The sequence below is a fragment of the Duncaniella muricolitica genome, assembly GCF_910574735.1.
GTDB classification, from domain to species: domain Bacteria; phylum Bacteroidota; class Bacteroidia; order Bacteroidales; family Muribaculaceae; genus Duncaniella; species Duncaniella muricolitica.
On record NZ_CAJTCF010000018.1, the window covers coordinates 1 to 56,807 of the forward strand.

42 protein-coding genes are annotated in these 56,807 nt (G+C 52.5%); 15 read left to right on the top strand and 27 right to left on the bottom strand.

Going from position 1 to position 56,807, the window contains the following annotated elements:
- Nucleotides 1-365: 365 nt before the first annotated feature.
- Together QGT73_RS05390 and QGT73_RS05395 are read right to left on the bottom strand one after the other, a co-directional pair.
- Nucleotides 366-1,781, bottom strand: coding sequence for a glycoside hydrolase family 28 protein (locus QGT73_RS05390; protein WP_280121767.1), 1,416 nt, complete (start codon nt 1,779-1,781; stop codon nt 366-368).
- Between the two features lie 136 nt (nt 1,782-1,917).
- Nucleotides 1,918-3,900 (bottom strand): TlpA family protein disulfide reductase, encoded by a 1,983-nt coding sequence (locus tag QGT73_RS05395; RefSeq protein ID WP_280121768.1) that lies wholly within the window; start codon nt 3,898-3,900, stop codon nt 1,918-1,920.
- 166 nt (nt 3,901-4,066) lie between these two features.
- Here QGT73_RS05395 and QGT73_RS05400 point away from each other — a divergent pair, with 166 nt between their 5' ends.
- The 3 genes from QGT73_RS05400 (at nt 4,067) to QGT73_RS05410 (ending at nt 8,437) form a co-directional block, all read left to right on the top strand.
- Nucleotides 4,067-4,627, top strand: coding sequence for a Crp/Fnr family transcriptional regulator (locus QGT73_RS05400; protein WP_280121769.1), 561 nt, complete (start codon nt 4,067-4,069; stop codon nt 4,625-4,627).
- Nucleotides 4,628-4,925: 298 nt separating this feature from the next.
- On the top strand, nt 4,926-7,442 hold the full coding sequence (locus tag QGT73_RS05405) for a glycoside hydrolase family 3 C-terminal domain-containing protein (protein WP_280121770.1): 2,517 nt from the start codon (nt 4,926-4,928) through the stop codon (nt 7,440-7,442).
- 407 nt (nt 7,443-7,849) lie between these two features.
- Nucleotides 7,850-8,437: a hypothetical protein gene (locus QGT73_RS05410; protein WP_280121771.1), complete on the top strand. Its 588-nt coding sequence runs from the start codon at nt 7,850-7,852 to the stop codon at nt 8,435-8,437.
- 128 nt (nt 8,438-8,565) lie between these two features.
- Here QGT73_RS05410 and mgtE read toward each other — a convergent pair whose 3' ends face one another.
- The 8 genes from mgtE to QGT73_RS05450 form a co-directional block, all read right to left on the bottom strand.
- Entirely contained in the window at nt 8,566-9,927 is a 1,362-nt protein-coding gene (gene mgtE, locus QGT73_RS05415; RefSeq protein WP_123616709.1) for a magnesium transporter, read from the bottom strand.
- A gap of 57 nt (nt 9,928-9,984) precedes the next feature.
- Entirely contained in the window at nt 9,985-10,806 is an 822-nt protein-coding gene (gene rsmA / locus QGT73_RS05420; protein WP_280121772.1) for a 16S rRNA (adenine(1518)-N(6)/adenine(1519)-N(6))-dimethyltransferase RsmA, read from the bottom strand.
- Nucleotides 10,807-11,355: 549 nt separating this feature from the next.
- Nucleotides 11,356-11,907 (bottom strand): DUF4294 domain-containing protein, encoded by a 552-nt coding sequence (locus tag QGT73_RS05425; RefSeq protein ID WP_425278387.1) that lies wholly within the window; start codon nt 11,905-11,907, stop codon nt 11,356-11,358.
- 120 nt (nt 11,908-12,027) lie between these two features.
- Nucleotides 12,028-13,611, bottom strand: a complete 1,584-nt coding sequence (nadB, locus tag QGT73_RS05430) for an L-aspartate oxidase (protein ID WP_280121774.1) — start codon at nt 13,609-13,611, stop codon at nt 12,028-12,030.
- A 256-nt stretch (nt 13,612-13,867) separates the two neighbouring features.
- On the bottom strand, nt 13,868-14,806 hold the full coding sequence (locus QGT73_RS05435; RefSeq protein ID WP_280121775.1) for a hypothetical protein: 939 nt from the start codon (nt 14,804-14,806) through the stop codon (nt 13,868-13,870).
- A 101-nt stretch (nt 14,807-14,907) separates the two neighbouring features.
- Entirely contained in the window at nt 14,908-17,250 is a 2,343-nt protein-coding gene (locus tag QGT73_RS05440) for a TonB-dependent receptor (RefSeq protein ID WP_280121776.1), read from the bottom strand.
- Nucleotides 17,251-17,363: 113 nt separating this feature from the next.
- A complete protein-coding gene (locus QGT73_RS05445) occupies nt 17,364-18,884 on the bottom strand; it encodes a peptide MFS transporter (RefSeq protein WP_280121777.1) in 1,521 nt (506 codons plus the stop codon).
- 96 nt (nt 18,885-18,980) lie between these two features.
- The gene (locus tag QGT73_RS05450) at nt 18,981-19,565 is read right to left on the bottom strand and encodes a hypothetical protein (RefSeq protein ID WP_280121778.1); all 585 of its coding nucleotides are present in this window, start codon (nt 19,563-19,565) and stop codon (nt 18,981-18,983) included.
- Between the two features lie 125 nt (nt 19,566-19,690).
- Between QGT73_RS05450 and QGT73_RS05455 the strand changes: the two genes are divergently transcribed.
- The 9 genes from QGT73_RS05455 to QGT73_RS05495 all read left to right on the top strand — a co-directional run bounded on the left by QGT73_RS05455 (nt 19,691) and on the right by QGT73_RS05495 (nt 32,532).
- On the top strand, nt 19,691-19,855 hold the full coding sequence (locus QGT73_RS05455) for a hypothetical protein (RefSeq protein WP_280121779.1): 165 nt from the start codon (nt 19,691-19,693) through the stop codon (nt 19,853-19,855).
- Between the two features lie 118 nt (nt 19,856-19,973).
- Nucleotides 19,974-20,675, top strand: coding sequence for a YiaD family glycine zipper/OmpA-like lipoprotein (locus QGT73_RS05460; protein ID WP_280121780.1), 702 nt, complete (start codon nt 19,974-19,976; stop codon nt 20,673-20,675).
- A 200-nt stretch (nt 20,676-20,875) separates the two neighbouring features.
- The gene (gene tsaD / locus QGT73_RS05465) at nt 20,876-21,892 is read left to right on the top strand and encodes a tRNA (adenosine(37)-N6)-threonylcarbamoyltransferase complex transferase subunit TsaD (RefSeq protein WP_280121781.1); all 1,017 of its coding nucleotides are present in this window, start codon (nt 20,876-20,878) and stop codon (nt 21,890-21,892) included.
- Between the two features lie 25 nt (nt 21,893-21,917).
- Nucleotides 21,918-23,162 carry a CinA family nicotinamide mononucleotide deamidase-related protein gene (locus QGT73_RS05470; RefSeq protein ID WP_280121782.1) on the top strand — a complete coding sequence of 415 codons (1,245 nt, stop codon included), beginning with the start codon at nt 21,918-21,920 and terminating at the stop codon, nt 23,160-23,162.
- Nucleotides 23,163-23,741: 579 nt separating this feature from the next.
- A complete protein-coding gene (locus QGT73_RS05475) occupies nt 23,742-26,990 on the top strand; it encodes a SusC/RagA family TonB-linked outer membrane protein (protein WP_280121805.1) in 3,249 nt (1,082 codons plus the stop codon).
- 42 nt (nt 26,991-27,032) lie between these two features.
- Complete coding sequence (locus QGT73_RS05480; protein WP_280121783.1) at nt 27,033-29,102, top strand: RagB/SusD family nutrient uptake outer membrane protein; 2,070 nt, start codon at nt 27,033-27,035, stop codon at nt 29,100-29,102.
- Between the two features lie 29 nt (nt 29,103-29,131).
- Nucleotides 29,132-31,498 (top strand): right-handed parallel beta-helix repeat-containing protein, encoded by a 2,367-nt coding sequence (locus QGT73_RS05485; RefSeq protein ID WP_280121784.1) that lies wholly within the window; start codon nt 29,132-29,134, stop codon nt 31,496-31,498.
- A gap of 196 nt (nt 31,499-31,694) precedes the next feature.
- Nucleotides 31,695-32,282, top strand: coding sequence for an ATPase (locus QGT73_RS05490; RefSeq protein ID WP_280121785.1), 588 nt, complete (start codon nt 31,695-31,697; stop codon nt 32,280-32,282).
- Nucleotides 32,283-32,334: 52 nt separating this feature from the next.
- Nucleotides 32,335-32,532 (top strand): hypothetical protein, encoded by a 198-nt coding sequence (locus QGT73_RS05495; RefSeq protein ID WP_123617718.1) that lies wholly within the window; start codon nt 32,335-32,337, stop codon nt 32,530-32,532.
- A 144-nt stretch (nt 32,533-32,676) separates the two neighbouring features.
- Here the strand turns inward: QGT73_RS05495 and QGT73_RS05500 are convergent, their stop codons facing one another.
- Entirely contained in the window at nt 32,677-34,128 is a 1,452-nt protein-coding gene (locus QGT73_RS05500) for a sensor histidine kinase (protein WP_280121786.1), read from the bottom strand.
- Nucleotides 34,129-34,348: 220 nt separating this feature from the next.
- Here QGT73_RS05500 and QGT73_RS05505 point away from each other — a divergent pair, with 220 nt between their 5' ends.
- The gene (locus tag QGT73_RS05505; RefSeq protein ID WP_280121787.1) at nt 34,349-35,206 is read left to right on the top strand and encodes a DUF3943 domain-containing protein; all 858 of its coding nucleotides are present in this window, start codon (nt 34,349-34,351) and stop codon (nt 35,204-35,206) included.
- A 31-nt stretch (nt 35,207-35,237) separates the two neighbouring features.
- Here QGT73_RS05505 and QGT73_RS05510 read toward each other — a convergent pair whose 3' ends face one another.
- The 3 genes from QGT73_RS05510 to QGT73_RS05520 form a co-directional block, all read right to left on the bottom strand.
- Complete coding sequence (locus QGT73_RS05510; protein WP_280121788.1) at nt 35,238-36,890, bottom strand: phosphoethanolamine transferase family protein; 1,653 nt, start codon at nt 36,888-36,890, stop codon at nt 35,238-35,240.
- A gap of 34 nt (nt 36,891-36,924) precedes the next feature.
- Nucleotides 36,925-38,082, bottom strand: a complete 1,158-nt coding sequence (locus QGT73_RS05515; RefSeq protein ID WP_280121789.1) for a BamA/TamA family outer membrane protein — start codon at nt 38,080-38,082, stop codon at nt 36,925-36,927.
- 119 nt (nt 38,083-38,201) lie between these two features.
- Complete coding sequence (locus QGT73_RS05520) at nt 38,202-39,176, bottom strand: PCMD domain-containing protein (RefSeq protein ID WP_280121790.1); 975 nt, start codon at nt 39,174-39,176, stop codon at nt 38,202-38,204.
- A 318-nt stretch (nt 39,177-39,494) separates the two neighbouring features.
- Here QGT73_RS05520 and QGT73_RS05525 point away from each other — a divergent pair, with 318 nt between their 5' ends.
- Nucleotides 39,495-40,889 (top strand): ATP-binding cassette domain-containing protein, encoded by a 1,395-nt coding sequence (locus QGT73_RS05525; protein WP_280121791.1) that lies wholly within the window; start codon nt 39,495-39,497, stop codon nt 40,887-40,889.
- Between the two features lie 106 nt (nt 40,890-40,995).
- The gene (gene gpmI, locus QGT73_RS05530) at nt 40,996-42,507 is read left to right on the top strand and encodes a 2,3-bisphosphoglycerate-independent phosphoglycerate mutase (RefSeq protein WP_280121792.1); all 1,512 of its coding nucleotides are present in this window, start codon (nt 40,996-40,998) and stop codon (nt 42,505-42,507) included.
- Nucleotides 42,508-42,990: 483 nt separating this feature from the next.
- Here the strand turns inward: gpmI and QGT73_RS05535 are convergent, their stop codons facing one another.
- The 13 genes from QGT73_RS05535 to QGT73_RS05595 all read right to left on the bottom strand — a co-directional run bounded on the left by QGT73_RS05535 (nt 42,991) and on the right by QGT73_RS05595 (nt 56,259).
- Nucleotides 42,991-43,887: a hypothetical protein gene (locus tag QGT73_RS05535; RefSeq protein ID WP_280121793.1), complete on the bottom strand. Its 897-nt coding sequence runs from the start codon at nt 43,885-43,887 to the stop codon at nt 42,991-42,993.
- A 184-nt stretch (nt 43,888-44,071) separates the two neighbouring features.
- The gene (gene tnpC, locus QGT73_RS05540; protein ID WP_082640712.1) at nt 44,072-45,709 is read right to left on the bottom strand and encodes an IS66 family transposase; all 1,638 of its coding nucleotides are present in this window, start codon (nt 45,707-45,709) and stop codon (nt 44,072-44,074) included.
- Between the two features lie 330 nt (nt 45,710-46,039).
- Entirely contained in the window at nt 46,040-46,726 is a 687-nt protein-coding gene (locus QGT73_RS05545) for a hypothetical protein (RefSeq protein ID WP_280121794.1), read from the bottom strand.
- Nucleotides 46,727-46,789: 63 nt separating this feature from the next.
- Nucleotides 46,790-48,079, bottom strand: a complete 1,290-nt coding sequence (nhaD, locus tag QGT73_RS05550) for a sodium:proton antiporter NhaD (RefSeq protein ID WP_280121795.1) — start codon at nt 48,077-48,079, stop codon at nt 46,790-46,792.
- A gap of 363 nt (nt 48,080-48,442) precedes the next feature.
- On the bottom strand, nt 48,443-49,780 hold the full coding sequence (gdhA, locus tag QGT73_RS05555) for an NADP-specific glutamate dehydrogenase (protein WP_280121796.1): 1,338 nt from the start codon (nt 49,778-49,780) through the stop codon (nt 48,443-48,445).
- Between the two features lie 327 nt (nt 49,781-50,107).
- The gene (locus tag QGT73_RS05560; RefSeq protein ID WP_280121797.1) at nt 50,108-50,656 is read right to left on the bottom strand and encodes a hypothetical protein; all 549 of its coding nucleotides are present in this window, start codon (nt 50,654-50,656) and stop codon (nt 50,108-50,110) included.
- Nucleotides 50,657-50,821: 165 nt separating this feature from the next.
- Nucleotides 50,822-51,670 (bottom strand): SEL1-like repeat protein, encoded by an 849-nt coding sequence (locus QGT73_RS05565; protein ID WP_280121798.1) that lies wholly within the window; start codon nt 51,668-51,670, stop codon nt 50,822-50,824.
- On the bottom strand, nt 51,658-52,386 hold the full coding sequence (locus tag QGT73_RS05570) for a hypothetical protein (protein WP_280121799.1): 729 nt from the start codon (nt 52,384-52,386) through the stop codon (nt 51,658-51,660). Before QGT73_RS05570 ends, QGT73_RS05565 begins: the two co-directional genes overlap by 13 nt.
- A gap of 8 nt (nt 52,387-52,394) precedes the next feature.
- A complete protein-coding gene (locus tag QGT73_RS05575; RefSeq protein ID WP_280121800.1) occupies nt 52,395-53,207 on the bottom strand; it encodes a hypothetical protein in 813 nt (270 codons plus the stop codon).
- A gap of 4 nt (nt 53,208-53,211) precedes the next feature.
- On the bottom strand, nt 53,212-53,796 hold the full coding sequence (locus QGT73_RS05580; protein WP_280121801.1) for a hypothetical protein: 585 nt from the start codon (nt 53,794-53,796) through the stop codon (nt 53,212-53,214).
- Between the two features lie 66 nt (nt 53,797-53,862).
- The gene (locus QGT73_RS05585; RefSeq protein WP_280121802.1) at nt 53,863-54,954 is read right to left on the bottom strand and encodes a caspase family protein; all 1,092 of its coding nucleotides are present in this window, start codon (nt 54,952-54,954) and stop codon (nt 53,863-53,865) included.
- Nucleotides 54,955-54,956: 2 nt separating this feature from the next.
- A complete protein-coding gene (locus tag QGT73_RS05590) occupies nt 54,957-55,532 on the bottom strand; it encodes a hypothetical protein (protein WP_280121803.1) in 576 nt (191 codons plus the stop codon).
- A gap of 10 nt (nt 55,533-55,542) precedes the next feature.
- Nucleotides 55,543-56,259: a hypothetical protein gene (locus tag QGT73_RS05595; RefSeq protein ID WP_280121804.1), complete on the bottom strand. Its 717-nt coding sequence runs from the start codon at nt 56,257-56,259 to the stop codon at nt 55,543-55,545.
- Between the last annotated feature and the right edge of the window lie 548 nt (nt 56,260-56,807).

A 56,807-nucleotide genomic window follows, 5' to 3' on the forward strand; every position in this document is an offset into this window, starting at 1 on the left:
TGACATTATAAACAGCTTCATATTTTGTAAAAAAACGATTTACTCTCGTTGGTTGCAACGAGGGAAGTTGTGCATGGGGGAGTACGACAAACCTACCTGAGTAGTTACGTTGTTTAAAAACAAATGTGAAAGCCGGAGTCCATCTCAAGAGAATGGATGCAAACAAGCATTTTTTATAACTTCAATAAAGCAATTTTAATGTATAATAATGTTAATATAAGTTACTATCGCCTGCATGGATGTCTTTTTGGCTCCCCTGTCCCTAATCTTCAGTCACCATGCTACAGCATGGCTCCTTCAGATTATGAACAGGTTAGCTCAAAAATACATCCACTCCGGCTTCACATTTGTTATTAAACAACCTCTTATTTTTTGTCGGGGATTAGGCGGACGTCGGTGAGGTTGATGCGGGCTGTGGCTGAGTCGATGGCGGTGGGGGCGTTGCGATAGACGATGGTGCTGTTGGAGATGTCGATGTCGTGCACGCAGTCCATGCCTTGTATGCCTGTGGCTTTGATGCCTGTCTTGCAGCCGCGGCAGATGATGTCGTAGATTTTTATGTCTTTGAATTCGGGGACGTTGACGAGCTCTTTGACGGCGGGTGTGTCGCTAGCCTTGGAGCCGGCGGGACGGTCGGCGTAGGAGCATTCAAAGATTATGGCTTCGCCACGTATGTCAGCCATCATGATGTTGTAGAGATATATGTCGGAAGTCTTGCCTCCGCGGCCTATCGCGCTCTTGAAACGCAGGCCGGTGTCGGTGCCCGAGAAGCGGCAGTCGGTGGCTACGACGCGGTCGATGCCGCAGATGTCTTCGCTGCCTATCACGAAGGCTCCGTGGGCGTGGTAGACGGTGTTGTAGCGCATGAGCACGTCGGCTACGCCGTTGATGTCGGTGCCGTCTTTGCGTGTGCCGCTCTTGAGGCAGAGGCCGTCGTCGCCGGCGTCGACCGTGGAGTTGACGATGAGTGCCTGGTGGCAGTCGGAGAGGTCGATGGCGTCACCGTTCTGGGCGTTCCAGGGACAACGTACGGTGATGCCGTCCATGATGATGTTGCGGCTGTTGAAGGGATGGACGTGAAATTTGGGGGCGTTCTGGAAGGTGACGCCTTCGAGGAGTATGTTTTCGCAGTAGAATACGCGGAAGAGGTCGTTGCGCTTCTTTTCCTGCTTTTCGGGGGTGGCGGCTACGTCCTCATAGCCTGAGCGGAGCTCCCACGGATACCAGAGCGAGCCGTTGTCGCGTTCTACGCCTCCCATGGCTTTGAAATCGTTCCATTCCACATTGCTGACTTTGCCTCGCTTGACGGGACGCCACTGCGAACCGTTGCCGTCGATCATGCCTGAGCCGGTGATGCCGATGTTGGTGCAGCGGGTGGCTGAGATGCAGGCCTTGACGCGTGTGGCTTTGGGGTTGGGGTCGATGTAGAGGGTTTTGTCGGGCGAGAAGTAGAGGATGGCGTTGCGGTCGAGCGAGAGGTTGATATTGTCGCGGAGCTCGATGGGGCCTGTGAGCCATACGCCCATGGGGATGGTGACGGTGCCGCCTCCGAGGGCTGCGAGTGAGTCGATGGTATGCTGTATGGCTGTGGTGCAGAGTGTCACGCCGTCGCCTACGGCTCCGTGGGCGGTGATGGAGGCTGTGCGGTCAGGAAAGGTGATGGGGGTGACCTGACGGATGTCGATGGGGAGGCCCTGATAATAGTGGCTGTAGTCGGCTGCCTGGGCGGGGAGAAGGGTGAGCAGCAGGAGGGCGAGAGACGTGAGAATTGTTCGTTTCATGGTATTGATTCGATGGAGTTTGGTGATTGTTACGGGTGCAAAGTTACGGCTTGTGTGTCGTTAATAATAAAAAGTCCCTGTTAAATTTTTATTAAAAAATCAACAGGGACCGGATAATGGATTGTCAGGCAGTCGGCTATAGCTCGATGCCGTATCTTTTGAGTATGGTGGGGATGGTGCTTTCGCTAAAGGAGATGTTGTTGATGACGGAGTGTCCTTCGGGGGAGATGAAGGTGTGGTAGGGGAAGGCTGAGAAATTGTAAAGCTCGCGCAGACGGTTGAAATCGTCCTGTGGAATGCGCAGAGTGATGTCATCGGTCATGTTGTCAGCTACAAATTTATTGTATGCGTTCTCGGGCGAGTCTTCGTCACCTGTGATGAAGAGAAATACATAGCCCTTGCCGTCGCGGTGAGTGTCGCGAAACTCTCGATTGCGCTTTATTTCAGCACGGCACGGACCGCAGCCTGTCGACCAGAAGTCGACGAAGATGGCTTTGCCGGCGTAGGGTGCTATGAGCTGTCGCATGATTTTACCGCCTTCGGTGTCGGGCAGAGGAGAGGGGCGTCCGGCGGTTTCATACTGTGAGGCGAAGTGATCGGCAAGGGCTTTGCGCAGGACCGGATGGCTGATACATTTCAGCGAGTCGAGCACCTGCATGGCGTCGTCAATGGTGCCTGTGAGGGGGCCGGAGTATTTATGATAGTTTGTCAGATAGGCGAGCGAGGCCATCTGCCATAGCAGCGGGGTGGTGGATGTGCCAAGAAATTCGTTGACATATCCGGCCTTCGAGTCAAGACGGACGCATGAAGACCAGAGCGCGACAATCGAACCGACTCTCTCAGTCAATGATGACGGCTGGCGGTGGGGAATGTTTTTCATATCGAAGCCGAGCATCTCGGGCAGCGGGCAGAAAGCAAGACGGTTGAGCAGGGTTTCGGTGGGCTTGGACACGATATATGCCGAGTCGGTCAAAAGCAATGAGGGGATGACGTTGCGGTAGTAGTCGAGCGTGGGGGCAGTGACGCTCGCGGAGGGATTTTGCCACGTTGCACGGTTCATGTGCATCAGATAGTTGAGGTGGTCATAGGCGCGTTGATTGACTATGTTGTGTCGCAGTATGGTTTTGGCCACGGGGTGTAGCGAAGGGGTGGCGGCCATGTAGTTCTCGACTTTTGTGTCCCAGAGGTTATGCACACTGTCGATGTGGGCCATCATACGTTCGGGGGTGAGTTTTTTGGCAAGTCGGTCATAACGAATGATCGGCTCGGATGGAGCGTCGGCCAGTCCCGTATTTATGGCTCCGAGCGACCCTCCGAAGCGGACGGGCCGGATGGAGTGTTGGTCGGTCTTGCTGTTTTCGGCTTCCTGCTCGGGGTCAATGTATATGAACAGGTCATGGCCCGGCTCGAGATAGAGGTCGTTACGCAACTGTGATATGTAGGCAAATCCCGGGCCGTCAAGCTGGATGTCGCAAGCGAATGTGCCGTCGGGCTGTATGTCGATTATGGGGAGTTTGTAATTGCCTGTAATGGGGCTGAATGTGCGCAACTGTATGTTTTTACCGAATGTGCGTGGGTCGTAGCTGTCGACCACACCCTCGATGTGTACGATGCCGGGAGTGAAGAGCGGTGCAATGACGGGAGGATGCTCGCGTGAGATGATGAGTTGCCCGGGATCTGTTATGCGTGCCGGACGGGTGGCCTTTTTGCCGTCGAGCCGCAGTCCGAATATGTCCCAGGAGCCTTCGATGAAGTCTATCGCCTTGACTGAATCGGGGAGCGGAGGATAGAAGAGCGAATAACGGATGTAGCCTTCGGCCGGAATGCGTATTGTCTCGTTAAATTTCACACCTTCGGCGCGGGTCGGATAATAGCAGTTGCCGGTGATGATGTCTTTAAGCCGCGAATTATCGCCCACCGTGCCTTTGTAGCCTTTCTTGGCCTCGACGCGGAAGTCTACACGGGTTTCGTTGTCAGAGAGGGTGATGCGCTCCACAGTCAGCACATGTGATTTACGGCACTCGAAGTCAGGCATGTCGACTACGCGCTCAGCCCGCAGACCTATGGCGACCGAGATGAACATGGCGAGTGCAAGCAGTCGGGAAATATGTTTTTTCATGGTAGCTTGAATGAATTTGGTTATTCGACGCCTAAATTAGTGAAAAGTTTTTGCGAAGTGATGGGTGTAAAGTGGTTTTTATAATCTTTTAACATTGTGTAATCTATTAGGATATAGAAATTTCCACTACATTTGCGAATAGCTTTATTAACGTTTTAATGGATTTATGGCTGAGTTTAACGTCTATCGTGAATTGCTTGACTTGTCGTCGGTGAAGGAGCTGTGTATGACCCGCGGAGTGATGCGCGAGTATGCCAAGGGTGATGTGTTTCTGTCCGCGGGGACGGTGGCCGGAGAGCTGGGATATGTGGAGTCGGGCTATATGCGTTTTCTGGTCAACACGACAGATGGCGAGGAGCGTGTGGTGGGCTTTTCGTTTGATGATGATTATGTGTGTGACATCAACAGCAATTTATCGGGGTTTCCGTCGGAGGTGTCGATTGTCGCCGGACGTCGCAGCCGGGTGTGGGTGGTGAGTATGGAAGAATTTGTGAGCTTTGCCGTGAGACGTGGCTTGCGTTTCTGCGTCGGTATAGAGGTGGTGCTTTTCAAGACTGTCTACGGCCGTTATCTTGATATGTACAGGCTTTCGCCGCGCGAGCGTTACATGAAGGTGCAGAAGGCTTATCCCGGTCTGTTTCAGAAAGCTCCGCTGTGTGACATCGCTTCGTGGCTTTGTATTACCCCGGTCCATCTCAGCCGTCTGCGCAAGCAGTTGGCCGAGTAAGGACGACATGGGGGTGAATAATACATACTGTATTAAAGAAAAGTCAGGATAAAAAACAGATATGTATAGACTTATGTGTAAGGTGAATAGGTTGGGATGTAATAAAGCACTTAATTGTTTTTGCGAGTGCAAAGGTAGTGAAAGAGCGGGTGTGAAATACTAAACAATTGTTTAGAAATGCCGTGAAAGGAGGGTGAATGACGCTTTTTTTACGGTCAACGGCGGTTTTTTTGATTTTTAGATGTATTTTGCTTATCTTTGCGACAAGATAATGTAAAAACTACAATACTGTAACACCATGAAAAAACTGCTTGTTGCGACACTTATGGCGGCAGGAATGCTCGGGGCGTCGGCTGAGACGCCGCGCGAGAAAGCCGAGGCCATGCTGCCCAGACTTACACTTGACGAAAAAATTTCGCTGATGATGGACGAGTCACCGGCTATCCCGCGGTTGGGTATCCCTGAGTTCAACTGGTGGAGCGAGGCTCTGCACGGTGTTGCCCGAGCGGGGCTTGCGACTGTGTTCCCGCAGACCATCGGCATGGCTGCGACGTTTGACGACGCGGCCGTCGGCGAGACATTCGATATAATCAGCGACGAGGCCCGCGCGAAATTCAACGGCTTCAGAAAGAGCGGCCATATCAATCGTTATCAAGGCCTGTCGTTCTGGACCCCCAATGTCAACATCTTCCGCGACCCTCGCTGGGGACGCGGCCAGGAGACTTATGGCGAGGACCCTTATCTGGCTTCGCGCATGGGTGTGGCCGTGGTCAACGGGCTGCAGGGCCCGCGCGGAGGCAAGTATATGAAGACTCTGGCCGGAGCCAAGCACTTTGCAGTGCACAGCGGGCCCGAGTGGAACCGCCACTCGTTTGACGCCAAGGATATAGACCCGCGCGACCTGTGGGAGACTTATCTGCCTGCCTTCAAGACTCTTGTCGACGAGGATGTGGCGCAGGTGATGTGTGCCTACAACCGATATGAGGGTGAGCCTTGCTGCTCGAGCAAGAAACTGTTGCAGCAGATATTGCGCGGCGAGTGGGGCTATAAAAACATAATAGTGTCGGACTGCTGGGCCATACGCGACTTTATCTCCGACTGGGCCCACAACACTCATCCGTCGGACGCGCATGCGAGCTCTGACGCGGTGATTTCGGGTACGGACCTCGAGTGCGGACCTGTCTACAAGAGTCTGCGCAAGGCTTACGAGCAGGGTCTCATCACTGAGGCCACCATCGACTCGGCCGTGGTGAAGCTGCTCGACTATCGCTATCGTCTGGGTGAAATCGACTCGGCGGCCGATGTGCCCTGGAACAGTTACAGCGAGGCGACACATCTCAACACTCCGGCCCACGCGGCCAAGGCTCTCGAGATGGCGCGCAAGTCGATGACGCTGCTCAAGAACAACGGTATATTGCCGCTCGATCCCAAGGCCGGCAAGAAAATCTATGTAATGGGTCCCAATGCCAACGACTCGGTGATGCAGTGGGGCAACTATAACGGTTTTCCCGCCCATACGGTGACTGTGCTGGAGGGTGTGAGAGGTTATGTGCCCGACGCAGTATATGAGCGCGGATGCTCTCATGTGGTGAGCGACAACAAGACTTCTTATTTTGACCGCATAGCCGGTGGCATGAAGGCTTCCTACTGGAACGACCACAAGATGGAGGGCGCGCCCGTGGCTACGGCTACCTATACGACTCCGATACGTCTGGACGGCGGCGGAGCTACAGTGTTTGCTCCCGGCGTGGAGCTGACCAATTTCAGCGGTCTGTATACGGGCACGTTTGAGGCTCCCGAGTCGGGCGACTATATCATAGAGTTTGAGTCGAGCAAAGGCGACGAACTTGTGACGCTCGACGGCAAGGAGGTGATAGTGCGCCATCCCGAGGGACGTCAGAATCATAAGGCGTCGTATATCTTCAGCGCGGAGAAGGGTAGCCGCCATGACATCGCGGTGCGTTTCAAGCACTTCGAGGGTGATGCCACACTCAAGTTTGACATCCTCTCGGCCAAGGAGAAGCCTGTGGATTTCGCTGATGCCGATGTAGTGATATTTGTCGGCGGTATCTCTCCCCAGCTCGAAGGCGAGGAGATGAAGGTGTCGGTGCCCGGATTCAGGGGCGGCGACCGCGAATCAATCGAGCTGCCCAGCGTGCAGCGTCAGTTGATAAAGAAAATCAAGGATGCCGGCAAGAAGGTGGTGTATGTCAACTGCTCGGGTTCGGCAGTGGCTCTTACGCCCGAGGATGAGATATGTGACGCTGTGCTTCAGGCGTGGTATCCCGGTCAGGCCGGCGGCCGCGCTGTGGCCGAGGTGCTGTTTGGCGACTACAATCCCGGAGGACGTCTGCCTATCACATTCTATAAGGATGACAGCCAGCTACCTGATTTTGAGGATTATTCGATGGTAGGCCGCACGTATCGCTATTTCAAGGGCGAGCCGCTCTATCCTTTTGGCCACGGACTGAGCTATACGACTTTCAAGTATGGCAAGCCTAAGTATTCGTCGACCCGCGTGAAGGCCGGAGAGCCTGTCAAGGTGACTGTGCCTGTGAAGAATACAGGCAAGATGGACGGCGATGAGGTGGTGATGGTGTATGTGAGCTGTCCGGCCGATGTGTCGGGTCCCATCAGAAATCTCAAGGGTTTCAAGCGTGTGCATATCCCCGCGGGCAAGACCGAGAAGGTGGAGATCACACTCGGAGGTGATGCTTTTGCGGTGTTTGACTCCGAGAGTCAGAGGGTGGTGACACGCCCTGGCAAATATGTGGTGCATATGCCTGAGGGAGAGCAGGAGATTATTGTAGAATAATATAAGAGGGTGTTTCATAACAAATGTTAAAGCCAAAGTCCATTGTCATGAGTCGTGTTTCGTCATGGAAAGAGGGAGCATAGCTGTAGCTATGTGACCGATTGACAGGGTGGAACACGACCATGACAATGGATGCAAACAAGGTATTTTTATTATTACTTAATATGTATCATAATAAGGATTTATTAAAGCTTTACCACTCATGGGCGTCTTTTCATTTAACTTGTCCCTAATCATCGGTCACATAGCTACAGCTATGCTCCCTCTGATTATGAACAATTTAAATGAAAATACACCCACTTTGGCTTAACATTTGTTATGAAACACCCTCTAAAAAATATCTTTAAGGGCCGTAGGCCGAACCTGCGGGTTTGGCTTACGGCCCTTGATAATTTTATTTATGAGTTATGAATAAGTTTTTGAGAGGCGTGAAGATTGTTGTCGCTGTCGTGGTTCTGACAGGGATGATTGTGTGGGCGATGCTGCTTTATAAGGATGCTGTCATCGAGTGGTGGATAGTGCCGGCTGTTACGCTGGGTGTCGGGCTTGCGACGGGGCTGCATATGTGGCGGATGTGGCAATGGCTTACGGACAGTGATGCCCGCTGGTGGAACTATGGGTGTCACGTGGTGTTTACGGCGGCTGTGCTGTCGTTTGCGTTTTTTGCTCTTAACAATATGCTTGCCGACCGTTCGAGCGAGCATGTGGAGCGTGGGGTGGTAGCGGGCCATTTCCGCGAGGAGCGTCGCAAGACTCGCCGTGTGGGACGGCGTTATGTGGCGACGGGTGAGAAGTATTATGTGTATAAGCTGAAGATTGTGCTTAATAACGGTGAGGAGAAGTTTGTGGGTATGGATGAACGGCGTTACCGCCGTGTGCATGACGGAGATTCGGTGACGGTGCCTGTAATGAGGGGCCTGCTGGGGGTGACAGTGATGGAGACTGACAGCATGAAGATCAAGACTTCGACCCGTGGCCGGAGAAGACGGAGGTAGCCGCGTGGCAGGGGCTTTCGCGCTCACTCTTTTTCAAAAAGGCCGAGCTGAAACTCGGGAGCGGGGACAAAGGCTGCGCACTGCGTGGAGCTGAGGGGGATGGACCGGATGGGGCTGATGGCCGGGCTTTAGTGGAAGGCTATGATGAGCCAGGTGGATATGGTCATGTAGATGAGCATACCGATGATATCGTTGGTGATGGAGATGAAGGGGCCTGTGGCGAGGGCGGGGTCTATCTTGAGTTTTTCGAGTGTGAGGGGGACGAAAGTGCCGAAGACTGAGGCGAACATTACGACGCAGAAGAGTGATATGGATACGGCGAATGTGGTGACCTCGTGGCCCTGGCCTATGGTGAAATAGTTGTAGATGAAGACGAGAAGGGCTATGATGCCGCCGTTGACGAGTCCGACACCGAGCTCTTTGAGGAGCTGGCGGGTGGATTTGCGTATGTCGAGAGAGCCGTTGGCGAGGCCCTGGACTACGATGGCTGATGATTGTGTGCCGACGTTACCACCTGTGCCTCCGATGAGGGGTATGAAGAGGGCGAGTGCGGGGTCGACGACGAAGCCGCCTTCAAATTTTCCGAGTATGAATGAGTTGCATAGTCCGCCTATCATGCCTATGAGTAGCCATGGGAGGCGTGCTTTGGTCTGTGCGAAGAGTTTGTCATCACTCTCTACGTCGTGACTAAGACCTGATGCGAGCTGATAGTCTCGCTCGCTTGAGTCGCGCACTTTGTCCATTACGTCGTCGACGGTGATGCGTCCGAGGAGTCGTCCGATGGAGTCGATTACGGGCATGGCGACGAGGTCGTATTTCTCGAAGTCGAGAGCTACTTCGTCGATGGGGGTGTCGGCTTTTACGGCTACGGGATCGTCTTCCATTACGTGTTTGATCTTGGAGACGGAGGGGTGGGTGATGAGTTTCTTCAGAGGGAGTGTGCCTCGGAGGCGGTCATCGTTGTCGACAACGTAGACATAGTAGACTTCGTCCATGTCTTCGGCCTGCATTCTCATCTGTTTGATGCATTCGGGCATGCTCCAGTTTTCGTTGACGACTATCATTTCGGTGCCCATGAGTCCGCCGGCGGTGTCTTCGTCATACTGGAGCAGGTCGATGATGTCGCCGGCCTGCTCGACGTCGTCGATGTGACTGAGGATTTTGTCGCGCTCGTCTTCGTCAAGCTCCTGTATGATGTCGACGGCGTCGTCGGTGTCGAGGTGTTCAATCTGCTTGGCGATGTCCTCGGCGTCCATCTTGCTGAGGAGCTTTGCGCGCTCGTCTTCGTCGAGCTCCATGAGCACGTCGGCCTGAGTCTCTTCGTCAAGGAGTCGGAAGAGATATTCTGCTTCTTCAAGGTCGAGGTCGCGGTAGAGCTCGGCGATGTCGGCGGGGTGGAGGTCGCTGAGCTCTTCGCGGGCTGCGCTGTCGGCGTGGTCCTCGATGATTTTGCGCAGGTGCTGGAGGTATTCGGGATTGAACTCTTTCATTGGTGACGGATGAGGCCAATGGGCCGTATGGGGCTAATGGACCGGATGGGCTAATGCTTATGGGGTGAGGAGGTTGGTGAGCTCGATGAACTGGGCTACGGTGAGCTGTTCGGGCCGCAGGGTGAGAAGCGGGGTGTCGGGCAGTGGGGCTCCGGGGGGTAGGAGGCCGCGGATGGAGTTGCGGATGGTCTTGCGCCGCTGTCCGAAGGTGGTCTTGACGACGGTCTTGAAGAGTCGTTCGTCGCAGCCGAGGTCGGTGACGTCGTTGCGGGTCATGATGATGACGCCGCTCTTGACTTTGGGGGGCGGGTTGAAGACGTTTTCGTCGACTGTGAAGAGGTAGCGCACGTCATACCATGCCTGGAGCAAGACGCTGAGTATGCCGCGGTCTTTGGTGCCTTCGGGGGCGGCGAGACGCTGTGCTACTTCGCGCTGGAGCATGCCTGAACATGCTGTGACCCGGTCTTTGTAGTCGAGGATGTGGAAAAATATCTGTGAGGATATGTTGTAGGGATAGTTGCCTATGACGCAAAATTTGCTGCCGTCGGGATAGAGGGCTGCGAGGTCGAGGCGCAGGAAGTCGGCGTCGAGTATGCGTCCGCTGAGTTCGGGAAAGTTGTAGCGTAGATATTGTATGCTTTCGGTGTCGATCTCGGCGACTTTTACGTCGTGGCCTGAGGCGAGGAGATATTTTGTGAGTACGCCCATTCCGGGGCCGACTTCGAGCACGGGGAGGCCGTGCCACGGGTCGAGGGTGGCTGCGATGCGTTGGGCCACGCTTTCGTCGGTGAGGAAGTGCTGGCCGAGTGCTTTCTTGGGCTTTACGGCACTCTGTATGCGGGGCGGACGGGGGGTGTGGCTGTTGCGTTCTCTCTTCATGCTGCTTGTTTTGAGTGTACAAATTTAGTGTTTTTTTTAATGACTTTCAACAGTTGTTAGTAAAACACTTTGCGGGGTGGGGGCGTTAGTATAGATGAAAGCACGAAAGGAGTGTTGCCCATCCCGTTGATGAAGTCTCTCCCCGTAGGTTTTCGCAAAAGTAGCACTTGGCAACGAGCCTCGGGCTATGTGAGGGGACAGTCTGACTGTGCCTTCGCTTCTCCGGCGCAGAGTGATTTTCTCTACGAAAGTGGGATGAGAGCGACGCTCCGGCAATGATGTAAGGTCTTTAGCCGTAAAGACCTTGGAAGGGCAAGTAGTTGCCTTTCCGATAACTACAACTTCGGCCCGGCAAGTGGTACCAGTGACCCGCCGGGCCATTTTTTTTTGCTCTTCGAGCAAAAGGTTATGAGGTTATGAGGTTATGAGGTTATGAGGGGGCTTCCGCGCTCACACTTTTTACAAAGGCCGAGCTGAAGCTCGGGAGCGGGGACAAAGGCTTCGCGGCCGAGGGGGCTTCGCGGCCGAGTGGGGACGGATGGGCTCTTATTAGAGCTGGCCGAGCTCGACCATGGTGGCGACGCGCTCGATGATGGCGTCTTTGCGGTCTTTGTCGGGGTTGTAGGTGGTCTTGAGGTTGACGCCGAAGAAGCGGCCGAAGGTCTGCCAGAAGCCGGCACGGAAGCTGCCGAGGAAGGCTTTGAGGATGTTGTAGCTCGATTGGTTGGTCTCGCGGTTGATGAGCTTGATGAGCATCTGGGCCTGGCTTTTGGTGAATTTCTTGAGGACGGGTTTGTATTGCTCGAATACGGCTCCTTCCATTTTTTTGAGGTGCTCTTCGCGCTCTTTCTGAGTGGGGAAGGTCTCGATGTATTCGTAGGTCTCGATGAGGGTTTCGCAGATGAGTTTGGCGTAGGGGAGGGTCTTGCGGACGTCGCGGACAGTCTTCCAGTAGAACTGTTCTTCTTTTTTGTTTTTGAATTTTAGCGGCGGGAAGACTGTGACTTCTCCGAGGACGAGCATGAGTGTCTCGGGGCCTTCGTCCCCGTCGAAGAAGTAGTAGCCTTCGAGCGCGCGTTTGCGTCCGCCTCCGGCTTCGATTTCTTCGGCGGAGGGGATGGACGCTGTGGTTTGTGCATGCACGGGGGGGAGGATGAACAGCGTCAGGAGGAGCAGTAGTATGAGGTGTCGGATGGCTGTGGCGGTTTTAGGGGGTTGTGGTTAGTTTTTGGGGTTGTGGGGCACGGGTGGATAGTCGACAGTGTAGTGGAGTCCGCGTGATTCTTTGCGTTCTTTGGCCTGGCGCATGATGAGGTAGCCGACGTTGATGATGTTGCGCAGCTCGCAGATTTCGCGTGAGGCTTTTGAGCGTTTGAACAGTTTTTCGGTCTCTTCGTAGAGAATGTCAAGGCGGTTCCATGCTCTGTCGAGACGCAGGTCGGAGCGTACGATGCCGACATATGTGCCCATGATCTGTCCGACTTCGCGTATGCTCTGAGTGATGAGCACCATTTCTTCGGGGTGGCGTGTGCCTTCGTCATTCCATTCGGGGACGTCGGTGCGGAAGTCGTAGTGTGATATCTGCTGCATGGAGTGATGGGCGGCGGCATCGGCGTAGACTACGGCTTCGATGAGAGAGTTGGAAGCGAGACGGTTGCCTCCGTGGAGTCCGGTGCATGAGCATTCGCCGACGGCGTAGAGGCGTCGTATTGATGACTCGGCGTTGGTGTCGACCTGTATGCCTCCGCATAGGTAGTGGGCGGCGGGTGCGACGGGGATATAGTCGCGTGTGATGTCGATGCCGAGTGAGAGGCATTTGGCGTAGATGTTGGGGAAGTGGCGGCGTGTCTCTTCGGGGTCTTTGTGAGTGACATCGAGGTATACGTGGTCGTCGCCGTGGAGTTTCATTTCGGAGTCGATGGCGCGTGCTACGATGTCGCGTGGAGCGAGTGAGAGTCTCGGGTCGTAGCGGTGCATGAATTCCTCGCCGCGCTTGTTGCGCAGGACTGCTCCGTAGCCTCGCATGGCCTCGGTGATGAGAAATGAGGGTCGGTCGCCGGGATGATAGAGGGCCGTGGGGTGGAATTGTATGAATTCCATGTCTTTGACAGTGCCTTTGGCGCGATAGACCATGGCTATGCCGTCGCCGGTGGCTACGAGGGGATTGGTGGTGGTGCGGTAGACGGCTCCGCATCCGCCGGTGGCTATGAGGGTGATGCGGGAGAGGAATGTGTCGACGTTTCCGGTGGCTGTGTCGAGGACGTAGGCTCCGTAACAGGTGATGTCGGGGGTGCGTCGCGTGACTATCTTGCCCAGGTGGTGCTGGGTGATGATTTCGATGGCGAAGTGGTGTTCGTAGATGTCGATGTTGGGGTTGGCGCGGACGGCCTTGATGAGAGAGTCCTGTATCTCGAAGCCGGTGTTGTCGGCGTGGTGGAGTATGCGGAATTCGGAGTGTCCGCCTTCGCGGTGGAGGTCGAAGGTGCCGTCGTCGTTTTTGTCAAAGTCTACGCCCCAGCGTATGAGTTCGTTGATCTGCGCGGGAGCGTTGCGCACGACTTTCTCGACGGCCTGCGGGTCGCTGAGCCAGTCGCCGGCCACCATTGTGTCGTGGATATGTTTGTCGAAGTCGTCGACTTCGAGGTTGGTGACGGATGCTACGCCGCCTTGTGCGAGGGCGGTGTTGGCTTCGTCGAGAGTGGTCTTGCATACGAGGGCCACTGAGCCGTGGCCTGCGACTTTGAGGGCAAAGCTCATTCCGGCGATGCCCGAGCCTATAACGAGATAGTCGTATTTGCGTGTCATGGTTACTAAGTCCTTAGGTGATTATGGCGGTTGGATGGCCTTTTGACTTGCGACGGCAAAGTTAGTGATTTTTTTTGCTCGGTGTGCACGAGGTGTGCTAAAAAAACTAACGGGTCATCATCACGATGACCCGTTGTCTTTAACCTTAAATCTAATACCATGAAAACACAGTGCAAATAATAGTAACTACACCATTATAACACGGTATTTTGAAAATGGTTTTTATGATTGCGGTGTTTAACTTACGTTAACGCTTTTAGTCTTCAGTGGTGGGTATGTAGTAGGAGAGATTGGCTTTTACGTCATACTCGTCATTGGAGGCCGAGCCCTGCATGCCGGGGATGTTGGCGTGGAATGATATGTAGGATCCGCGGCTTGTGGGGACGCTGATATGGATGGTTATACCCGAGAGGTAGGCGTTCTTGACGTCACCGGCTGTGTCGACTATCTGTGATTTCTCGTCGGCGGGGGTCTTTATCTCGATGCTGCCGTCTGACATGATTTCATAGGGGAGGTCTTTGACTCCGAATTTCATTGTGGTGTGGCCTGAGGCGAAGACTGCGTCGGTGAGTGTGAGGTTGGCAGTCTTCTTGCCGGTTTCCTTGTCGGTGTTGAGGGTGATGGAGTAGATGGGCTTGGTAGAGGTGTAGGGGTCTTTGCCGTCGGCGTTGGATGTGGTGGTGCCGAGCAGGTCGTAACGGGTGGGATAGACTGTCACGCTGTAGCGACCGTTGACGGTGTAGGAGATGTCATAGACGGGCGAGTAGACGTAGGTGCCGCTGTTGGTGCGGAAGGCGCGGTCGATGGCCTTGAACGAGAAGGTTGAGAAGACGTATTGCTGAGATGCGCCTTCGGGGATGAGGTCAATGCCGTTGACGGTGTAGGAGTAGTCCTGCGAGTTGAGGTTGACCTTGAGCGAGGGGAGCTTGAAGGAGAGACCCGAGGCATCTTCCGCAAGCTTGAGGTTGCTCATCGAGGGGGTGACGAGCTGGTTGGTGTAGTCGAGGAGGAAGGAGTATTGCGGGTCGGAGGTGTTGAAAGTCTCGCCTGTCTGGAGGTCGGTGACGCGGTTGAAGCAGAGAGAGCCTCCGTAGGTTATGGTGGCTTCGTTCTTGCTCTCACCGCTTGAGCTGAGACATGAAGTGAAGGCAAGAGTCGAGAGCGCGATGGCTGCTGAAAGGATAATTTTTTTCATTATATATGATATTGTTGTTATTGTCAATGATTCAAACGTAGGTGTGAGGGGTTTATTGCCGAGAGGATGTGCAAATAATATCAATAAATGTTAGAGGTTGTTTAGAGGTTGAGCCGCAGGGTGACGCCGCCGCGGAGGGGCTTGCCGCGCTGGAGGAAGTCGTGGCCCACGGATGAGTAGCGGAATACGTCAAAGCGGGTGTCGGTGAGGTTTTTGCCCCAGAGGTCGAGGGTGAAGTGTGAGTGGTGGAATCGCACTGAGGCTCCGAGCTCGGCGTAGAAGGGCTGTCGGTAGAGGTTTTCCTCGTCCCAGTAGATTGAGCCTGTGCCGCGGAGTGTGGGGCTGAAGCTGATGGCGTCGATAAATGTGCCGTGCAGGGGCAGGCGGTAGGAGGCGGCGAGGAAGAGGGTGTTGGAGGGGGCATAGGGTATGCGGTTGCCTGCGAGGTCTTTTCCGGCGTCGATGAAGCGGCGGAAGCGTGCGTTGGTGTAGCCGTAGGAGAGGTCAAACCGCCATCGGTCGGTGGGTGTGTAACGCAGTGTGAGCTCCGCGCCGAATGAGCGTGAGCGTCCTGCGTTGGTCATCATGCGTCCGGTGGAATTGCCTTCGGGAAAGACAGTGATCTGTTGGTCGCGCACGTCGATGTAGAAGGCCGAGAAGGTGGAGTAGACGCGGCCTTCGTCGCAGGAGAAGTGTCCGCCCAGCTCGTAGTTCCATGAGGTCTCGGGCTTGTAGGACACGTAGTCGGCGGCGGTGTATTGCGGGGTGTCGGCTGAGGTGTCGGCGGGGCGTGTGGCAGAGCCGGAGCCTGAGCCGCCTGCGCCCGGCATCATGCCTGTCATGAGGTCGAGGGCCTGGTCCTTCATTTGGGTTATCATCTGCTGCTGGAGAAAGTCGCTGAACATCTGGGTGTTGAATCCGCCCGACTTGTAGCCTTTGGCGACCGATAGAAATACGGCCGAGTTGCGGAGATTGTAGGTGACGCTGAGTTTGGGCAGAAACTGGCGGAATGTCTGCTTGAGGCGTCCGGCCTCGTCGATGTCGGCCGAGAGTGTGAAGGGTATGGGACGCGGAAGCTGCGGGAGGTTGACCGAGCCGACGGCCCCGGTGGCGCAGTTGCTGCGGTAGGAGAGGGCGGTGTGCTCGTAGTCAAAGCGCATGTTGAGAGCGAAGCTCCAGGGGCCGAGGTCGTAGGTGCTCTGGTGATAGAGGGCGGCTCCGCTGACGTGGTGGCGGAAATCGCTGCCGAGCAGGAAGTTGTCGTCGGCCCAGTCGAGCTGTATGAACGAGGGCATGTTGCCGCGGATATTGGAGAGGATGAGGTTTTCGATGCCGTCCTCCTTGAATGTCACGGGGGCGGTCATGGAGCCGTATTTGTAGAAGGCGAATGCTCCGGCGAGCCATGAGTAGCCGCCTTTGTGTCCGCGCACTACGATGTCCTGCGTGATGCTGCGGTCGAGCTGACGCTGGGTGAGGGTGAAGTAGCTTTCAGGGAGGAAGTCCTGGTCGAGCGTCATATTGTCGCTGAGAAACTGTAGGCCTGTGATGGAGGCTATGCTCACCGATGGTCCGGCCCAGCGGACGGTGAGTCCGTCGGTCACCGAGGTGCGTCGGTAGAAGCAGGTGTCGTTATAGTTGATGTCGCCGGTCTCGACGTAGGCATAGGGGTAGCCGCTCTGGCGGGAGTGTCCGGCCGAGAGGACGTTTTCGAAGCTCAGTCGGTCAGTGGGCCGCCAGTGGGTCTTCCATCGGCCGGAGAAGTCGGTTGAAGCGTCGGCGCGCTTGCCGTTGTGGAGGTTGCGGAAGTATCCGTGGGTGTGGGATACGTAACCGTTGAGGCTCATGGCCAGGCGCGGCGCGAGTTTCTGATAGATGCCTATGCCGGCACGTCCGGCGGCGGGAATGCTCCCCTCGGCCATGATGCGCACGCCCTGCCATGACATGGGCGAGAGGGTGTAGACGTTGATGAGTCCGGCGATGGTGTTGCGGCCGTAGAGGGTCGACTGGGGGCCGCGGAGCACTTCGATGCGCTCGACGTCGAGCATGTCGAAGTCAAAGCCGTTTTTGTTGAGATAGGGGATATTGTCGATGTTGAGTCCGACGGCCGACTGGTCGATGCGAGCCCCGATGCCGCGCACGTAGATGGAGGATGTCATGCGTGAGCCGTAGTCGGGCATGAAGAAGTTGGGGGCGATTTCGCTTACGCCTTTCATTCCGGCTATGTTGAACCGCTCGATCTGTCCCTGGCTTACTGTGGTGACTGTCACGGGCTGGCGCAGGAGCGATGATGACTGCTTGATGGATGTCACGCTGACTTCGCCGAGCTGCAGGGCGGCGGTGTCGGCCGGTGCATAGGTCACGGGAGTGTCGGCGGGGGCGGCTTCGGCGGAGAGAAATGTCAGGAGGAGTGACAGGAGCGTGATTGTAGCTGTGGGGATGCGCATTGGTTATGGAGGGAAACGTGTATTTTCGTAATGAGGGCGCAAAGTTACACAATAAAATCGGCCCCCGCAAGCGGAGGACGATTGTTAATATTTTGTTAATAAGAAGCTGAGCCTTACTTGGTCACTCTCTCGAGCCATTTCACCATGGCGAACATGATGCCCATCGAGATGATGCAGACAGCGAGGAACACGGCCCAGGCTACCCAGATAGGGGCTTTGTTGTAGATCAGCGGGCCGATCCAGAGCATGAGGTTACCCACGGCTGTGGCACCGAGCCAGAGACCCTGGCAGAGACCCTGCATGTGCTTGGGGGCTACCTTGGATACGAACGAGAGTCCGAGGGGCGAGATGAAGAGCTCGGCCACGGTCATGAAGAAGTAGTAGAGGATGAGCACCCAGGGACCGGAGAGGAGCCCGGCCTTGGCGGCTTCGCTGAGAGCGCGGAACTCTGTGCCGGAGGGATAGCCCATATAGAGCGAGTAGATGGTCAGGAAGAGGTAGGCGATGCCGGCGAGCCCCATGCCGATTGCAATCTTGCGGGGAGTGGAAATCTCTTTGCCTTTACGCGAGAGCGATGAGAAGAGGAGGATGATGAGGGGTGTGAGCACGATGACAAAGAAGGGGTTGACAGCCTGCCATATCTCGGGGGCGATGGTGGAGGTGTCGACGAAGTCACGTGCGAAGAGCGACATGGAGGTGCCGTTCTGGTGGAAGGAGAACCAGAAGAAGATGGCTATGCCGAGCACTGCGAAGAGTGCATACATGCGCTGCTTGATTTCCTTGGCCATTGCGGTCTTCTCCTCCTGTGTGTAGCCTGCGTCCTCGGCAGCGGCCTGACGCACAGGCGAGGGGAGACCTTTCTTGACGCAGAGGAACACGATAAGCGAGATGAGCATGGCGGCAACCGATGCGATGAATGAGTAGTGGATGCCGGTGTTGAATACGTCGAGGTAGCGGGTGCAGAATTCTGACATCTCTTCGCCGCGGTGGCCTACGGCTGTGGCGAGGGCGTAGAGATTGTTCATGTTTTCATCGGTCATGGAGTCGGATACGCTGAGGTATTCATGACACATGGCGGGGAATGACGCGTTGTAGGACATGCCGTTGGCGTTGAGCCACCAACTGCGGAGCATGGGAGCCACGAAGGGGGCGAGGACGCCGCCGATGTTGATGAATACGTAGAATATCTGGAAGCCGGAGTCGCGCTGCGAGCTGTATTTGGGATTGTCGTAGAGCTGACCGACGATGGCCTGGAGGTTGCCCTTGAAGAGACCGTTGCCGAAGGCGATGAGGAAGAGCGCGACGCAGGTTACTGTGAGGAGCCAGGAGGTGTTGCCCTCGGTGGCGAGAATGGGTATGGCAAGAATCACGTAGCCAAAGGTCATGACGAGGAGGCCCGAGATGATAGTACCCTTGTAGTTGCAGGTCTTGTCGGCAATGTATCCGCCCACGAGGCTGAGAACGTAGATGCCGGCATAGAAGAATGAGTAGATGAGTGTGCTCGTCTCTTCATTGAGGCCGAACTTGGAGCAAAGGAACAGGACGAGAACGGCGTTCATGATGTAGTAGCCGAATCGTTCGCCCATGTTGCTCAGGGCCGCAGGTATCAGGCCCTTGGGATGGTTCTTGAACATAATGATTGGTATAAGGATTTGGTATTGATCAGGTGCAAATTTACGATAAAAGAGTGTTTTTGCAAATAAACGGGTTAATTTTTTGTAAAAAATACCTCAGCTTTCGAGGGAGAAGTCTATTTCATCGAGAAGTTGTGCGGCTATGGGGCGTGTGAGAGGGGTGGCTGAGGCGAGCGCGGCCTCGATGTGAGGGCGTATGTCGGCGGCGAGCGCGGCGGCCTGACCGTGGGAGCCGGAGGTGGGGGATTGGGCGAGGATGAGGAGGTTGAAGAGCAGGCGCAGGGCTGCGTAGCGTGTGATTTCGGCGGGGGCGTCGAGGGCGTCGAGGGCTATGGCGAGGGCGTCGGGATGACGGCGCAGGAGGCGGAGACACAGCACGTCGGCCACTTCGGTGGTGGGTGCCTGTGCGAGCCATGCGGCGGCGGTGTCGGCACTCATTTCACTGACGGGATAGAGCATCGGGGCGAGGAGGAGGCTCTCGCGAGTGCGTGTGTCGGCCCAGAGCTCGGCGGCCAGCGAGGGGGTGTGGGGCAGGTCGGCGGCGATGTCGGTGATCTGCGGCAGGTTGAGGCCGAATATCATGCGGTAGTCGAGTCCGGCTTTGCGCAGGGTGTCGGCTATGATGCCGTTGCGCATGGCGAAAAACCGGCGTTTGATGATCTGCATCTGATTGTATTGCATGTGGTCGGGGGTATTGCTGTGGTTGATTGTCGGACAAAATTAACGAAAATTCCTCTAACAATTATGCGTTGTCGGGTGTTTTGATGAATATAACGTATAAAAATGATAATCTTACAACTATTGTTATGAGTGACAAGGATACAAGACGAGTGCCGTTGTGGCTTGTGATAGGAGTGGTGGTGCTGATAGTGCTGCTGCTTGTGTGGCTTACGGTGGCCGACCTGTTTGGCGACACGGATGTGGCCGCCTCGGTGATGCCGGCGGCCGTGGGATTGGCCGGCGGATTGTGAGGCGTATGTCGGTAGTAATGCCCTGTTAATCGAATTATTGCAGGTTTTGGTAATTTTCATCAAATATTCTTCGTATATTTGCATCAGAATTAACAAAATTAACTTAAAAATATAGATTATGAAATTTCTGAAAGTAATAGGTATACCTGTGCTTGCAGTGTGCGTGCTCGGTATGACAGGTTGCTCGTCAATGAGCAATACAGGTAAGGGAGCCCTCATCGGCGGTGGCGGCGGAGCCGGCGTAGGAGCCGGTCTGGGCGCGCTCATCGGCGGCGGCAAGGGTGCTGCCATCGGTGCTGCCATCGGTGCAGCCGTAGGTACAGGCGCAGGTGTGCTCATCGGCAAGAAGATGGACAAGCAGCAGGCCGAGCTTGAGGCTGAGCTTGCCAAGCAGGCCCAGATAGAGAAGACTACCGACTCTAACGGTCTCCAGGCTATCAAGGTGACATTTAACGGCGGTATTCTTTTCCCGACCAACGGCACTACGCTGAGCTCGAGCGCGAAGACCGACCTGACCAAGTTTGCGTCGTCGCTTATCAGCAATCCCGACACCAATGTGCAGATCTATGGCTATACTGACGATACCGGCACTCTGGCTGTGAACCAGCGCGTGTCGACCGGTCGTGCCGATGCCGTGCGCAATTATCTTCTCAACAGCGGTGTAGCCGCCAATCGTCTTTCGGCCGAGGGTCTGCCTATGCAGGATTATGTGGCCTCAAACGCTACTGCCGAGGGTCGCGCGCAGAACCGCCGCGTGGAGATTTATATCACTGCCAATCAGCAGATGATCGATGCCGCCAATAACGGTACTCTCCAGTAATGTGCCCGTAATTCTTTGTTAAGAAGCATCATCAATTCTAATTATCTCTCATAAGTGGTGGCCGCCCTGTCTCGGGCGGCCGCTTTTTTGTGGAGGGTGGGGCAAATGGGGCTTTTCGCGCTTGCGCGCTCACACTTTTGCGTCGGGCGGGGGGGATTTTGGAGAAAAAGTAGTAATTTTGCGGGAAATTGTTTATCGCTATGAGCATTATAGTATTGGGAATAGAGTCGTCGTGCGATGATACGTCGGCGGCTGTGATACGCGACGGTGTGCTGCTGAGCAATGTCATCGCGTCGCAGGATGTGCATGCGGAGTATGGTGGCGTGGTGCCTGAACTGGCTTCGCGCGCTCATCAGCAGAATATCGTGCCGGTGGTCGATACGGCTCTCAAACGTGCGGGTGTCGACAAACATGAGCTTTCGGCCATCGCTTTTACGCGCGGGCCGGGACTGCTTGGGTCGCTGCATGTGGGCACATCGTTTGCCAAGGGGCTTTCGCTCGGTCTGAGGGTGCCTATCGTGGATGTCAACCATCTGCACGGACACGTGTTGTCGCATTTCATCAGACGCGAGGAGTCAGACCCTGTGCCGGAATATCCTTTCCTGTGTCTGCTCGTGTCGGGCGGCAACAGCCAGATAATACTTGTGCGCAATTATAACGACATGGAGATACTCGGCCGCACTATCGACGATGCGGCGGGCGAGGCTTTCGACAAGTGTGCCAAGGTAATGGGGCTGCCTTATCCTGGCGGACCTCACATAGACCGTCTTGCGGCCGAGGGCGACGCGTCAAGATTTAAGTTTGCCAAGCCTCACATCGCGGGGCTCGACTATAGTTTCAGCGGACTCAAGACATCGTTTCTCTACACTCTGCGCGACAATGTTAAGGTCGACCCTGATTTTGTGGAGAATAATCTTGCCGACCTGGCTGCGTCGCTTCAGCGCACTATCATAGAGATACTCATGGACAAGCTCGACAAGGCTGTGAAGCAGACGGGCGTGAAGACTATCGCTATAGGTGGCGGCGTGTCGGCCAACTCGGGTGTGCGCCGTGCGGTGGAGGAGTATTGTGTGCGCCGCGGGCTGACGCCGTTTATCCCGGCGAGAGTGTTTACGACCGACAATGCGGCCATGGTGGCCATAGCGGGTTATTACAAGTATCTCGACCGACAGTTCTGCCGCTACGACAGTGTGCCTTACGCGCGCGTGAACGTATAATAATACAGATAATAATACAGATGCGATGAAAGTATCGGTAATAGTGATAGGTGACGAGCTGCTGATAGGGCAGGTCACCGATACCAATTCGGGCTGGATAGCCCGTCATATCTCGCCGTGGGGGTGGGAGGTGTGTGAGGTGCAGACGGTTAGCGACTGTGCCGATGATATACGTCGAGCCATCGACCGCGGGTTTGAGCGGGCACAGGTGGTGCTGACCACCGGTGGCCTCGGGCCGACCAAGGATGACATCACCAAGAGCGTGCTGCGCGATTATTTCGGCGGCGAGATGGTGACCGACCCAGCGGTGACCGAGAATATCCACCGCATCTTTGACCGCCGCGGGCTGAAGATGAATCCTCTGACGGAAGCTCAGGCAGTGGTGCCGAGTTCGTGTCGGGTGATACAAAACCGTGTGGGCACCGCGCCCATCATGTGGTTTGAGCGCGATGGACGTGTGCTGGTGTCGATGCCGGGCGTGCCTTACGAGACAGAGACCATGATGGCCGAGGCGGTGTTTCCGGCGTTGCGCGAGCGTTTCCCGTCGAGTGTGCACATAGAGCATGCGGTGCTTATGGTGACCGACTACACGGAGAGCGCACTGGCCATGAAGATAGCCCCGTGGGAGGAGGCGTTGCCCGGGTGGCTCCATCTGGCTTATCTGCCCAAGCCGGGTCTGATACGTCTGCGTCTGGACGGCCATCATGAGGATGAGTCGTTTATACGCAGTGAGGTCGCCCGCGAGATTGCGCGGCTCAAGGAGATACTCGGGCCGGCTGTGCTGGCCGACCGCGACCTGACCCCGGCCGAGATATTGCTTGAAGAGTGTCGCAGACGAGGTCTGACTCTGGCTACGGCCGAGAGCTGCACGGGTGGCAATATAGCCCATGAACTGACTCTGATAGCCGGGGCATCGGATGTGGTGGCCGGCGGCGTGGTGTCGTACAGCAACGAGGTGAAGACGCGTGTGCTCGGTGTGAATGGCGAAGACATTGCCGCTCACGGAGCGGTGAGCATCCCTGTGGTGCGTCAGATGGCCGAGGGTGTGCAGCGTGTCACCGGGGCTGACGTGACAGTGGCTACGAGCGGCATCGCAGGCCCCGGAGGCGGTACGCCCGAGAAGCCTGTCGGGACGGTGTGTATCTGCGCCCGCTGCGGTGACCGCGAGCTCTATGAGACGGCGCGTTTCAACGGTTCGCGCGAACGTGTCATCAATTCGGCCACAAGCCGGGCTCTGATACTTGCGGTCAAAATCCTGAGAGGATTTTGAGAGAGTTTAGAGTTAAAAGTTTAAAGTTTAAGGGAGGGCTGCGGCTCTCCCTTGTTTGTCAGGCTTTTTTTAATCGTCGGGGTATTTTGATGTAAGGTGTGCCACAATCAGATGCACGATTGGGGCATGAATGTCACGGTAAAATGCCCGGCCATATGTCTGGAAGCCTTTCGGGCCTATATAATATAGGTGTAGTCTGAAAAAACGTTTTAAAACAATCTTTCAAAATAAAATTGTTAAAAGTAAGGTGAAATCATTGTATTTTACAAAATTAGATGTATATTTGCACCTGTAAATATGTATCTCTATCCAAGAGATGCACGATATTGACGTCACCTTATACCATGAAATTAAACCATATCGACCAATCTAAGCTATTCCCTAATCCATTCAGGCTTAGCACTTCCGGTTGCTGATAGCGACGCGTACCTATCCATGGCTACGCAGGTGCCGACCTGTAATAACACCATATACATGACACAAATCTTATTTATCAATTAATTATTTTACATGAAAGACTTAAACACAGGTCGTAGCCAATGGCTACGGCGAATTTCCTTTGCTACGCACTGGAAAACAATGCTCCTGCTGATGGTGCTCTGCGTGGGTCTGCCCGCACGCGCTCAGAACATCACCGTGAACGGCGTTGTCGAGGACAGCGCAGGCGAACCCATGATCGGCGCGACAGTGCTCGTCGACGGTTCAAAGGACGGTGTAGCTACTGACTTTGACGGTAATTTTACCATCAAGTGTGCCCCCAACGCCAAGCTGCATGTATCATACATCGGCTACAAGCCGCAGACCATCGAGGTCAACGGCCAGACAAATATCAAGGTAGTGCTTCTCGAGGACTCTGAGGCTCTCGAGGAAGTCGTTGTAATCGGTTATGGTGGCACCCGTGCCCGCCGCGACCTCACCGGTTCGGTAGGTTCGGTGTCGGGCGTCAAGCTCGCCGCCGTGCCTGTGACTTCGGCAGCCGTAGCCCTCCAGGGTAAGGTGGCCGGTGTGCAGGTAACCACCGTCGACGGTCAGCCCGGTGCCGACATCAACATCCGCGTGCGCGGTGCGACGTCAGTGACCCAGGCCAACGACCCCCTCTATATCGTGGACGGTTTCCAGGTCGACAACATCAACGACATCCCGCCGGCCGACATCCAGAGCATCGACATCCTCAAGGACGCCTCGCTCACCGCTATCTATGGTGCCAAGGGTGGTAACGGTGTAGTAATCGTGACCACCAAGTCGGCTCAGGAAGGCAAGACCCAGGTCAACTTCAACGCCCAGGGCTCTATCAGCCACATCTCCAAGAAGCTCGACCTGATGAACACTCCCGAGTTTGTCAACTATCAGTGGGACCTCGCTGCTGCGACAAAGAAGTATAACACTACTGAAACCAACCAGTTCCGTTACTACTTCGGTAACCCTCTTGACATGGACCTCTACAATGCCGCTCCTACTCACGACTGGCAGGACGAGGTGATGGGCGGCAACCCCTTCAGCTACTCGACCAACCTCTCGATCGGTGGCGGTACTGACAAGACCCGTTACAATATCTCGATCACCCAGTCGGATGACCGCGGTATCATCATGGGTTCAGGTGTACGCCGTACCAACATCCACACCAAGCTCCAGACCAAGATTCTCCCCAATCTTACCCTCCAGTTCAACCCCAAAGTATCCTATCGTCGCGACGAGGGTGCAGGTGGTGACAACGTGGGCACAGGCGGTATCATCGACGTGCTCCGCTATCGTCCGACCAACGGTATCCGTGAGCTTGGTCTTGTATGGGCCGACGGTGTAGCCGACCCCGATGCCGAGGCAGCTTTTGCCTACACCAACCCTGTGAATGACATCGCTAGCAACACTCGTAAGAAGCACTCTTACACCGTGACCAACCAGGCCGCTCTCGAGTACAAGCCCATCACCGGCCTTACTCTCCGCACCGAGGGTGTCTACAACTTCGCTTTCTCTGACGACAAGCGTTTCTACGGACCTCTGACCTCTACCGGCAAGAAGCACAACAACCTGCCCGTGGCCTCTATCACCAAGACACAGAAAAACTCCTATACCTGGACCACCACCGCCAGCTATGACTGGAGCGTCAAGGATATGCACAATTTCTATGCTCTCGTAGGTTTCGAGCTCTACAACTCACAGAGCCAGAATACCTTCCAGCAGAATCGCTACTTCCCCCGCGACATCGATGCCCAGCGTGCATGGGACAACATGGGTCTCGGTACTCCCTACCAGTCGACCTCCGAGCTCGGCACCGCTGACCGCACCACTTCTTACTTCGGTCAGATCAACTACAACTACAATCACAAGTATCTCCTCTCGGCCACATTCCGTGCCGACGGTTCTTCGCTCTTCGCTCCCGGCAACCAGTGGGGTTACTTCCCCTCGGTATCGGGCGCATGGGTGCTCTCTGAGGAAAACTTCCTCAAGGATCAGATATGGCTCAACGAGCTCAAGTTCCGTGCTGCCATCGGTAAGGCAGGTAACAACCGTATCAAGGCTGACCAGTGGCGATTCCTCTACTACAGCAACAACACCGAGGGTCCCGAGTTTGACAAGTCGCTCTCAGACGGTGACCTCTGGATGGATACCGGTAAGTATCTCGTGAACCCCGACCTCAAGTGGGAGACCACTCTGACACGCAACTTCGCGTTTGACATCGCTCTCTTTGACAACCGTCTGCGTATCACCCCCGAGTATTACTGGAACACTACTTCCGACCTTATCTACGAGGCCGACGTGCTCACCACCATGGGTTATGCCAAGCAGTATCAGAACATCGGCCAGGTGACCAACCGTGGTTTCGAACTCTCGGTCAACGGTGACATTCTCCGCGGCAAGGACTATGTGCTCTCAGCCAGCTTCAACATCGGTGCCAACAAGATGAAGGTCGACAAGCTCACAGGTGACGAGTCTTATCTCGAGCTCCGTCACTCTCGCGCCAACTCTACCGCCGGCAACAACTATCGTCTCGAGGTAGGCGGTGAGGTGGGTCTCATCTACGGTTACGTTTACGATGGTCTCTATAGCTTTGACGAGTTCTATTATGACGCCGGTGCTGGCATCTACAAGCCCATCGATAATGCCTATATAAATAAGATGGGTCTTGATTGCAAGCCGACTGTCAATATGGACGGAATGTTTGACTCCAACCGTGCAGGTAAGGCCACACTCCCCGGTAAGCCCAAATTCAAGGACCTCAATGGTGACGGTCGCATTGACGAGAAGGACCGCACCATCATCGGCCGCACCACTCCCAAACTTCAGGGCGGTTTTGGTCTCAATGGCCAGTGGAAAGGCTTTGACTTCGTGGCCAACTTCACCTACTTCCTCGACTTTGACGTATATAACGCAACTGCCTACTATCTGTCATCGTCGATCGGTAACACCAACGGCAACTATCTCAACGTGTTCTCCAAGTTCACCGACCGCTGGAACTACACCGATGGCAAATGGCACACCTATGGCGATGATACAAAGCGTGAGCTGTATGAGTCTGTAAATGCCGGCAAGACTCAGTGGAATCCCGCTGACTTGCGTAAGGACTACACCGTAAGCAACTTTGTTGAGGACGGCTCGTTCCTGCGCTGCACCGACATCACCCTCGGCTACACTCTGCCCACCAACATTATCAAGCATGCCGGCATGAGCAAGTGTCGTTTCTATGCCTCGGTGACCAACCCCTTCATCATCACCTCTTACTCAGGTTTCGACCCCGAGGTTGACGTGCAGAGCGGTCTCACCCCCTCTTATGATATGAACCGTTATCCCCGTTCACGCAGCTACGTGCTCGGCATAAACCTTTCATTCTAATCAATACTTAGTCTTATACCATTTACATAGTAAAATCCAACAATGAAACTACGCAATATATTCATCGCCGGTATGTCAGTTGTGGCCCTCGTAGGCTGCAATGACTACCTCGAGGTGGACGCGCCCTCAAAAAACTTCCCGACGGACGTATTCTCTGACGCCCGTGCCATGGAGCGTGCGCGCAATGGTGTGTATGCGTCGATGCTGTCGAGCAATATGTTTGGCGACAAGCTCATCAACGCGTTCTGCCGCAACAGCGATGTGGACTTCGTTTCCAATTCCAGCCAATATACTACTACCAACAAGTATTGCCGTTTTGACTGTGACCCCTCCGGTAGTGATATTAAAAACTCGTGGTCAGATCTCTATCATGGCATCGAGGTGTGCAACCTCTTTATCGAGGGTGCCGAGGGTTCGCCCGCCTATGACCCCAAGAATCCCGACGGAGACATCGTTCAGATGATCGGTGAGGCCAAGGTGGCACGTGCCATGTTCTATCACGAGCTCATCTGGCTCTTCGGTGATGTGCCCTTCTCTTTCAACTCGTCACAGACAACTACCACCATGGTCTATCCCGTGACCGACCGTATCGAGATACTTAACAAGTGTATCGAAGATATCAAGTCAGTCGCAGACGGCATGAAAGACCCCTCTTCGATTAGCGAAGGTGTTGAGCGTATCTCGCGTCAGGCTGCCTATGCCATGATTGCCCGTCTGGCCATGACAGCCGGTGGTTGGTATCTCGCCCCCGACGGTGACACCTATGGCAAGATGACCCGTGCTGCCAACTATCTTGAGTTCTACAAGACTGCACGCGAGTATGCCAAGAAGGTTATTGACTCCAATGTGCATAATCTTAGCAAGGATTACTACAAGGTCTTTGTTGACGAGTGCAACAATATCGTGACCAACAACGACGACCCTATCTTCGAAATCCCCTTCGGCAAGGAGTCGACCGGTAACATCGGTTACATCCACGGCCCCAAGATGGAGCTTTATGAGGGTCAGTCTCCCCATCCCTATGGCGAAGCCAAGTCAAGTGCTCGTCTCAACGCTCTCTATCGCTTCATGTTTGATGAGGATGATGAACGTCGCGACTATGTCAACCAGCTCTTCCGCTACACTGCCGAGGGTTCTGAGTACACATGTCGTTTTGAGAACTCTTACACTGTACAGAACGGTAAATGGTCCAAGCTCTGGGTCACCGGAGGTCTTGGCCGCAGCTCTCAGGGCAGCACCGGTATCAACTATCCCTACCTCCGTTATGCCGATGTGCTTCTGATGTTTGCCGAGGCTGACAACGAAATCGAAGGCCAGCCTACAACCGATGCCATCGATGCTGTAAAGGAAGTACGCAAGCGTGCGTTCCGCAACACCAATCCCATCAAGGCCGAAGCCTTTGCGTGCGGTGACTATGAGGAGTTTAAGAAGACCATCCTTGACGAGCGCAAGTTTGAGTTTGCCGGCGAGAATATGCGCTGGCGCGACCTCGTGCGCAACAACATGTACAGTGTAGAGCTCTACTGGACATTCTTCCGTAACCTCGCTATTGCCGAGGACGCCGGTGGTTCGTCGACCTACACCGACCTCGTTTCTGAGCACGACTTCGGTTACAGCGGTGGCTATGACAAACTTCCCTATAAGATTGCCACTCTGCGTACCTACAAAAATCTTGATCCTATCACCAAGGAGGCAGTTTACTCGGAGCGTCAGTTCCCCAACAATGACATTATGGTCTGCTGGGCTGCCAATCCCTATGAGAAGTGGACAAGCTCGCAGATTGCCGAGGCCAAGAACAAATATACCAAACTCGGCAGCGCAAGCATATCTACCTCCAGTTGGACTGATGAGGATGTGTTTGCCTGGTGGAATGATGATGCCCAGGAGCCCAAGGATGAAATCCGTTACTCGCTTCTCGGTTTCATACAGTACAGCCCCACCGGTTCAATTAATCTCATTCGTAACGGAAATCTTGACCACTGTCCTGACCCGTCAGAGAATCCTACAGTCGACCAGTTGCCTGTCGTGCGCTACATCCTTCCTTATCCCGCTTCGGAAATAGCACGTTCACATGGTGCGTATGTCAACAAATACGGTTACTCACAACAGTAATATAACCTCATTTTTATTAATACGATACAATGAAAAAAGTACTATATTTCCTTGCTGCACTGATTGCCTTCTCGGTAACTTCGTGTAAGGAAGACGACGTTGTTTTCAACAACGTTGACGACCTTGACCGTCTGCCGAGGCCGATGTTCCGCAAGAAGCATAACACAAATATCAGCGACGAATCCGACCAGTATGGCTCGAGAGTAATTGACGGTGCTTACAATGCCATCCAGCTTCACTGGTATGGTGTGGATGGAGCCGCCGGTTATGAGCTCCTCTATCGCCTTGGCGTAGGCTCCGGTGGTACAGGTGCAGGCGACGATGCTTCTCGTTACGAAAACTGGGATCCCGAACTTCACCCCGAAGTTAAGCGTGTCAATCTTCCCGCCGAGCAGCTCCATTATGAGCTCTATAACCTTGAGTATGGTAAGGTGTACAGCTTCGCCATACGTGCCCTCCACCCCACCGACCCCGCCAAAAACTCTCTTTGGTATGGTCTCGGAGGCGGTCAGGAATGGGAAGACTATATGCAGATTGAGACAAAGGCCCGTTATGCCACACCTTACGGTATAGATACCCGTGAGAAGACTTATGACGGATTCAAAGTGCTTCTCGATCTCACTTGGGACCGTTCAAATTATTCTACCGAAGACGCCGATACAATCGAGAGCCGTTTCCGCATCGTCAATGGAGAGCTTGGTGTGACACACCTCACCCTCACACCCCACAGTTCCAACCCCACGGCTGTCGTGCCCGCCAAGTATGAGATGTATCCCATCACCGACACCGACCGTGCAAACGGTTATATTGAGCTTACCGGCCTTACAAGCAGTTGCCTCTATTCTATCGCCCTCTATGACGAACTCAATACAAAAGCTCACTTCGAGAGCGACAAGTATTACAAGGCTCGTAACTATCGTACCAAGGGCGACCCCGGTGCACCCATCAAGTTCCTCCACAAAGTGACTACCGAAGTCTACGAAGATCCCGACTCGATCTGGAACGTTGGCGAGCGCAAATATCAGGCTTGCCGTATCGATACCCTTATTGAGAACTTCAACGGTGATCCCACTCTTGCCGAGGGCCAGGTGTTCCTGCTCGAAGGAGGCAAGGCCTACTATATCCGCTCCAATCAGTCGATCAACAAGGGCTTCACAATGAAGACCGATCCCGCCGACATTCTCGCAGGCAAAGGACGCGCCAAGATTTATCTCGGCGGTATTGCCCGCAAGGGTGACAATCCCCAGTGCTGCAACTGGAACCTCGGTAAGCAGCCTGCTCCCACCGACCTCGACGCTCCTATCGCCATTGAGAAGGTGATTTTCCAGGATATTGACTTTGAAGTGCCCGAAGCCATCAACTATGGTGGCAACCAGAATGGCCAGGGTGGTACATCCGGCAACTACTTTGCCAATATGTACAGCAATGGTCTCGGTGTGGAATTTGAATCATTTGAGCTTCGCAACTGTACATTCCAGGGCATGATTCGCGGATTCTTCCGTATCCAGGGCCCCAACAAGAAAGTGTTCAATAAACTTATCATCGACAACTGTGTATTCTTCAACCAGGGTTACTATGACAACAACGGTTCGGGTTATGCATGGATAGCCGGTGCAGGTAACAATGTCGAAGACAACATTTTCAAAGGCTTTGAGATGACCAACTGTACTATCTACGACTCGCCCCGTCGTTCGCTCATCTTCGACAACGGTAAGGACGTGGCATGGAAGAGCGACGTGCAGTGGAACGTGAAGATTGAGAACAATACATTCATCAACTTCTCGACCCGCTCCAATGGCCGTTACTTCTTCGATATGAAGTTTGTGCCCGGTGGCTCCAAGTTTAGCTTCAAGCGCAACCTTATTGTTCTTGCCCGTGACAACAATGACAAGCGTAACGTATATCAGAATGGCTGTCTCATCCAGACCATCAATGGCACAGGTGAAATTTTCATCGACGTATGTGACAACTATTCGGCCGGATGTACCGACGCTCACTTGGTAGAGGACGGCATCTTCTCTGGTTCCAAGTTTACCGCAAACTCTAAGTCGTTCGGAGCATATGCCGACGAGAAGAGTCTGGCTCCCGGTCTTACGATCAACGACCTTGCCATACATGTAGGCGGTACACCTCTGCTCTCGACCGAGCTCTTCAATGATCCCAATCCCCGTTACCACGCTTCAGAGGCTTCTGTACATCATCCCGACCTCCACTCGATTGATCCCGATCAGATCTGGACTCGTCTGCAGTACAAGAATGACCTCAAAGTGACAACCCACGAGATTTATACTCGTAATATCGGTGACCAGCGTTGGAAGCAGGCTGAGCCCAAATGGTTCTATCCCGCAGGATCGGCAGTTCCCACTCCTGAAGAGCCGGCTGTCCCCGTTGAGTAATCAATCCCGACACTCCCTCATAGCCGTGGAGGCTGACATAGCTTTCTCCAGGCCATGAGTCACCCACATCCCCCTCGCCCGCACAGGGCGAGGGGGATATTTTTTAGAGGGTATCTGTTGCCTCGTCCACGGCATAGACCATCGCGGTGAAATTTTTCTCTTGCAAAGCTCGGAGATTTTCAGTAACTTTGCGCTGATGCAACCTTCTCTCTACATAATAGCCGGATGCAACGGGGCCGGGAAATCGACCGCGTCATACTCTCTGCTGCCTGATCTGCTTGACTGTCAGGAGTATGTCAACGCCGACGAGATAGCCAAAGGGCTCTCGCCTTTCAATCCCGCCGAGATGGCCATACTGGCCGGCAAACTTATGTTGCAACGCATCGAATGGTTGCTCAACGCGGCAAAAACCTTTGCCATTGAGACCACTCTCTCGGCCAAGAGCTATGCCATACTCGTTAAAAAAGCACAAAAGCTCGGCTATAAGGTCAACCTCGTGTACATATGGCTCTCGTCGGTCAAGCAGGCCAAAGACCGTGTGGCGCGACGCGTAGCCGAAGGCGGACACAATATCCAGCCCGACGTCATCGAACGTCGTTACTGGGCCGGACTCGAAAACCTCCGCGACATATTCCTCCCCATAGTGGACACCTGGATAATCTTTGACAACTCAGAGGGCAACCAGCACCTTGTGGCCACCGACAAAGCGATTATAGATAACCTGAAATACAGTCAAATAATTCACTCTTCGCAAGAGAACGAAGACAATCCCGACAATAAGTGACACACATACACTGCCTCTCTCTCAATCTTGCGAATAATAACCATCACAAAAAATGACCGCAGAAGAACATCAGACATATGTTGACCGCGTGACTCACGGCATGCGCCTGAGTGTCGAGCGTACCCTCCGCCGCAAGGCTGCGTTGGGCGAATATGTGGTGTATGCCCATCCCGACGGCACACCCTATACCATCCCTGCCACCGAGGCCCTCGACCGATACCTCTCCCGCCAGCGTCAATATGCGCAATAAACAGGCTTTGGAATTTAAAATTATAAAAGAAGAATGGAAAATCAGGCTCCGCAAGGCCGATTTTCCATTCTTCTTTTTTATATTGATACGGTGAGCTGAATGAGGCTCCGATAAATCATGACGGAGTCCGGGACATCACGCGCGTCACGAATGAATCGAGAGCACAAACGATGCGCCGCGGGTCACCGAGGGGTCAAGTGAGAGCGTGCCGCCCATCTTCTCGGCACGGAGCGCGCAGATGGGGAGCCCGAGACGGTCGCCTCCTTCCGCAAGGTCATGGGCCGAGTCAAAGGGACGGAACAGTCCCTCGCGATCGGCAGCAGGGATGCCGGGACCGTTGTCGGTGACTGCAAACTGGTGGCTGTTGGCCCCGCGTTTGCGATAGGAAAGTGTGATTTTGCCCCCTTCGGGCGTATATTTTGCCGCATTGTCAAGCAGATGGGTGAGAATCTTCTCCACACCCTCGCGGTCGAGCCGAGCCATGCCGCGTGTGCCGTCGAGATGAAGGGTCACCCCTTTGCGCAGACGGGGTCTGACGGCATCGGCCAGTTGCGAGGCCATCTGCTCGATGTTGACCTCCACGAGCGTAGAGGGGTCGACGGCCGGCGCGCTGTCCACCTCCGAGAGCTCGCCCACCTTGCGCATGTAGCCCTTGATGGTCTGCACGGCCGGATTGGACGGGTCGAGACTCTCCAGAGCCGGCTCGAGGGTCGACGACATGTTCTGAAGCATCTCGCTCTTGGCAGCAGTGCGCTCCTCGGCCTCGCGTGCCAGCCGCTTCATGCGGCGGTTTTTGACAAGCACGCGCTGATAAAACACCGCCCCGAGCCCGAGTGCGGCAACCGCGATGACAAAAAGAGTGATAAAAATCACCATCAGACTGGTGCGCGAATTGATGGTGTGTTGCTTCTCTGCCACCGTGGCCTCGGTCTGCGCCATCTCCTGCTTGACCTTGCCAAGCTCCGAGTCGTTGTTGAGAGCCTCGATGGAGTCGCTCCACTGCATGTAACTCTCATAGGTGCGTTCGACGAGCCCCGCATCGTTGGCCGTCACAGCCTGGTCGATGAGCTTCTGATAGGCCGAGTCGGCCGCACGGTAGTCCTTGCCCGACTCATATTGCTTGATCAGGCGCGCTATGCATCGTTGGCCCAGAGCCGTCCGGCCCACCGAATAATAATACTGCGCCTCGGTAAAAAGCATGTCGTTGGTAATGTCGCGTGAGCCGGATTCTTTGGCATACTTGGCCATCTTATTGAGCCAAGCCTCGGCCTGACCGTTGTTTTTGGTCATGCGGTAGAGGTCATATCGGCCCTTGGCCAGATAGAAATAAGGCTGCGGGAGCGAGTCGGCCGTCACGCCGCGCTCGGCCATGACCTTCTCGAGACCGCCCAGCAGCTTGAAGGCTCCCTCATAGTTGCGGGCCTCGGCGCAAGCCATCGCCGCCCCCACGGCCGAACGAGCCGCGGGCAGATATTGCCGCGATGCCACCTGCGAGTTATATGCTTTGATGTAACGGTTGAAGTCGGCCTGCGTGTCGGCCATCGCCGCCATCGCGGCGAAGGTCATTGTTATGACCATGCATACCAGTCGTCTCATAATTAAACAGTTTTAATATATACGTGTATAATCATAACACACAACCGACACGTTAGGTTGAGCCTGAGGGCTTAAATGAACTCATTGAGACGTGTTGTGGTTGTAATATTGTGAGAACGTTTCAATGAGTTTATTTATGGTAAGAATCATATCTGTTATTATATTGTGTGTGTTGTCTCTGCCTTGTGTCCGAGGCGGGGAGAGCGATCCGTTTTTTGCGGTGATATATCCCGATTCGGTCGATGTGGCCGGGTCGATGGCCGAGGTGGTCGAGGTGGAGCTTGACGATGTGGCCGACACGTGTGCTCTCGATACGGCTGTGGCCGGGGTGTTTCATCCGGCTATCGTGACGGTGCCCGATGACAGGTCGATATATTGTCATCCTTATTCGATGACTTTCAATAGTCCCGACTGGAAGCGTATGTGGACCAACACGACTGTGCTGGCGAGTGCCTATGTGGGCACGCTGCTGGTGCTGGAGTGTCTGCCGGCCGACGCTACGTCGTGGAACCGTGCCGAGATTCAGGATGTGCCTCTCTTCAAGCGTTGGTATAATCATGTGATAAGGTCGGGGCCTGAGATTGACCATGACAATCCGATATTCAACTATGTGTTACATCCCTATGCGGGGGCGGCTTATTTTATGGCGGCGCGTTCGTGCGGATTTAATTTCTGGCGGTCGCTGCTCTACAGCGCGTGTGTGTCGACCATAGGGTGGGAGTTTGGCATAGAGGCGTTTATGGAGCGGCCTTCGATACAGGATATTTTTATCACTCCGCTCGTGGGCAGTGTGATTGGCGAGGGCTTTTACCGGGCCAAGCGCAGTATTGTCGAGAATGATTACCATCTGTTAGGGTCGAAGGTGCTTGGCAATGTGGTGGTGTTTCTTATCGATCCGGTCAACGAGGTTGTCGACCTGTTTCGCGGGCGCAACACTCATTGCGCGGGGTGTCTGTCTCTCCCCGGGGCGGATGGCGACATGGCTTATGACAGTCAGCCGACGCGACGCATAGAGAGCTCTCTGGCTCCGGTAATCTCAGGTGACTACAAGGGCTTTTCGCTGAAAATAATGTTCTGACAGTAGCCTGCTCCTATGAGCAGGTGATATTTTATTTGTCGTTTATGTCCCAGCTTACAGCTTCGTTGCGGTCGGTGAGATAGCGGTAGGGGGTGGAGGTGAAGTGCGGCGATGCCACTGAGAGCGAGTCGGCCCGCAGGGGGGTGGAGATGCCGGCTATGTCGAGCATGGTGTGGAATACCGATGCCGAGGTCTGGACCAAGCGTGAGGTGTTGCCGGCGAGGTGTGATGCCGTGTCGGGGTGACGCTCGCGGTAGCTTTCGGAGAGCCATATGAGCAGGGGCACGTGGAGCTCGTAGACCGACGGGCGTGGCGAGGCATGGAGAAAGAGTTCGCGATCGTCGTCAAAGATGTTTTCGCCATGGTCGGAGGTGTAGAGCAACGCGGCCGTGGCGTTGTCGCGCCGCAGCTCGGTGATGAGTGAGTGGAGGACGTGGTCGGTATAGGCTATGGTGTTGTCATAGGCGTTGAGCAGGCTTGGGCGGTTGGTGGGGGTCACTTCGTCGGGCAGGTCGGGGGTAAACCGTGCCATTGAGCGCGGGTAACGCTCGTGATAGTTGAAGTGTGAGCCGTAGGAGTGGAGCACTATGAGCTGCGGCCGGCTGCGGTCGGCGAGGAGTTGTTTTACCGGCTCGAGCATGTCGAGGTCGCAGAGATTGGAGTCGGCCGGGAGTGTCTCTTTGAGAAACTGCCACGAGTCGGCTTCGCAGCCGAAGATGTCGATAAACGAGTGGTTGGGCCGCTGGTTGGACAGGAATGTGGTGTGGAATCCGGCTTCGCGGAAGGCTGCGATTATCCCTTTCTCACGATATATGCGGTCATAGTCTCCGGCACAGGCGGCCGAGAGCAGCATGGGCACGCTCTTGTGGGTGGTGTTGGACTGGGTATAGGCCCGCGGAAACTTTATCAGACCCTCCTCCGCGCTCAGGAGTGGCGTGGTGTCGCGGTTGTAGCCGTAGAGACCGAAGTTTTCGGCCCGGGCTGTCTCGCCTATCACCAGCACGTATATCTCGGGGAGCGAGTCGGCCTGATGGGTGGCTACGGCTTGGAAGGAGAAGTCGCGGCTGGTCTCGTCATAGGCGGCGGTGCGGGCTGAGCGGTCGACGGCGAGATACATGTTGTAGCACACGTTGAGGGGATAGAGACTGTCCTTGGCACGGTAGTTGCCACCGGCATAGCACACGGCCATGCATGCCGCTCCGGCGATGGCCGCGGCAAGACCTCCGCGGCGCATGAGGCGGCGAAGAGAGGGGGATATGACGTAGGCGGCCGAGCGCGCGTGGGTGGCGGCTACATAGAGTAAGGGCACGAATATCACCGTCACGCCTATCATGGCGGGGAGCATGCTGCCGAGCAGTTCTGTGACCTCGGCCGAATTGGTGGTCACGAGGTTGAGAAACATGTCGACGGCTATGATGGAGTGGCCGTAGAGATAGAGCAGCACGAGTTGGAAAGCAGAGAGAAATATCAGCAGAAAGAGCATCCACACGCTCCGAGCGGGATTGCGCAGCAGCGAGAGCAACATCATATACACTCCTGCGGGGAGGAGTATGTTGCATATGCGGGCCATCAGGGTCATCGGCTCGGTGACGGAGAGCACGATGTTGGGGAGCAGGAGCACTATGAGGGTGGCCGTCAGAAGCCACGCCGGTTTGATTTTACTGTTATTTGCATTATTTGTCATACCTTAATATAACCCCGGAAATCAGAAATTATTGTCAGAAGGCCTCGTTTATGCCAAACATGAATGACCACTGGCCGCTTTTGCCGAATCCGACGTCAAGGCGCACGTTGACATCCTTCTTGAACTCCCATCTGTAGCCCGCGCCAAGGTTGGGGAGCAGACGGCTCATCATCACGTCGCTCAGGCGGTCGAACACAGTGGCCACGCCTCCCCACACCACGATGCCGCTTCTGCGCCACACGTGCTGGCGCAGTTCCACCTGGGCCGCCATCATGTGTTTGTCGCGATAACGGCCTTCGTAATAGCCGCGCATGAAGTGTGAGCCGCCGGTCTGGGCCATCATGTGCCAGGAAGGATTGCCGAAATCAAATTTGGATCGGAAGTCACACGCGAGTATGCCTCCGGTCCAGAGGGTGCGGTAGGCGTCAAACTGCACTTCGGTCGAGCTGAAGGCGTAGCGGTTGCCCAGAAACTTGGGCCGGAAACACTGTGTGACCGAGGCATAGATGCCGCGGTGTGGATTGGTGAGCACGTCGCGAGTGTCGTAAGTCAGTTTGACGCCAGCCCCGTAGCTCCATGTGGTGGAGCGCATGCCGTCGAGGAGGTCGCGCCGCTCTATCTCGAAGGCGTGTATATAGTCGAGAGCCACCATAGGGCCGATATAGAGCTTTGAGCCTACGTGAAAGAGCATCGCGCCCTCGGCTTTGATGCCGATGCGTTTCATGCTTGACTTGTTGGCGTCGTTGTTGCCCATCTCGTGGCCTATGCCCCAGTAGTCGCTCGGGTCGGCGAAAAATTCCGTAAGATAGGTCACTCGATAGGTGTCGGCCGGCGATATATGGGTGCCGTCGACGCCTATGGTGGCAAATCCTTTGGTGCTGATTTTGCCGAAAATGCCTATATTGGAGGGAGGTATCAGCGAGTCGGCCACGCCGGTGCCGTAGAGTCCCGATGCCACGAGCCCGATGCCTACGCCTATGTCGGAGGTGTAGTAGGGGCCGCCGATGAGGCTGAAGTCCAGGCCTGAGGAGTTTTTGCTTTTGTTGGCGTCGGCAAAATATGCGAGAATACGATTCACCAGTCCCTGACGTGTCGCGTCGGCGGTTATGGTGTCGGCCGGAGTGTCGGCCAATGCGCATGCTCCGTGCATAAGAATAAGTCCGAGAAGCAGGTATGTACGTATAAGTCGCATATTTTAATAGCGGGGGATGAGTTTAAAGTTTAGAGTATAAAGTTTCGGGGGCGTTGCGTCGCGCAAGCCTGTTTATAACCTCATAACCTTATAACCTTATAACCTTCCGCAAACGCGGACTAATATACGAGGCGGACGTTGTCGACCCAGAGGGTGTTGCCGGGGGTTCCAATATAGGCTCCGCCATGGCTTGACGAGAACTGTACCATCAGATGGGTCGGTGTCTCGCGGGGGTCGGCCCATCCGGTCTCGGTGACTTTTACGTTGACACCTTTGCTATTGGTGGCATAGTCATAGTCGCGCAGCCCCATGAGCGAGGGGTCATAGTCGCTGCGGCCGGAGATGTCGCCGTAGAGTATTTCGTATGTGGCGTTTTCCACCCATCCGGCGGTCGATTTGCCATATTTCACCACCAGTGTGCCGATGCGTTTGGCCGAGATGTTGCCAGAGGCATCCTCGGTGCGTTTCTGCAGCAGTAGCACAGCCACGGCATAGTCGGGGCCGGGAACGGTCGATTTGTGGCTGAAGCCTGTCTGCTTGATGCGGTTGGGTGTGCCGGGTGTCTTTACCTTATAGTCAAAGCGCAGGGCTTGGGGGCGGTTTTTGAACGGAATACCCCAGTTGATGCTTTTGAGCCCCTCTTTGGTGCCGGTGATGGGTTCGCGCACGTCACCGAGAAATATCGAGCCTGCCGCGAGCACGTTGATGTTGACGACGCCAAGCACTTTGAGCGATTCTATGTGGGTGGATAGTCTGGCACAGCGTCCGCCACGGTGGGTGTCGGGGCTCACGGTGTTGTTGGTCTTGACCACTCCGGCCACCTTGGCCATGACATTGGATGTGCCCCAGGGAGAACCTCCGAGGTTGCGATAGGGGATGTTGCCGTTGATAACGCTGTCGATGGCTATCTCAAAGAGTGTCTTTTTCGCACCTCCGATGACGGCCGATTCGGTGATGTTGCGTTGTGTCCAGTGTTCCATGTCGCCGAAGCGTATGGGCACCTCGCGCCCTGTGCGGGCAGCGGTGAGTGAGGAGAATAGTCCTGAGGATAAAATCAGCAAGACGGGTATATAGAGACTTTTTGCAAATGACATAGTTGAAACGTTTGAGTTTGCAAAGTTAACACTTTTCGCGCGGTCATGGTTTGTCCATATTACGCGCAAATTATCTTTAATTTCTACTTTTGTGGCAGAGTTTTGTGGTTTTAAAAATCCGAATTGAGTTTATAACCACTCTATCTTTTTGAAGTCAATTAACCTTTTCAGAGGATGTTGAATAGTGAGATTATTACAAAATTTTACAAATGGAGGTGTTTTTTCGGTGTAATTCAGCGATGTTGTGTCCTCTCATATTGCCTATGTCTTTCGGAGAAACTTTTGTATCCCCTCCTTTTTCTTCGTAACTTTGCCCCTATGGATTACATTATAGAATTTCTCTCCCCGACGCTCTGCTTCGGACAGGTGACGCTCAGTGGGGCCGAGGGGTTCGGCATACACGCCGGCATCACGGTGGTGGTCGGACCAAACGGTGCGGGCAAGACTACGCTCGGCTATGTGATAGAACGCGGACGCTATGGATTTGGCAACCGTCTGAAGTTTCAGCGAGACGGCATGAAGGTCAGGATGCTGGCCTTTACAGATATACACTCCTTTACCGGAGTCGATGTCTTACGCTATGACCAGCGTCTCGAGTCGAGCGAAAACGAATACGTGCCCGTGGTGGGCGAGATATTCGGCAAAGCCATGGAGAGCGAGATGTGGCACGACATGTGTGGCCGTCTCGGACTGCGCGATGTAGCTGCCAAACGCATCAACTATCTGTCGAGCGGCGAATTGCGCAAGCTGCTTATTATAAACGCATTGCTTGCGGCTCCCGATATTCTTGTGCTCGACAATCCGTTTATCGGTCTCGACTCTCCTTCTCGGGCCGAGCTGCGCGACGCCCTTGCCGCTCTGCGTGACCGAGGGCTTCATATTGTGCTTCTGCTCTCCGACCCTGACGAAGTGCCCGACACGGCCGACGCGGTGCTTGCTATGTGTGGGTGTCGGTTTGTAGGGACAACACGGCCTGATGGCTGTGCGGCAATGGAGCTGCCGGTGCATGTGACGCTTCCCGAGGCTCCCGCGCCTGTGCCTGACCATGCTGTAGCGTTCAGCATACGCAATGGCCGGGCCGGATATGGCGGCCGCGATATTTTTTCGGGGCTCGATTGGGAGGTTAAGCGCGGGGAACGGTGGATGCTTACGGGGCCTAACGGCTCGGGCAAGTCGTTGTTGCTTAGTATGGTGTGTGGTGACAATCCGCAGGCCTATGCAAATGATATAGTTATCTTTGACCATAAGCGTGGCTCGGGCGAGTCGATATGGGACATTAAGAACAATGTGGGCTATGTGTGTCCCGAGATACAGCTTTATTTCCGTAGTCGGCTCACTGTGAGGGGAATAGTTGTCGAGGGGATGCGTCCTGTGCTGGAGCGTTACAGACTGCACACCGAGCGTGAGTGCGCGATTGCCGATGCATGGCTTGAGTGTCTGGCTATCAGTCATCTGGCTGAGCGTGATTTTTCGGCACTTTCGTCGGGCGAGCAGCGTATGGTGTTGCTGGCGCGTGCTTTTTCGCGACAGCCGGCTCTGCTGGTGCTTGATGAGCCGTTTCAGGGGCTTGACCCGACGGCTAAGGAGCGTGTGCGCCGTGTCATCGACGCTATTGTCGAGGTCCGTGCTTCATCGCTGATATTTGTGACCCATTATCCCGAGGAGCTCCCTTCGTGCGTCTCTTATAGCCGGTCTCTCTTAACCATAAGATAACTATAAGATAAACTATAAGAAAACAAGAGACTCCACGAAAATTTTTCGTAACTTTGCAGCCGTCAAACGAAAACAAAACAACTTCAATAAGCGTACATATATTATTATGGCAAAGAAAGCATTGTTAATCATCCTTGACGGATGGGGCATCGGCAACCACACCAAGAGCGATGCCATCTCGTCAACTCCCACTCCCTACTGGGACTATCTCATGAACTCTTATCCCCACAGCGAGCTCCAGGCTTCGGGCGAGAACGTAGGTCTGCCCGACGGCCAGATGGGCAACTCGGAGGTGGGTCACCTCAATATAGGCGCGGGTCGCGTGGTGTATCAGGACCTCGTGAAAATCAACAAGGCGTGTGCCGACAAGTCAATACTCAAGAACCCCGAAATCGTCAGCGCGTTCACTTATGCCCGCGATAACGGCAAGGCCATCCACTTCATGGGCCTCGCCAGTGACGGTGGCGTTCACTCGTCGCTCGACCATCTCTATGCCCTCTGTGACATTGCCAAGGAGTATGGCCTGGAGAAAGTCTATATCCACTGCTTCATGGACGGCCGCGACACCGACCCCCGCAGCGGCAAGGGTTTCATCGAGGAGCTTCAGGCCCACTGTGCCAAGAGCGCGGGCGTCGTGGCCTCGATTGTCGGCCGCTACTATGCCATGGACCGCGACAAGCGTTGGGAGCGCGTAAAGGTTGCCTATGACCTGCTCGTAAAGGGCGAGGGCACTCAGGCCACTGATATGGTCAAGGCTGTCGAGGATAGCTATGCCGAGGGCGTGACCGACGAGTTTATCAAGCCGATCAACAACTCGACCGTCGACGGCACCATCAAGGAGGGCGACGCCGTGATATTCTTCAACTATCGCAACGACCGTGCCAAGGAGCTCACTGTGGCTCTCACACAGCACGATATCCCCGAGGCCGACATGAAGGTTATCCCCGGACTGCAGTATTACTGCATGACTCCCTATGACGCTTCGTTTACCGGCGTGCATATCCTCTTCCCCAAGGAGAACGTCAGCAACACTCTTGGCGAATATCTCTCCAGCGAGGGCAAGAAGCAGCTTCACATAGCCGAGACAGAGAAGTATGCCCACGTGACATTCTTCTTCAACGGCGGACGCGAGACTCCCTACGAGGGCGAGGAACGTATCCTCGTGGCTTCTCCCAAGGTGGCTACCTATGACCTCAAGCCAGAAATGAGTGCCTATGAGGTTAAGGACAAGCTCGTGGAGGCTATCAAGGAGGAGAAGTATGATTTCATCGTTGTGAACTATGCCAACGGTGACATGGTGGGCCACACCGGCATCTATGAGGCTATATGCAAGGCTGTCAAGGCTGTCGACGAGTGTGTGCGCGACACTGTGGAGGCTGCCAAGGCTGCCGGTTATGAGACTATCATCATCGCTGACCACGGCAATGCCGACAATGCCATAAATCCCGACGGGACTCCCAATACCGCTCATTCGCTCAATCCCGTGCCCTGTGTCTATATCTCTGACAATAAGGATGCTCATGTAGAAGACGGCCGTCTGGCCGATGTGGCTCCCACTATCCTCAAGATCATGGGTCTCCGGCAGCCCTCCGAGATGACCGGACACGCTCTTATTTGATTTGAGCCTACTCAAATCAAAGGCTATAAGGTTGTGAGGTTGAGGTTTTTATGAGCCTTATTGTCTCATCGGCTTATAGCCTCGTGCATAGCACAAACTTCTTGTAAGCTATAACTCTGTGTAACCATTTATTTGAGCTTGCTCAAATAAATGGTTACAGTTTTATCTTGAATATAGAGAAGTCCGCCCTCTTATAACCTCATAATCTTTACATCTGAGCTTGCTCAAATGTAAGTAAAAACCCCCGCTTGCCATCTGCGGCATGCGGGGGGATGCTACTATCTATCTATTATTCACTGTTTAATTACCTGAATTTTTCATTCTGCGCTTATGCTATATTGTGGAGAGAGGCTGGTCAGTCAATGAGTGTCAGGTCGGTTGTGCTTTTATGTTATTTGAGCAAAATGTGTTTTTATGCAGTGAAAGTGCTTGATTACAGGGAATATATAGTCATATAAACGTCAAAGCATATAGCCAATCATATTATTTCGTGATATCGGGCTCCGCCTCGCCTGTCCACCTGTGGTCGGTGACATATGAGGGGGTGCTGATATGTTCGGTCCAGTCGATTGCAAACTTGTCCTGCACCCAGTCTCTGAAACCCGACATCTTCTGGGAGTGCGAGTCGCCAAAGGATGTGCGTCCGTCGTAGGCGTCAAATATAGGGCGGCACTCTACGGGCCATTTCCATCCGCTGTGGACGAGTATCATCTGAGGCGTGCGTGTCCATCTCTCGGCATCGTCCGTGTAGTTGCCTATGGGCTTGACCTCGCGGGATATCTCAAAGCCATTATTGTCATACACGGCCAGCGAGAAGCCTCCCATCAGATAGGGGGTGCCGTCCTTGAAATTGTCGGCCGTGATGGTATAGTCGGGAAATCGGTCGAGCGGTATGGTCACAGTGGCCCCCTCATAAGCGTCGCCGTCGTTGCTATGGTTGCAGTTTATGATCTGTGACACATTGTCGACACCAAACCAATTGTTCCATCTGAGATATGTCTTGTCATAGTCGGTGCCTACATTGTGGGTGGTTCCGGCGGGGTCGGTCCACAAGAGCTGTATGGGCAGTGTGCCGCCGGCGGCGAGAGCCTTGACCTTGAGATAGTTCTGTGATTTGTCGTCGGTTGAGAAGTGTGACACGCCAAACCCCGCGTCGTTGAAGTCGAAGTCAAAGCTGCTGCCCAGGTCCTCGCATCCGATAATCCATGATTGCACCTGAGGCTTTTCGCCTATCTCCTCCTGGTCTGAGTCGGCTATGCCAAATTCTTTGATAAACGAACGCGTGAACAATTCTTCGCTTGGCACCTCGATTTCGTCGACATGGCATGCGACAGATGATATGCCACATAGGGATATGGCAAGGAGATGAGAAAGTCTCATAAACTGGAAGGTAAATTATGTATGTATAATCTCTGAATATATGTCAGGTGTTGTAGTTACCTGTGCTGTGATTTGACGCAAAATAACGTAACTACTCAGGTAGGTTTGTCGTACTCCCCCATGCACAACTTCCCTCGTTGCAACCAACGAGAGTAAATCGTTTTTTTACAAAATATGAAGCTGTTTATAATGTCAGCATGCTCGGTTTGAGCTGTGCTATTAATTGCAACTCACGGAACGGAGAAAGATCTTGCTTTTTGGCAGTATCAATGACGGAGTGTATTACTGCATACGCTTCGGCTCCAAGGAACGTACGGAAAAGTCCTGCGACTTTCTGCTTCGTCTTTGCCGGTCTAACTGCCCGTTCACTTGCATTATTGTCATATGGGACATCAGGGTTGTCAAGGAAAGTGAAGATATAGTCCTTTTTACCAGACAATCCCTTCTGCATACCAGTAAACTCCTTGTCTTCAGTTCCAAGAGGTCCGTCAAGTAGTTCGTCCAGTCGTTTTTTCAACCCTTCACGGTCTATTTCGTCCCATGCTTTTTCTCTGCGTTGCTTCATTGCGTCTGTTATGAGATTGAGCATGTCCTTGGGCCATTGGTTTTCAGGTTGCAACTCTGTCAGATAAACGAGATTACGCTGGAGATGTACGAGGCAAATCTGGTGGGTCTTGACATTCATGCTGAAGTAAGCTCCGTGCCTGTCCGTTACAAGTACTGTATCTGGGAGTCCCTTGTCAAATGTATCATCTATTGCTTTGTGACCACGTTTTGCATGTGCTTTGAAAAAAGACGCAGTCTCTGTCTGCCATACCCACAGCCAATGCAAGACTCCCGCAATGTCTATACCCGTCTCATCTGCGCCAGCTACTGGAGACTTGCCTATCTTTGACTTGATTCTCTCGTAAAGTGCTCTTGCCCGCTTGGTCATCCTTTGCACTATATTGTTGATCGTACCCTCACTCATGTCTATATGGAACATATCATTCATGAGCCTTTTGATACGCTGGTATGATACAGCGTGCTCTTCACAAAGATATACAACCAGGGCCTGTACATTCGGGCCGTAGAATACGTCTCCGTTTACACCTTCCGGAAACTCGCTGCATACAGTATGCCCACAATTAGGGCAAACCTTCTCCAATATGGAGTACTGGGTTATGACTGGAGCCGGGAAGTTTATATCTATCATCTGGCGAGTCATCTTCTGAATACCCGAAACATTTGACAAATCTTCACCGCAGTCCGGGCAGTTGTCCAATGGTACCTCTACATAAAAATCAGATCTCTCTTCCCTTTGCAAAGTACTTCCCTTATGTCCTGGCTGACCTCCTGACTTCTTGCCAGATGGCTCACGCAATGACTTTGTACGCTTCCTCTCCTCGGAGGCTGCAATATCTTCCTTAGACGGAGGTGTGTTGCTGTTGTGGCTATCTTTCTTTGGTTTCTCCAATTTGTCGAGACGAGCCTTTAGTGTGCAGATTTCCGCATTCTGTTTCTTGATTTTTGCAAGATCTTGTCTGTGTTGCGACTCAAGGTATCCATTACGCTTTTTCAACTCCTTATTCTCAATCTTTATCGGAGCTACTTCATCTTCGAGTTTTGTTAGTCTTCCAAGAATATATCGCAATGCTTCATCAGCGTCAAGAATTACGTCAGGGTGTACGTTGTTTGTACAAGAATCCTTGCGACTCTTGGCATGTAACGCCCTGCTGGGAACTTTGCTATTTGCTGATTTCTTTGCCTTCATTTCACCTACAAAGGTACAAAAAAAAAACAAATATGCAAGTAAAATAATGTTTATTTTCTTGATATTCAATAGCTTTTATGAGCGTCAAATGCGAAGTGATAATTGAACGTTAAGCTGCTATTGTTTCGTCATAATATGAGTACGGCATACCTACCTGAGTAGTTACAAAATAACCAAATAAATGTTAAATATGAAAATTATCCCACTAATTTTGCGTCAAACAGACCAACATTTTCGGTAAATTGGTCTGTTTGGTGTTAATGAAATTTAATGATTTAAAAAAGTTAAGGCGGGGGTACGGGAGTTTTTTAATCGGCAACCTCTTACAGTCCGATCAGTTAAACTCATGTATTCCTGCCTTAACTTTCTTGACTATCTTAACTCTTTAAATCATAGGAGTCAATAGTATGTGATTTCTCTTCGGTCGAGTGAGTATGACACGTGAGGGCGTGCGCCCGTCGTCTGTGTGGTCCATACGCTGAGGCGTTCGGTCCAGTTGCCGCGACGGTCCTCCTTGCGATAGAGGTTAAACACCGCGGTGTGCTCGCCGTCGGCCAGAGGGTCGGTGTACTGACCCACCACGCGGCGGTTGTTATCATAGACGGTCACGGCATAGTCGCCCATGCCCGAGGTGCGCACCACGTTGGGCGAATCGTGCCGGTAGGTGAGCGTGTCCTTGAGAAAACCTCCGTGGAGACGGCGCAGGTTGGGGCGGCGGTCTTCCCAACGGATGATGCGTCCCCACTCGTCACGCTTGACGCGCTCGTCGCGGCGCGGCACGTAGTGGCCCAACTGGTCAAAATAGACTGTTGTCACGAGCGGTTTTACAGCCGTTGTGTCGATGGCTACCGAGTCGGGGCCCGGGGTGACGTTATAGAAGGTCGTCGTGGTGACGCGCTTGACGCGGTGGCGCAGCTCGAAGAGCGAGAGGTCGGAGGTCTCGAAGAGCTCATCACCGTCGTCGGCGGTTGTCCAAGCGTCATCACTCCCGGAGCTATGACTGTCGATACAGGATGTGGCGAGGGCGAGGAAGAGCAGTCCCGGAATCATGCGTAATATCGGAGTGTTAATGTTAAATGAGAGCATATGCTAAACTTTAAACTGTTAACTGTTAAACTCTAAAAGACCACGCCCTGCCGTAGGCCGATGTCAGAAGAAGAGTGTCTCGAGGGCATAGACCGCGATACCTGCCACGTAGCCGACAAAGGCTATCCAGGTGAAGCGGCGCAGATACCATCCGAAGCTGATTTTCTCCAGACCCATGACCACGACGCCTGCGGCCGAACCGATGATGAGCATCGAGCCGCCCACGCCGGCACAGTAGGCCAGCAGTTGCCAGAAGAGTCCGTCGACGCCAAAGTCGCCTGAGGGGGCGATGGGATACATCTCCATGCATCCGGCTACGAGGGGCACGTTGTCGACGATGCTCGACACGACGCCGATGATGCCTGTGACGAGATAGTGGTTGCCGTCGGAGGCCTCGTTGAGCCATGCGCCAAACGAGGTGAGCACGCCGGTCTCCTGAAGAGTGGCCACGGCAAGAAGTATGCCGAGGAAGAAGAGGATGGTGGCCATGTCGATGCGTGAGAGGAGTGTGGTCACTTTGAGATGGCTTGATTCGCAGAAGAGCGCGTTGCGGTTGCAGCGATATTCGCTCACGAGCCACAGCACACCGAGTGCGAGGAGTATGCCCATGAAGGGTGCGAGGCCGGTGAGCATACGGAAGATTGGCACGAAGATGAGGCCGCCCACGCCCACGCAGAGTATGAGCAGGCGGTCGGGATTATTGGCCGCGCCGGGAGCCTCGTCATGCTTGGGCATCTCCAGCTCGCCCTTGAGATAGAGGCTCACGCAGAGCATCGACACGAAGGCCGACACGAGCGAGGGCAGGAGCAACTGGCTGATGACTCCGCCGGTCGAAATCATGCCCTTGATCCACAGCATGATGGTGGTGACGTCGCCGATGGGCGAGAACGCGCCGCCGGCATTGGCTGCGATGATGATCATGCCTCCGAAGAGCATGCGGTCTTTGCTGTCGGCCACCAGTTTGCGCAGCACCATCACCATGACGATGCTCGTGGTGAGGTTGTCGAGGATGGCCGAGAGGAAAAATGTCATGAATGTGATGCGCCACAGCAGAGCTCGCTTGCTCTTGGTGGCGAGGGCGTCCTGCACGAAGTAGAAGCCTCCGTTGGCATCGACAATCTCTACGATTGTCATCGCGCCCATAAGGAAGAAGAGTATCTCGCACGTCTCGCCCAGATGATGGAGCAGACGTTCGGATGTCTCGCCGTCGGCCGGACCGCCGCCACAGGCATAGAGTGTCCAGCATACCACACACATGAGCAGTGCGGGCACGGCTTTGTTGATTTTTAGCACACTCTCGAGTGCTATGCACAGATAGCCGAGAATGAAGAAAATGACGATTGCTGTTACCATGGTAGTTTTTTATTGTAGATTTAAGTGTTGTGTATCCGTGAGGTTGTGTATGGTAATGATATGTCGGGATGGATGGTCGGCATGGTGAGGAGAAGCAATGCGGTAAATGAAAAAATTTGGTGCAAAGGTCGCAATTATATCACTAATAACAAAACTTATGGTTTAAAAAGTTGATGGAGCTTAAAAAGTTAAGATAAAAGTCCGGGCCCGGCTGTATGCCGTAAGCCATTTATAACTATGGGAAATAAAAAAGGAGCACGCGGTGTTACGGTGTCCGCGCGCTCCCCTAAGGTAAGGATGTTAGATGGATGTTATCTTGTGGTCAGCCGGAGAGTCCGGCTGCTGAATTTTGATAGTCCCGGATTAGATGATGCCCTGTCCGATCATGGCGTTGGCTACCTTCATGAAGCCGGCGATGTTGGCTCCCTTCATGTAGTTGATAAAGCCGTCGGGCTCGGTGCCGTGCTCTACACACTGTGTGTGGATGTTGCTCATGATTTCGTGGAGACGGTCGTCGACCTCCTCGGCACTCCACTGGAGATGCTCGGCGTTCTGGCTCATTTCGAGACCTGAGGTGGCCACGCCGCCGGCGTTTACAGCCTTGCCGGGAGCATAGTTCACGCGGGCTTCGATGAATGTATCGATGGCCTCGGGTGTACAACCCATGTTGGACACTTCGGCTACGATCTGCACGCCGTTGGCCACGAGAGCTTTGGCGTCATCACCGTTGACCTCGTTCTGGGTGGCGCAGGGCAGAGCGATGTCCACCTTCTGCTCCCAGGGCTTGCGGCCGGGATAGAATGTAGCTTCGGGATATTTCTCGGCATAGGGAGCCACGATGTCCTCGCCTGTTGCGCGGAGATAGAGCATATAGTCGATCTTCTCGCCCGAGATGCCTTCGGGGTCGTAGATATATCCGTCGGGACCCGAGATGGTCACAACCTTGCCGCCGAGCTGGGTGGCCTTGAGGGCTGCGCCCCATGCCACGTTGCCGAAGCCCGACACTGCGATGGTCTTGCCTTCGATGGAGTCGTTTTTCTTGGCGAGCATGTTTTGCACGAAGTAGAGTGCGCCAAATCCGGTAGCCTCGGGACGGATGCGTGAGCCGCCGAATTCGAGACCCTTGCCGGTGAAGGTGCCGGTGCACTCGTTGACGAGTTTCTTATACATGCCATACATGTAGCCTACCTCGCGGCCGCCTACGCCGATGTCGCCGGCGGGAACGTCGCGGTCGGGACCGAGGTTTTTCCAGAGGCAGAGGATGAAGGCCTGGCAGAAGCGCATGATCTCGGCCTCGCTCTTGCCGCGGGGCGAGAAGTCGCTGCCGCCCTTGGCTCCGCCCATGGGGAGGGTGGTGAGGGCGTTCTTGAAGGTCTGCTCAAAGCCGAGGAACTTCAGGATCGAGAGGTTGACAGATGCGTGGAAACGGATGCCGCCCTTGTAGGGACCGATGGCATTGTTAAACTGTACGCGATAACCAATATTGTTCTGCACCTCGCCACGGTCGTCAACCCAGGTCACGCGGAATGTGACGATGCGGTCGGGCTCTACCATGCGCTCGATGATTTTTGCTTTTTCAAATTCGGGATGCTGGTTGTAAACGTCCTCTACGCAGATGAGAACTTCCTTTACGGCCTGCAGGTACTCTTTTTCGCCGGGGTGCTTGGCTTCAAGCCCACTCAGAATATTATTAATATCCATGGCTTAAGATTTTGATGGGTATTTATAAGGTGTTGATATTGTTGTTTCGGTCCTTGACCGATGCAAATGTAAGAATTGTTTTCGGATAAACGAATCGAAAAAAATATGTTGTGAAACATACGTTTTTAGCGATATTTTCTACTCTAATACCTAAATGCCGAAAAGAGTGACGGAATGTCTGAAAACGGCTCTGCAAAGGCACAAAAAGCAACAAAAGCCATTGAAAAAATTTCGCAAGGTTAAGTTAAAAAAGTTAAGACAGGAGTATGGGAGTGAGATTTCACACGCCCGGACTCCTGTCTCGGAATTTTTTTCTTGATTAAGGGGCTATTCGAGCATGCGGTCGAGCTCTTTCTGCGGGAAGGGGATGGAATCCAGCTCCATCTCCATCGTGCTGAGTGAGACATTCAATTCCTCCAGTCCTTTCTGAAATGCCTCAAATGTGCTCTCTGACATGTTGAGGTCTTTGGCGGTGATATTGCCGACGGTATATCGGCCATTGTCCAGTGTTACGTGTGAAAAGTATCTGTAGCTTGCCGCACGGACTATCGCCAGATTGTCGGTATAGGTCTTGTCGATTGGGCGTGACTCCTCCCGATATTCGTTTACGCTTTTGGCGACGGCGTTGACATCGATGTCGATATAGCGGTTTTCATTGACAATGTCACGGGCCATGCCGGGTGTGGGGGTGGTGTAAAGTTCGATTTTATCGATTAATTCCTGTATCTCTTCGGGTGACATTTCGGAGTCAGACTGCTGTTGTTGCAACTGTTCATTCAGAGCTTGGAGCTTTTGGTCGATTTTATCGCTGTTCATGCATGCCGGCAGGAGCATGACCGAGGCAATCAGGATGCAGATGATGAATTGTTTTCGCATAAGCTGTGGTTTTTCGGGGGGTGAGTCTGTGGTGTGACCGTATGTTGACGTTTTCTGCAAAGATACGAAATATCAGCGTGTTGGAGAGAAATTTGCACTATGTTGTAGAGCATAAAAAGAAACGAGACACATACCGCGTTGCCGCAGCGTGTGTCTCGTGTGTGGTTAAAATATAACCTGATTGTTTTGCCAATGATTTACTACAGTCCTGGCTTTAATTGCATATTCATCATTGTTGTTGTAAGCGGATTTGCGCATGAGTTCTAAGGCTTCATGCCTGTTTTGACGAACTCCCTTTCCATAAAAGGTCATGACAGCGAGTCGAAAAAACGATTCAGAGTCTCTTGCGTTGAGCTCGGAAATCCGTTTTATGATTTCATAAGCTTTTTTATAGTCTTTCTTCTCATATGCTTTTGAGGCTTCGATACGTAGATGTTCGATATTATTGGTTGGCATAATACCGTTACCGTTGGATATCATTCGTATTTTCTGAGCTTTTGTATGAGTATATACAGTATCTATAAATTCTTTTTCAAGTGATGGTCCCCCGCCTTTGAATGAATAACATTTACGTACAATAGTGCGTATCCATGCTCTTTCCTTTGATATTTTCATATCTTGCATAGTCGGCAAAAAACCTCCCTCCTCGCTGTATGTACTGATTTTTATACGCGGATATAGAATCTTTTTTTGTGCAATGTATTCGCTAAGTTTATTGACATAGTTGTTGGAAGTAAGAATGTCAAGGTTGTGTGATATGGAATGTTTGTCTTGATCAAAAAATTTGAAATCGTTTGGTAATTCTACGCCGCTCTCTTCCGATCTAAAAAAACATCTTGTCATTGATACTTCTAGCTCGCCGAGTTCTGATGTGGATTTGCAACAACCCATTTTTTCAATTCCATTATAGAAATTGGTTACAACCAACGGTGTTGCTCTACGGATTTGAGCGTAGACTGTTAGCAGGGGCAGTCCGATAATAGCGATTGATAAAATAAACTTTACATATCCCATGGCATGATTGTATAAGTGAGGCCAAATGTATATGGCTTGATTTTATAAACATCTGATTTTATCATGCTGTAATGTGGTATTTCAATAAATACTCCCAGTCCTTTGAGCGGTCCAAGGCCTCCCATACGTATGGCATAATAGCTAGTAAGTCCATTATCAAGTAGTGATTTTTGGTTGTCGTTAATTCCGCTAATATGATAATATGCTGGTAAATTGTAACGTAAACTTCCTTCAAGTATGACCTTGTTTTCGTTGTCCATACTGCCAAATGCTATCATTAATCCACCACCTAACTGTATACGTTGGATATTATGTCGCATTGTTGCATCGCTTGCTACGGTTTTGAACTGATTTATTCGGTAGTGTGCAGAGCCGTATATGCCCCAATTGAAAAATCCCATATTGAAACTTTGATAACCGAGTTTTACGCCGATGTTTGAATCGGCAAATAGATCTCTAAAAGAGACTCCTATACGATCATATTCTTTGACTTTATAATCGGGAGCATCATAGTTATATATAGTGTAATTAAATGAATTATCAAAAAGACGGTCATTACTGGCTTTATTAAGACCTGCCGTAAGAAGATTTGTGACAGTGAAACTGTATAGGTTGCCGGTATTTATTTCAAATCTATGGTAGAAGTGAGGGTTTGTGGCATGTATTGTTGCTGTTAGTCCTGTGATAATTGTAAAAATGAGAAATAGTCGTTTCATAGTGGAAATTAATTAAGTCCGAAAAGATGATTAATAAAATCTAGTTTGTCAAACTCTCCGGCTGGTTCAAGCATAGTGATAGTCCAGCCTCCCATCTCGGAGCTTCGTGTGGACTGTGCTATTGTGAAGATGTAGCCAGGAATGTCAAGTACGTGATATTTTACACTTATGGTATTGATGAACTTGAATTGTTCAGAGCGAATAAGGCCGAGAAACATTGATAGTTCATCAATCTGACATGTCGAAGAACGCAATTCGGCTGACGTCGCTCGATTATGATTGATATAATCATCAAATGTAATGAATCCTATTTCATGATCAACTGGGCTGATGGCTGAGGTGTTGTTATTGTAAAAACCGCCTTCGCGCAGACCTTTGACCCCTGTTATTGCCCATCTGCGGTTGCCATTCGTATTGTATTCTTGTTTTAGAAGCAATGTGAGTCTGAATGCTTTACGATTAAATCCAAAGTCGCATATGGCTTCGGCCCAAGTATTTTCCGATGATGTATTCAATTGTCCGCCCCATTTAACCACATCGTTGGCAAAGTTGTAGATGAAACAATCGAAATCCGTTCGGCTCAATCCGTTCGTGTTGATATCCTGACTTACAAGGGCGAATATATTATTACGTCTTGACATAGAGTCCGGTTTTATGTCGGGATGAGATTCTATACCGTTGAAACGGTCGAACAGTTCAGCAACGGTCTTTACATTACGTTGAAATAGGTTGTTAAGAATGGTGGTGGTACCAGGAGTTTGTGCGCTTCCATGCAAGAATATTAATATCCATGCCGAAAGTAATATTGTCAGACGTTTCATGATGTTATATCCGTTCGGTTTTTAGTACGGAGATATCTGCTAGTTTTACGTCATAACCATTTCCATCGGGAAGTTTAATTGGTGTAATATAGCATTTAATGCTTTTTGCTGTCCAGTCTATATATTGTGATCCGTCTCGACGCGTGCCATAGAATTTTTGGTAGAACACGGCATTGCACACATAATGGTCTCCTTCCTGTTCAATATTGTCAACTTTTACAAAATCAGCTGTCTCTATTTGTATTTTTTTGTACGGCATTTGTGATTTACCAATCGAAGGGTCATAAAGACGTCTTAGATATGTTTTGAGTAACTGAGTCGTTATTGTTGTTCGATTGACACTTGATGTCTTCATTTTGACTCCGGTCGAGTGTTTTACCCGACCGTCCTCAATAATGTCGTATGGATCTCCCTTTCCCATTGTGAGTCCAAGAATGTTTTTCTGATGACTTGTGCGGACATCTCTGCTTTGGGTATCATCGACCATTCTGGATAGGGAATGTGTGAATTCTTCGACCTTTTGTGTTACTCGTTGAGACAATATGTTTCTTTCTTGTTCGGATAGGCCCTCTTGTGCTGCAATTGCCATGTTACAGGCCATAGAGAAGAAAAGGATTATGGCTATTAGTGTATGTTTCATGGGTAATAACGGTTATTAACGGAGTTCGTGAATTTTTAAATAGGATGGGTCATCGTTCAATATGGTAATCCCTTTGATATACGGTGAAAGACATATGCGTCGCAGAAAGTCGGAGGCGTCCTCATAGTCGATATTTGTTTTCATATCGGAGGCCACTGATATAACCTTTGAAGAACTGTTAAAGAACTGATGGAGAATACCTGGAATCATTTCAAGACGCGAACTTTGGCTGATTGACTTGTCTGTCAGTTTTGATATTGCAGCCGAAAGTGTTGTGGCTTTGTCCTTATCAATATGTCTGGTTATTGGTGATTTGTTATTGTTGAGATAGGTCTCGTAATAAGGGGTCTGTTTTACAGGACCTTCGTTGGTCTGAACCGTGAGTTCGGCTCCGGCTGAGGCTAGAAATGATTCAAAATCAGGCTTTATATCTCCTTTGCCAATTTTCCACATTGATTCCCAAAACTGATTGGTAAATATCCCTCCGCATACACGGTTGCACCAAGAGTATTGCCCGAGTTTACTTGATGTTGTCAGGATTCTGCCTTTTGAACTGAATAACTTTAGAAAAGCATTTGCATCCATCCCGTCAAGACTCGTGGCACGGTCATTATTGGCCCACATCGGTTTGACTGATACACCTGGCTGCTCAACGTTACAGCAGTTAGCCACAATGATGCTTAGTCTCGGACGTTTGGCAGATACCCATTTGTCAACATGTGCCATAGGCACCCATTTGGATTGATCTCCAGTGTTCATGCAAAATTGAGGCCATGGATCCTGTCGATTGTTGACAGCATGAGAGCCATGTCCACCGTAAAATACAAAAATTATATCATCAGAATCGACTTCGAGATCTTCGATTGTAGCTTTGACATTCTCACGTGTACAGTTTGATCCGTCAATGCGCGTTATAGAAAAATAATAATTGTTTTCGAGTAATTTTTCAAGTACACCGAGGTTGCGGCTAACGTTGGCGAGTTCAAGAGTCATACTTTCTCCGATAGACCTGTCGATTGTATTGCAGAATACTATTGCATGGAATGTCTGAGCATTAGAAGTTATAGCAGAGAGCAGTAGAATTATTACTGCATATAAAGTTTTCATACTTATTTTTTTTGAGAGTTAATACGATTGCAGAATGATGACATTAGCGATGGATGGTTTACACTATAATAGAATATATCACGTCCGTCATAGCGTATACCCCATGTGAAGTCGCATGGCGAGTACCATATGATTGCATTTTCCTTTTTGTCTTGAAAAACGAAAGCCCATTGTGGACGATGTGGTATCATCGGGATAGCATCCCTGCTGAGAGAGTAATTGGAAGTATCAGACGTAAGTATGAAGTTAAGCGTGGCAATCTGCTCTTTGTTAAGTCGGCAGATAAGAGAATCAATAGCAAAGTTTGGTTCTACATATACAGCTTCTTTGTTGATGGAGTCTTGATATGCAACTGTATACATTTCCACCTTTTTGGGCTTTAATAAAAGGGTTGTGAGCCGATTGCCGAGTTGACCTAACGCTTTGCCTTCGGGAGCATTCCATGCAGATGGTACAATATGCTTGTTTTTGGAGCCATTGATTTTGTTATTTTCGGTCGACGTATTGCTACAGGCTATCATTCCAGTTAATATCATCCCGATTATTATAGCGATTGGTGATAATGAATGTATTTTCATGGGGAATATTTTAATGTTCTATTTGAATTGTTAGGAAAACTGAATGGTTGCGACCTTTGATGTGTTCATAAGGTTTGATGCCATTGATGGTATAATTGCGATTGAAATAATCATATTGTGGCAATGAGTAATTGACTGCGATATTGTAGCTGATGTCATCACCAAGAAACCTTACTCCAAGTCCCATTCTCATGGAAGTACCATCTCCAAACTGTGAGGAATCACCGCCAAATGGGGCTTTGGGAGAGAATACCGAATTGAAGCGAGTTCCGTATTCGATGAAAGGAGCCCAGCCTTTATTGTCTAAAAGAGGTTTTATGGTAAGGCGTATGCCGGCTCCTGCATACCATGCGTTCACTTTGTATTTGTTGGTCTCTTGCTCTTCAATGTCAAGATTCATTCTGAACTGACGGTATTTATAGCCTCCTTCGACCCATAGTCCAAACCAGGAATATTGTGGCATGTAGGTGAGTTGTGCTCCGTAGCCGAAATTATTGAACATGTCACGGGCATGGAATCCTAAATAGTTTCCATTACTGATGTCTATTTTGTTGTTATTGTCTGCGCTTACTGATAGCCAATCCATGCCTATGGAATTTGAGCCACCTCCAATACATGCATTAAGAAGGAATACAGGGATTTGGGTGACACTTCCAATCCAAAAGTTAGATCCATAGGATGTGAATCCAAAAAAGAAGTCGCGTGCCGAGATAGTATGTGATGCCATAAACGTGAGACATCCCACTAAAAATAGCCTTAACTGTGTCATAAGTCAGTAAAAAGCCCGGCTGAGTTCCCCGCTCCGGAAAAAAATGGTTAAAGATACAAGAAAAGCGTAGGAACTGTATCTTTGCTCTTTCCCAGCTTGTAGAGGCCTTCGCATTGCCCATCATCGTTGGAAGAGAGCAACGCAGAAGCCCACGCTTATATGACATGTACCGCGCTTGACACAGCGCGGTTGTACAAATCATATCCATGGACATCTATTGTTGCCTTGATCCTTGACGATGGTTGTATGAAAGTTGCGAAGTTTCTACAAGCCAAGAAACAAGCGTCAATAAACGCCTTTCTATTAATAAAATGTCACAGTTCCCACCACTCAAGCCCCTTGCGGACTTCTGCTGGAAAATGCATGGCAAATTTAACTATTGTTTTGATATAATGTAACTACTCAGGTAGGTTTGTCGTACTCCCCCATGCACAACTTCCCTCGTTGCAACCAACGAGAGTAAATCGTTTTTTTACAAAATATGAAGCTGTTTATAATGTCAGCAT

Bases quoted from the DNA above. Each gene is read 5' to 3' on its own strand.
- QGT73_RS05390 (WP_280121767.1), bottom strand. From the start codon at position 1,781: ATGAAACGAACAATTCTCACGTCTCTCGCCCTCCTGCTGCTCACCCTT.
- QGT73_RS05395 (WP_280121768.1), bottom strand. From the start codon at position 3,900: ATGAAAAAACATATTTCCCGACTGCTTGCACTCGCCATGTTCATCTCG.
- QGT73_RS05400 (WP_280121769.1), top strand. From the start codon at position 4,067: ATGGCTGAGTTTAACGTCTATCGTGAATTGCTTGACTTGTCGTCGGTG.
- QGT73_RS05405 (WP_280121770.1), top strand. From the start codon at position 4,926: ATGAAAAAACTGCTTGTTGCGACACTTATGGCGGCAGGAATGCTCGGG.
- QGT73_RS05410 (WP_280121771.1), top strand. From the start codon at position 7,850: ATGAATAAGTTTTTGAGAGGCGTGAAGATTGTTGTCGCTGTCGTGGTT.
- mgtE (WP_123616709.1), bottom strand. From the start codon at position 9,927: ATGAAAGAGTTCAATCCCGAATACCTCCAGCACCTGCGCAAAATCATC.
- rsmA (WP_280121772.1), bottom strand. From the start codon at position 10,806: ATGAAGAGAGAACGCAACAGCCACACCCCCCGTCCGCCCCGCATACAG.
- nadB (WP_280121774.1), bottom strand. From the start codon at position 13,611: ATGACACGCAAATACGACTATCTCGTTATAGGCTCGGGCATCGCCGGA.
- QGT73_RS05435 (WP_280121775.1), bottom strand. From the start codon at position 14,806: ATGAAAAAAATTATCCTTTCAGCAGCCATCGCGCTCTCGACTCTTGCC.
- QGT73_RS05440 (WP_280121776.1), bottom strand. From the start codon at position 17,250: ATGCGCATCCCCACAGCTACAATCACGCTCCTGTCACTCCTCCTGACA.
- QGT73_RS05445 (WP_280121777.1), bottom strand. From the start codon at position 18,884: ATGTTCAAGAACCATCCCAAGGGCCTGATACCTGCGGCCCTGAGCAAC.
- QGT73_RS05450 (WP_280121778.1), bottom strand. From the start codon at position 19,565: ATGCAATACAATCAGATGCAGATCATCAAACGCCGGTTTTTCGCCATG.
- QGT73_RS05455 (WP_280121779.1), top strand. From the start codon at position 19,691: ATGAGTGACAAGGATACAAGACGAGTGCCGTTGTGGCTTGTGATAGGA.
- QGT73_RS05460 (WP_280121780.1), top strand. From the start codon at position 19,974: ATGAAATTTCTGAAAGTAATAGGTATACCTGTGCTTGCAGTGTGCGTG.
- tsaD (WP_280121781.1), top strand. From the start codon at position 20,876: ATGAGCATTATAGTATTGGGAATAGAGTCGTCGTGCGATGATACGTCG.
- QGT73_RS05470 (WP_280121782.1), top strand. From the start codon at position 21,918: ATGAAAGTATCGGTAATAGTGATAGGTGACGAGCTGCTGATAGGGCAG.
- QGT73_RS05475 (WP_280121805.1), top strand. From the start codon at position 23,742: ATGCTCCTGCTGATGGTGCTCTGCGTGGGTCTGCCCGCACGCGCTCAG.
- QGT73_RS05480 (WP_280121783.1), top strand. From the start codon at position 27,033: ATGAAACTACGCAATATATTCATCGCCGGTATGTCAGTTGTGGCCCTC.
- QGT73_RS05485 (WP_280121784.1), top strand. From the start codon at position 29,132: ATGAAAAAAGTACTATATTTCCTTGCTGCACTGATTGCCTTCTCGGTA.
- QGT73_RS05490 (WP_280121785.1), top strand. From the start codon at position 31,695: ATGCAACCTTCTCTCTACATAATAGCCGGATGCAACGGGGCCGGGAAA.
- QGT73_RS05495 (WP_123617718.1), top strand. From the start codon at position 32,335: ATGACCGCAGAAGAACATCAGACATATGTTGACCGCGTGACTCACGGC.
- QGT73_RS05500 (WP_280121786.1), bottom strand. From the start codon at position 34,128: ATGAGACGACTGGTATGCATGGTCATAACAATGACCTTCGCCGCGATG.
- QGT73_RS05510 (WP_280121788.1), bottom strand. From the start codon at position 36,890: ATGACAAATAATGCAAATAACAGTAAAATCAAACCGGCGTGGCTTCTG.
- QGT73_RS05515 (WP_280121789.1), bottom strand. From the start codon at position 38,082: ATGCGACTTATACGTACATACCTGCTTCTCGGACTTATTCTTATGCAC.
- QGT73_RS05520 (WP_280121790.1), bottom strand. From the start codon at position 39,176: ATGTCATTTGCAAAAAGTCTCTATATACCCGTCTTGCTGATTTTATCC.
- QGT73_RS05525 (WP_280121791.1), top strand. From the start codon at position 39,495: ATGGATTACATTATAGAATTTCTCTCCCCGACGCTCTGCTTCGGACAG.
- gpmI (WP_280121792.1), top strand. From the start codon at position 40,996: ATGGCAAAGAAAGCATTGTTAATCATCCTTGACGGATGGGGCATCGGC.
- QGT73_RS05535 (WP_280121793.1), bottom strand. From the start codon at position 43,887: ATGAGACTTTCTCATCTCCTTGCCATATCCCTATGTGGCATATCATCT.
- QGT73_RS05545 (WP_280121794.1), bottom strand. From the start codon at position 46,726: ATGCTCTCATTTAACATTAACACTCCGATATTACGCATGATTCCGGGA.
- nhaD (WP_280121795.1), bottom strand. From the start codon at position 48,079: ATGGTAACAGCAATCGTCATTTTCTTCATTCTCGGCTATCTGTGCATA.
- gdhA (WP_280121796.1), bottom strand. From the start codon at position 49,780: ATGGATATTAATAATATTCTGAGTGGGCTTGAAGCCAAGCACCCCGGC.
- QGT73_RS05560 (WP_280121797.1), bottom strand. From the start codon at position 50,656: ATGCGAAAACAATTCATCATCTGCATCCTGATTGCCTCGGTCATGCTC.
- QGT73_RS05565 (WP_280121798.1), bottom strand. From the start codon at position 51,670: ATGGGATATGTAAAGTTTATTTTATCAATCGCTATTATCGGACTGCCC.
- QGT73_RS05570 (WP_280121799.1), bottom strand. From the start codon at position 52,386: ATGAAACGACTATTTCTCATTTTTACAATTATCACAGGACTAACAGCA.
- QGT73_RS05575 (WP_280121800.1), bottom strand. From the start codon at position 53,207: ATGAAACGTCTGACAATATTACTTTCGGCATGGATATTAATATTCTTG.
- QGT73_RS05580 (WP_280121801.1), bottom strand. From the start codon at position 53,796: ATGGCAATTGCAGCACAAGAGGGCCTATCCGAACAAGAAAGAAACATA.
- QGT73_RS05585 (WP_280121802.1), bottom strand. From the start codon at position 54,954: ATGAAAACTTTATATGCAGTAATAATTCTACTGCTCTCTGCTATAACT.
- QGT73_RS05590 (WP_280121803.1), bottom strand. From the start codon at position 55,532: ATGAAAATACATTCATTATCACCAATCGCTATAATAATCGGGATGATA.
- QGT73_RS05595 (WP_280121804.1), bottom strand. From the start codon at position 56,259: ATGGCATCACATACTATCTCGGCACGCGACTTCTTTTTTGGATTCACA.